General features: G+C 69.0%; 54 protein-coding genes (2 of these 54 cut by a window edge). 29 read left to right on the forward strand and 25 right to left on the reverse strand.

The features are described from left to right. The 6 genes from VHAB30_RS26835 to VHAB30_RS26860 form a co-directional block, all read right to left on the reverse strand. On the reverse strand, positions 1 to 255 hold the start of the coding sequence (locus tag VHAB30_RS26835; protein WP_159279191.1) for an ABC transporter substrate-binding protein. The gene continues 774 nt to the left of window position 1, outside the view; 255 of the gene's 1,029 nt are visible here — the first part of the coding sequence; its start codon is at positions 253 to 255; its stop codon lies beyond the left edge, outside the window. A 59-nt stretch (positions 256 to 314) separates the two neighbouring features. Continuing rightward, the gene (locus VHAB30_RS26840; RefSeq protein WP_174250295.1) at positions 315 to 1,694 is read right to left on the reverse strand and encodes an FAD-binding oxidoreductase; all 1,380 of its coding nucleotides are present in this window, start codon (positions 1,692 to 1,694) and stop codon (positions 315 to 317) included. Continuing rightward, positions 1,684 to 2,571, reverse strand: a complete 888-nt coding sequence (locus VHAB30_RS26845; protein ID WP_174250296.1) for an ABC transporter permease — start codon at positions 2,569 to 2,571, stop codon at positions 1,684 to 1,686. The genes VHAB30_RS26840 and VHAB30_RS26845 overlap by 11 nt, the downstream gene beginning before the upstream one ends. Continuing rightward, positions 2,549 to 3,358: an ABC transporter ATP-binding protein gene (locus VHAB30_RS26850; RefSeq protein ID WP_062479639.1), complete on the reverse strand. Its 810-nt coding sequence runs from the start codon at positions 3,356 to 3,358 to the stop codon at positions 2,549 to 2,551. Before VHAB30_RS26850 ends, VHAB30_RS26845 begins: the two co-directional genes overlap by 23 nt. 14 nt (positions 3,359 to 3,372) lie before the next feature. Continuing rightward, on the reverse strand, positions 3,373 to 4,194 hold the full coding sequence (locus VHAB30_RS26855) for a creatininase family protein (protein WP_062479637.1): 822 nt from the start codon (positions 4,192 to 4,194) through the stop codon (positions 3,373 to 3,375). A 170-nt stretch (positions 4,195 to 4,364) separates the two neighbouring features. Then, entirely contained in the window at positions 4,365 to 6,983 is a 2,619-nt protein-coding gene (locus tag VHAB30_RS26860) for an autotransporter family protein (RefSeq protein ID WP_235926929.1), read from the reverse strand. 201 nt (positions 6,984 to 7,184) lie between these two features. Here VHAB30_RS26860 and VHAB30_RS26865 point away from each other — a divergent pair, with 201 nt between their 5' ends. From VHAB30_RS26865 to VHAB30_RS26890, 6 genes are read left to right on the forward strand one after another with little or no spacing between them, the layout of a single operon-like run. Then, positions 7,185 to 7,700, forward strand: a complete 516-nt coding sequence (locus VHAB30_RS26865; RefSeq protein WP_095950478.1) for a DUF1269 domain-containing protein — start codon at positions 7,185 to 7,187, stop codon at positions 7,698 to 7,700. Positions 7,701 to 7,757: 57 nt separating this feature from the next. Then, positions 7,758 to 8,927, forward strand: a complete 1,170-nt coding sequence (locus VHAB30_RS26870) for a cytochrome c oxidase subunit II (protein WP_159279192.1) — start codon at positions 7,758 to 7,760, stop codon at positions 8,925 to 8,927. Next, entirely contained in the window at positions 8,924 to 10,717 is a 1,794-nt protein-coding gene (ctaD, locus tag VHAB30_RS26875; protein ID WP_159279193.1) for a cytochrome c oxidase subunit I, read from the forward strand. The genes VHAB30_RS26870 and ctaD overlap by 4 nt, the downstream gene beginning before the upstream one ends. Next, positions 10,714 to 11,331 carry a cytochrome c oxidase subunit 3 family protein gene (locus VHAB30_RS26880; protein ID WP_159279194.1) on the forward strand — a complete coding sequence of 206 codons (618 nt, stop codon included), beginning with the start codon at positions 10,714 to 10,716 and terminating at the stop codon, positions 11,329 to 11,331. Before ctaD ends, VHAB30_RS26880 begins: the two co-directional genes overlap by 4 nt. A gap of 11 nt (positions 11,332 to 11,342) precedes the next feature. Beyond that, positions 11,343 to 12,035, forward strand: a complete 693-nt coding sequence (locus tag VHAB30_RS26885; protein ID WP_159279195.1) for a heme-copper oxidase subunit III family protein — start codon at positions 11,343 to 11,345, stop codon at positions 12,033 to 12,035. An 11-nt stretch (positions 12,036 to 12,046) separates the two neighbouring features. Then, entirely contained in the window at positions 12,047 to 12,370 is a 324-nt protein-coding gene (locus tag VHAB30_RS26890) for a cytochrome C oxidase subunit IV family protein (protein ID WP_095747775.1), read from the forward strand. Positions 12,371 to 12,382: 12 nt separating this feature from the next. Here the strand turns inward: VHAB30_RS26890 and VHAB30_RS26895 are convergent, their stop codons facing one another. The 4 genes from VHAB30_RS26895 to VHAB30_RS26910 form a co-directional block, all read right to left on the reverse strand. Further along, positions 12,383 to 14,008: an MFS transporter gene (locus VHAB30_RS26895; protein WP_095950483.1), complete on the reverse strand. Its 1,626-nt coding sequence runs from the start codon at positions 14,006 to 14,008 to the stop codon at positions 12,383 to 12,385. Between the two features lie 155 nt (positions 14,009 to 14,163). Further along, positions 14,164 to 14,934: an amino acid ABC transporter permease gene (locus VHAB30_RS26900; protein WP_159279196.1), complete on the reverse strand. Its 771-nt coding sequence runs from the start codon at positions 14,932 to 14,934 to the stop codon at positions 14,164 to 14,166. A 93-nt stretch (positions 14,935 to 15,027) separates the two neighbouring features. Beyond that, positions 15,028 to 15,786 (reverse strand): basic amino acid ABC transporter substrate-binding protein, encoded by a 759-nt coding sequence (locus VHAB30_RS26905; protein ID WP_062479619.1) that lies wholly within the window; start codon positions 15,784 to 15,786, stop codon positions 15,028 to 15,030. Positions 15,787 to 15,866: 80 nt separating this feature from the next. Continuing rightward, complete coding sequence (locus VHAB30_RS26910) at positions 15,867 to 16,589, reverse strand: hypothetical protein (RefSeq protein ID WP_159279197.1); 723 nt, start codon at positions 16,587 to 16,589, stop codon at positions 15,867 to 15,869. 179 nt (positions 16,590 to 16,768) lie between these two features. On the opposite strand from VHAB30_RS26910, the gene VHAB30_RS26915 reads away from it, so the two are divergent. From VHAB30_RS26915 to VHAB30_RS26930, 4 genes are all read left to right on the forward strand, one after another. After that, positions 16,769 to 17,413, forward strand: a complete 645-nt coding sequence (locus tag VHAB30_RS26915) for a hypothetical protein (protein ID WP_159279198.1) — start codon at positions 16,769 to 16,771, stop codon at positions 17,411 to 17,413. A 13-nt stretch (positions 17,414 to 17,426) separates the two neighbouring features. Then, positions 17,427 to 17,969 carry a GTP-binding protein gene (locus tag VHAB30_RS26920; RefSeq protein WP_070063237.1) on the forward strand — a complete coding sequence of 181 codons (543 nt, stop codon included), beginning with the start codon at positions 17,427 to 17,429 and terminating at the stop codon, positions 17,967 to 17,969. Continuing rightward, positions 17,966 to 18,355, forward strand: coding sequence for a roadblock/LC7 domain-containing protein (locus VHAB30_RS26925; protein ID WP_139700765.1), 390 nt, complete (start codon positions 17,966 to 17,968; stop codon positions 18,353 to 18,355). Before VHAB30_RS26920 ends, VHAB30_RS26925 begins: the two co-directional genes overlap by 4 nt. Before the next feature lie 97 nt (positions 18,356 to 18,452). Next, positions 18,453 to 18,812 carry a hypothetical protein gene (locus VHAB30_RS26930; protein ID WP_062478225.1) on the forward strand — a complete coding sequence of 120 codons (360 nt, stop codon included), beginning with the start codon at positions 18,453 to 18,455 and terminating at the stop codon, positions 18,810 to 18,812. A gap of 73 nt (positions 18,813 to 18,885) precedes the next feature. Here VHAB30_RS26930 and VHAB30_RS26935 read toward each other — a convergent pair whose 3' ends face one another. Continuing rightward, positions 18,886 to 19,362, reverse strand: a complete 477-nt coding sequence (locus tag VHAB30_RS26935) for an Lrp/AsnC family transcriptional regulator (RefSeq protein ID WP_062478228.1) — start codon at positions 19,360 to 19,362, stop codon at positions 18,886 to 18,888. Between the two features lie 178 nt (positions 19,363 to 19,540). Here VHAB30_RS26935 and VHAB30_RS26940 point away from each other — a divergent pair, with 178 nt between their 5' ends. From VHAB30_RS26940 to VHAB30_RS26960, 5 genes are all read left to right on the forward strand, one after another. Then, on the forward strand, positions 19,541 to 23,152 hold the full coding sequence (locus tag VHAB30_RS26940; protein ID WP_159279199.1) for an indolepyruvate ferredoxin oxidoreductase family protein: 3,612 nt from the start codon (positions 19,541 to 19,543) through the stop codon (positions 23,150 to 23,152). A 258-nt stretch (positions 23,153 to 23,410) separates the two neighbouring features. Beyond that, a complete protein-coding gene (gene yajC / locus VHAB30_RS26945; protein WP_062478234.1) occupies positions 23,411 to 23,746 on the forward strand; it encodes a preprotein translocase subunit YajC in 336 nt (111 codons plus the stop codon). 89 nt (positions 23,747 to 23,835) lie between these two features. Beyond that, a complete protein-coding gene (secD, locus tag VHAB30_RS26950; protein ID WP_062478237.1) occupies positions 23,836 to 25,719 on the forward strand; it encodes a protein translocase subunit SecD in 1,884 nt (627 codons plus the stop codon). Positions 25,720 to 25,737: 18 nt separating this feature from the next. Then, positions 25,738 to 26,700 (forward strand): protein translocase subunit SecF, encoded by a 963-nt coding sequence (gene secF / locus VHAB30_RS26955; protein WP_062478240.1) that lies wholly within the window; start codon positions 25,738 to 25,740, stop codon positions 26,698 to 26,700. A 112-nt stretch (positions 26,701 to 26,812) separates the two neighbouring features. After that, on the forward strand, positions 26,813 to 29,212 hold the full coding sequence (locus tag VHAB30_RS26960) for a DUF1631 family protein (RefSeq protein ID WP_159279200.1): 2,400 nt from the start codon (positions 26,813 to 26,815) through the stop codon (positions 29,210 to 29,212). Positions 29,213 to 29,270: 58 nt separating this feature from the next. Here the strand turns inward: VHAB30_RS26960 and VHAB30_RS26965 are convergent, their stop codons facing one another. From VHAB30_RS26965 to VHAB30_RS26975, 3 genes are all read right to left on the reverse strand, one after another. Further along, positions 29,271 to 29,807, reverse strand: a complete 537-nt coding sequence (locus VHAB30_RS26965) for a DUF494 family protein (RefSeq protein ID WP_159279201.1) — start codon at positions 29,805 to 29,807, stop codon at positions 29,271 to 29,273. Between the two features lie 148 nt (positions 29,808 to 29,955). After that, the gene (gene dprA / locus VHAB30_RS26970) at positions 29,956 to 31,098 is read right to left on the reverse strand and encodes a DNA-processing protein DprA (RefSeq protein ID WP_159279202.1); all 1,143 of its coding nucleotides are present in this window, start codon (positions 31,096 to 31,098) and stop codon (positions 29,956 to 29,958) included. A gap of 33 nt (positions 31,099 to 31,131) precedes the next feature. Further along, on the reverse strand, positions 31,132 to 32,355 hold the full coding sequence (locus tag VHAB30_RS26975; protein WP_159279203.1) for a LysM peptidoglycan-binding domain-containing protein: 1,224 nt from the start codon (positions 32,353 to 32,355) through the stop codon (positions 31,132 to 31,134). Positions 32,356 to 32,515: 160 nt separating this feature from the next. Between VHAB30_RS26975 and def the strand changes: the two genes are divergently transcribed. Genes def through VHAB30_RS27000 form a run of 5 tightly spaced genes read left to right on the forward strand, consistent with a single transcriptional unit; the run spans position 32,516 to position 35,562 of the window. Next, the gene (gene def, locus VHAB30_RS26980; protein WP_159279204.1) at positions 32,516 to 33,037 is read left to right on the forward strand and encodes a peptide deformylase; all 522 of its coding nucleotides are present in this window, start codon (positions 32,516 to 32,518) and stop codon (positions 33,035 to 33,037) included. Beyond that, entirely contained in the window at positions 33,034 to 33,531 is a 498-nt protein-coding gene (locus tag VHAB30_RS26985) for a hypothetical protein (protein ID WP_159279205.1), read from the forward strand. Before def ends, VHAB30_RS26985 begins: the two co-directional genes overlap by 4 nt. Then, a complete protein-coding gene (fmt, locus tag VHAB30_RS26990; protein ID WP_159279206.1) occupies positions 33,528 to 34,484 on the forward strand; it encodes a methionyl-tRNA formyltransferase in 957 nt (318 codons plus the stop codon). The genes VHAB30_RS26985 and fmt overlap by 4 nt, the downstream gene beginning before the upstream one ends. Then, complete coding sequence (locus tag VHAB30_RS26995) at positions 34,484 to 35,224, forward strand: AzlC family ABC transporter permease (protein ID WP_062478259.1); 741 nt, start codon at positions 34,484 to 34,486, stop codon at positions 35,222 to 35,224. Before fmt ends, VHAB30_RS26995 begins: the two co-directional genes overlap by 1 nt. Then, on the forward strand, positions 35,221 to 35,562 hold the full coding sequence (locus VHAB30_RS27000; protein WP_159279207.1) for an AzlD domain-containing protein: 342 nt from the start codon (positions 35,221 to 35,223) through the stop codon (positions 35,560 to 35,562). The genes VHAB30_RS26995 and VHAB30_RS27000 overlap by 4 nt, the downstream gene beginning before the upstream one ends. Before the next feature lie 10 nt (positions 35,563 to 35,572). Here the strand turns inward: VHAB30_RS27000 and VHAB30_RS27005 are convergent, their stop codons facing one another. The 6 genes from VHAB30_RS27005 to VHAB30_RS27030 are packed head-to-tail and all read right to left on the reverse strand — an operon-like array spanning position 35,573 to position 41,165. After that, entirely contained in the window at positions 35,573 to 36,547 is a 975-nt protein-coding gene (locus tag VHAB30_RS27005; RefSeq protein WP_159279208.1) for a Bug family tripartite tricarboxylate transporter substrate binding protein, read from the reverse strand. A gap of 40 nt (positions 36,548 to 36,587) precedes the next feature. Further along, on the reverse strand, positions 36,588 to 37,553 hold the full coding sequence (locus tag VHAB30_RS27010) for an MBL fold metallo-hydrolase (RefSeq protein WP_159279209.1): 966 nt from the start codon (positions 37,551 to 37,553) through the stop codon (positions 36,588 to 36,590). Beyond that, positions 37,550 to 37,768, reverse strand: coding sequence for a DUF2783 domain-containing protein (locus VHAB30_RS27015; protein ID WP_139700740.1), 219 nt, complete (start codon positions 37,766 to 37,768; stop codon positions 37,550 to 37,552). Before VHAB30_RS27015 ends, VHAB30_RS27010 begins: the two co-directional genes overlap by 4 nt. Then, a complete protein-coding gene (locus VHAB30_RS27020) occupies positions 37,765 to 39,489 on the reverse strand; it encodes an FAD-dependent oxidoreductase (RefSeq protein ID WP_159279210.1) in 1,725 nt (574 codons plus the stop codon). Before VHAB30_RS27020 ends, VHAB30_RS27015 begins: the two co-directional genes overlap by 4 nt. 7 nt (positions 39,490 to 39,496) lie before the next feature. Further along, positions 39,497 to 40,618 (reverse strand): alpha/beta hydrolase family protein, encoded by a 1,122-nt coding sequence (locus VHAB30_RS27025; protein WP_159279211.1) that lies wholly within the window; start codon positions 40,616 to 40,618, stop codon positions 39,497 to 39,499. After that, positions 40,611 to 41,165, reverse strand: a complete 555-nt coding sequence (locus VHAB30_RS27030) for a VOC family protein (RefSeq protein WP_159279212.1) — start codon at positions 41,163 to 41,165, stop codon at positions 40,611 to 40,613. The genes VHAB30_RS27025 and VHAB30_RS27030 overlap by 8 nt, the downstream gene beginning before the upstream one ends. A 90-nt stretch (positions 41,166 to 41,255) precedes the next feature. Here VHAB30_RS27030 and VHAB30_RS27035 point away from each other — a divergent pair, with 90 nt between their 5' ends. From VHAB30_RS27035 to pyk, 3 genes are all read left to right on the forward strand, one after another. Beyond that, on the forward strand, positions 41,256 to 42,164 hold the full coding sequence (locus tag VHAB30_RS27035; RefSeq protein WP_159279213.1) for a LysR family transcriptional regulator: 909 nt from the start codon (positions 41,256 to 41,258) through the stop codon (positions 42,162 to 42,164). Positions 42,165 to 42,256: 92 nt separating this feature from the next. Next, positions 42,257 to 43,450, forward strand: coding sequence for a phosphoglycerate kinase (locus tag VHAB30_RS27040; protein ID WP_159279214.1), 1,194 nt, complete (start codon positions 42,257 to 42,259; stop codon positions 43,448 to 43,450). 104 nt (positions 43,451 to 43,554) lie between these two features. Beyond that, positions 43,555 to 45,003 carry a pyruvate kinase gene (gene pyk / locus VHAB30_RS27045; protein ID WP_159279215.1) on the forward strand — a complete coding sequence of 483 codons (1,449 nt, stop codon included), beginning with the start codon at positions 43,555 to 43,557 and terminating at the stop codon, positions 45,001 to 45,003. Positions 45,004 to 45,063: 60 nt separating this feature from the next. Here the strand turns inward: pyk and VHAB30_RS27050 are convergent, their stop codons facing one another. Then, on the reverse strand, positions 45,064 to 46,080 hold the full coding sequence (locus VHAB30_RS27050) for a 1-aminocyclopropane-1-carboxylate deaminase (protein WP_159279216.1): 1,017 nt from the start codon (positions 46,078 to 46,080) through the stop codon (positions 45,064 to 45,066). A gap of 136 nt (positions 46,081 to 46,216) precedes the next feature. Here VHAB30_RS27050 and VHAB30_RS27055 point away from each other — a divergent pair, with 136 nt between their 5' ends. The 3 genes from VHAB30_RS27055 (at position 46,217) to VHAB30_RS27065 (ending at position 48,930) form a co-directional block, all read left to right on the forward strand. Next, positions 46,217 to 46,702 carry an Lrp/AsnC family transcriptional regulator gene (locus VHAB30_RS27055; protein WP_159279217.1) on the forward strand — a complete coding sequence of 162 codons (486 nt, stop codon included), beginning with the start codon at positions 46,217 to 46,219 and terminating at the stop codon, positions 46,700 to 46,702. 154 nt (positions 46,703 to 46,856) lie between these two features. Beyond that, positions 46,857 to 47,921 (forward strand): class II fructose-bisphosphate aldolase, encoded by a 1,065-nt coding sequence (fba, locus tag VHAB30_RS27060; RefSeq protein ID WP_062478296.1) that lies wholly within the window; start codon positions 46,857 to 46,859, stop codon positions 47,919 to 47,921. 100 nt (positions 47,922 to 48,021) lie between these two features. Beyond that, positions 48,022 to 48,930, forward strand: coding sequence for a phosphoribosylaminoimidazolesuccinocarboxamide synthase (locus VHAB30_RS27065; protein WP_062478299.1), 909 nt, complete (start codon positions 48,022 to 48,024; stop codon positions 48,928 to 48,930). 15 nt (positions 48,931 to 48,945) lie between these two features. On the opposite strand, the gene VHAB30_RS27070 is transcribed toward VHAB30_RS27065, so the two are convergent. From VHAB30_RS27070 to VHAB30_RS27085, 4 genes are all read right to left on the reverse strand, one after another. Continuing rightward, entirely contained in the window at positions 48,946 to 49,392 is a 447-nt protein-coding gene (locus tag VHAB30_RS27070; RefSeq protein ID WP_095950501.1) for an META domain-containing protein, read from the reverse strand. 102 nt (positions 49,393 to 49,494) lie between these two features. Next, complete coding sequence (locus VHAB30_RS27075) at positions 49,495 to 50,784, reverse strand: type II toxin-antitoxin system HipA family toxin (protein ID WP_159279266.1); 1,290 nt, start codon at positions 50,782 to 50,784, stop codon at positions 49,495 to 49,497. Between the two features lie 49 nt (positions 50,785 to 50,833). After that, positions 50,834 to 51,142 (reverse strand): helix-turn-helix domain-containing protein, encoded by a 309-nt coding sequence (locus tag VHAB30_RS27080; protein WP_062481916.1) that lies wholly within the window; start codon positions 51,140 to 51,142, stop codon positions 50,834 to 50,836. A 132-nt stretch (positions 51,143 to 51,274) separates the two neighbouring features. Beyond that, positions 51,275 to 52,195, reverse strand: coding sequence for a tetratricopeptide repeat protein (locus tag VHAB30_RS27085; RefSeq protein WP_159279218.1), 921 nt, complete (start codon positions 52,193 to 52,195; stop codon positions 51,275 to 51,277). A gap of 36 nt (positions 52,196 to 52,231) precedes the next feature. On the opposite strand from VHAB30_RS27085, the gene purE reads away from it, so the two are divergent. The 3 genes in view from purE to VHAB30_RS27100 are tightly spaced (each overlapping or abutting the next) and all read left to right on the forward strand, a layout consistent with a single transcriptional unit that may run on beyond the window. After that, on the forward strand, positions 52,232 to 52,777 hold the full coding sequence (gene purE, locus VHAB30_RS27090; RefSeq protein WP_159274100.1) for a 5-(carboxyamino)imidazole ribonucleotide mutase: 546 nt from the start codon (positions 52,232 to 52,234) through the stop codon (positions 52,775 to 52,777). After that, positions 52,774 to 53,973, forward strand: a complete 1,200-nt coding sequence (locus tag VHAB30_RS27095; RefSeq protein ID WP_159279219.1) for a 5-(carboxyamino)imidazole ribonucleotide synthase — start codon at positions 52,774 to 52,776, stop codon at positions 53,971 to 53,973. Before purE ends, VHAB30_RS27095 begins: the two co-directional genes overlap by 4 nt. Beyond that, positions 53,970 to 54,594, forward strand: the 5' portion of a protein-coding gene (locus VHAB30_RS27100; protein ID WP_159279220.1) for an L-threonylcarbamoyladenylate synthase. Its footprint extends 383 nt past the window's final position; the window shows 625 of its 1,008 coding nt (coding positions 1-625); its start codon is at positions 53,970 to 53,972; the stop codon falls past the right edge of the window. Before VHAB30_RS27095 ends, VHAB30_RS27100 begins: the two co-directional genes overlap by 4 nt.

Raw genomic sequence — 54,594 nt, forward strand, 5'->3', positions numbered from 1 at the left:
CATGAGGAAGTCGATCTTGCCGGCCGGCAGCATGGGCCGGTTGTTGACCATCGGGCCGCCCTGCATGATTTCCACGTCGAGCCCGTACTTCTTGTAGGTGCCGTCCACCAGCGCCTGGTAGAAGCCGCCGTGGCCGGCCTGCGCCTTCCAGTTGGTGGCGAACACCACTTTTTCCTGAGCGTGCGCGGCGAAGGCAGCACCTGCGAGGGCCAGGCCGAAGGCCAGCGGCCGAAGAGAGAAAGCGGGGATGCGCATGGGGACGGACTCCTGTGGAGGTTGGGGTAGGGACGGGATGCGAAGACTAAATGCTTTTCTCAGCGCTCGACGGCCATGTCGGGCGTCCAGCCGCGCGTCTTGCCGGGGTTCATCAGGCCCATCGGGTCGCTGCGCTTCTTGAACTCGATCTGCTGCGTGTCGATGGTCTTCATGCCGCCGTCCTCGATGGTGAAGACGTGCGGGTTGAAGATCTGCGCGCCGCCCTGCGACTCGATCTCGCGCATCACCTCGTACTGGTGGGCCTCGCCCTTCCAGCGCACGAGCAGGATGCCGAAGGTGCCGCACTGGCCGTTGGCGCGCGCGAAGTCCTGGTGCTGCAGCACGTCGTCGCCGAAGATTTGCATGTGGCGCTCGACCACGGCCGGGTCGAAGGGCTGGGCGTAGGCCACCTGCAGGTAGGTCCAGCTGCGGTCGGCCTTCAGCGCCTGCAGCGTCGTGTGGTTGAAGGCGCACTCGTAGGCTGGCGGCAGGCCCTCGGCCTGCAGCTCGGCCTCGGTGCCGGCCACCGACAGGGTGCCGCCGTGCACCGCCGCGAGCGCGCGGAACTCGGCCATGGAGTCGGGCGAGACCATGGTGAACACCGCGTGCCGGTCGGTCGGAAAGCGATCGCCCATGGCCGTGTAGTAGGGCGAGAAGCGCGCCTCCACGGTCGACAGCAGGAAGATGTCCAGCGAGGGCGCCTGAGCGGCAATGCCGAAGTCGAGCGCGCCGCGGTAGGTGTCGAACAGCGCCGTGCAGTGCACCCAGTCGACCGCCGGGCTCAGCGCCACCTCCACGTCGAGGATCACGCCGTTGGTGCCGTAGGCGTGGTGCACCTGCTGGATCTCGTCGCCCACCAGCTCGATGACGCGCGGCTCGCGCTCCACCGTCATCACGCGCGCGCGCAGCAGGTTGCCGGGGTCGCGCAGGATGCCGTGGCGGAACGACCCGATGCCGCCGAAGCCGCCCGCGATGAAGCCGCCGATGCTGGCCACGTGCCAGGTCGAGGGCCACATGCGCAGCGCCTGCCCGGTCTCGCGCGCGGCCAGGTCGATGTCGTGCATGCGCGCGCCGGCCTCGACGCGGATGCGGCCGTCGGCCAGGTCGAGCACGCGGCACATCTGCGTCACGTCGAGCACGAGCCCGCCTTCGAGCGGCACGCACTGGCCGTAGTTGCCGGTGCCGCCCGCGCGCACGGTGAGCGGCAGCTTCCATTTGGCGGCCACGGCCGCGGCCTGGCGCACGTCGTCTTCGGTGCTGACCTTGACCACGAGGTCGGCCACGCAGCCCGCGAGCTGCGCCGTGAGGATCGGGCTGTACCAGTAGAAGTCCTTCGACAGCTGCTTGCGCTGGCTGGGCGTGGCGATCACGTTCAGGCCGCGCAGCTCGTCGCGCACGGCGTCCCAATCGACCGTGGACAGCGGGGTTCTAGCGTTCACGGCGCATCTCGCTCTCGTGCCAGTGGCCGAGCACCAGCCGCGACAGGGCGGCGAACACGATGAAGATCACGATGCCCAGCAGAGACACCAGCAGCAGCGCCGCGAACATCATCGGGATCTCGGTGCGGAAGCTCGACTCGAGGATGCGCGAGGCCAGCCCCGTTTCCTTGCCCGCCGTGCCGGCCGTGAACTCGGCCACCACCGCGCCGATCAGGCTCAGGCCGCCGGCGATCTTCAGGCCCGCCATGAAGTACGGCAGCGCGCTGGGCGCCAGCAGGTAGCGGAAGGTCTGCCAGGGCGAGGCCTTGTACAGCTGGAACAGGTCGCGCAGGTTGCTGTCGGCGCTCTTCAGGCCGATGACGGTGTTCGACAGGATGGGGAAGAAGGCCACGATCCACGCGCAAAGCAACAGCGCCGCGGTGGTGCTCGACACGTAGATCAATATGAGCGGCGCGATCGCGATGATCGGCGTCACCTGCAGGATCACGGCGATCGGGAACAGGCCGATCTCCACCCACTTGAACAGCGCGAACGCAATCGCCAGCAGCACGCCGCCGACGATGGCGGCGCCCAGCGCCAGCAGCGTGAGCTTCACCGTGAACCACAGCGCGCCCGAGAGCGAACCCCAGTTGTCGAACAGCGTGCGCAGGATGAGCGAGGGCGCCGGCAGGATGTAGTGCGGGATGTCGTTGGCGCGCACCATCCATTCCCACACCAGCAGCAGCGCCGCGACGATGACGACCGGCACGACGATGCGCAGCGTGGCCTCGCGCCGGCGCAGCTTGTCTTCGTGCGCGCGCAGCGTCTCGGCGGACGGCGTGGCTTCGTTGGTGGTGTCGAGGGGCATCACGGTTTCAATGGTCGATGTCGAGGCCATGGAGCGCTCCGTGCAGAGATTGCGAAACAGCCGTGCAGTGCGCGTTGTAGCGGCTGGAGGTGCGGAAGGCCTCGCCGCGCGGGTAGGGCTCGTCGATGGCGATCTCGTCGATCACCCGGCCCGGGCGTGCCGCCATCACGACGATGCGGTTCGACAGGTAGACCGACTCGTACACGCTGTGCGTGACGAACACGATCGAGAAGCGGTGCTCGCGCCAGATGGCCAGCAGGTCGTTGTTGAGCTTGATGCGCGTCATCTCGTCGAGCGCGGCAAAGGGCTCGTCCATGAGCAGCAGGCGCGGGTGCGTGACCAGCGCGCGCGCGATCGACACGCGCATCTTCATGCCGCCCGAGAGCTCGCGCGGGTACACGTCGGCAAAGCGCGAGAGGCCGACCAGCTCCAGCACGTGCTGCACCACCGGCGCGGCTTCGTCGCGGCTCATGCCCGCGAGCTTGAGCGGCAGCCAGACGTTGTCGAACACCTTGGTCCAGGGCATGAGCGTGGGCTCCTGGAACACGAAGCCCAGGTCGCGGTCGCTCTTGCTGTCCTTGGCGCTGCCGGTGTTGGCGCCCGACCACTGCATGTCGCCCGAGCTGATGCGCGTGAGCCCGGCAATCAGCCGCAGCGCGGTGCTCTTGCCGCAGCCCGAGGGGCCCAGGAAGCTGACGAAGTCGTGCTCGCCGATGTCGAGTGTCATGCCCTGCAGGGCGAGCGTGCCGTTGGCAAAACGCTTGCCGACGTTGCGCAGGCGGACCAGGGGCGGCGTGGATGGCGTGGTGCTTTCCATGGGACTCCTTGGCGTCAGCGCCAGGCCGGAACGTTGGCCAGGCGCGAGAGCGGGAAGCGGTCGATCTCGTGCAGCAGCTCGACGAAGCGCTGGCCCACGTGGTCGAGCACCGCGGCGCCCTTCTCGGCGCTGGCGCGGGTGGCGTCGCCGGCGGCGCCGGCGGGGTTGATGTCGTGCATCTGCCAGCCGAGCTTGCCGCTGGGCGTGATCGACAGGAACTTGTTCTCGGCCGCCAGCTGCTCGGTCATGGAGCCGAAGTTCTGGAACTGATCCTTGCGCACGTAATCGGGCGTGAGGTGCAGCATCACCGAGCTCTCGAGGTCGCCGGCGTGGATGCCGTGCTTGCCTTCGTGCGCGGTGAACAGGCCCTCGGGCAGGCCCAGCGTGTACCAGTTGGCGGCCACGACCATCATGTCGTGCTCTTCGCGCAGGTCGCGCGCCACGATGTCCATGACGCTCATCTGGCCGCCGTGGCTGTTGTAGAGCACCAGCTTGCGCACGCCGGCCTTGGCGACGCAGGCGCCGACGTCCTTCCACAGCGAGATCAGCGTGTTCGCCGACACCGTGAGCGTGCCCGGGTAGCGCGAGTGCTCGTTGCTCTTGCCGTAGGGCACGGTGGGCAGGAACAGCACCGGCAGGTCGTCGGGCAGGTAGGGCAGGCTGGCGCGCACCATGCCGTCGATGGTGGCGGTGTCGGTCGACATCGGCAAATGGGGGCCGTGCTGTTCGGTCGCCCCCACCGGCAGCACGGCGATCAGCCGTTCGCGGTCGAGGCGGGAGAACTCTTCACTGGTCAGGTCGGACCAGAAGCGGCTGCGCAAGGGGGGGTGATTCATCGGGGTGTACCTCGTGGCGGGCGGACGGGATGATGGGCTAAATTATCCATACGGTCAAAAAAGACTGGCTATCCGTGGATACCCGTTGATCTTTATCAAGCAAACCGCATGCCATCAAATTTGCACGGACGGTCAAAAGTCGAGCCGTCCGGGCGCCCGGCGCCCCGGGGTCACCAGCGCATGCGCAGCCCCAGTTGCCCTTGCACGCCGGTCTGCTCGGTGATGCCGATGGCGCTGGTGTAGGCCAGGCCGCCGTAGACCGACAGCGTCTTGTTCACCTGCCCGACGATGCCGCCGCCCACTTCGAGGGCGCTCGCGTTGCGGCGGTTGGCGACCCGGTCGGTCGGCCCGAAGTACAGGGCGTTGCTGCCGCTGAAGGTGTGCCACAGGTTGAGCTTCAGGTAGGGCTTCCAGACGCCGCCGCCCGCCTCGAAGCGGCCTTCGAGCCGCGCGCCCAGCCGGCCGGTGACGGCGTTGTCGCGCTGGAAGCGCACGGTCGAGAGGCCGTCGTCGAAGTCGTCGAGCGAACTGCGCTGCCAGATGAGCTGCACCTGCGGCTGCAGCGTGACGGTGTCGCTCAGCGCCAGCGGGTAGCCGGCCTCGAGCGATGCGGTCACGCTGGTGCCGTGCGGGCGGCCGCCGCGCCCCAGGGTGGAGCGCGCATCGGCCTTGTAGCGCGTGGCCAGCAGCACGGCGTCGCTGTACCAGCCGCTGCTCGCGATGCGCGTCCAGTAGGCGCCCAGGCTGTAGCCCTCGACGGTGAGCCGGCCGGCCGCCTCGTTGGTGGCGCCGCCGGCCACGCCGCTCGCGTGGCCGCTGGCCCGCGTGTAGCCGCCCAGCACGCCGACGCGGTGGCGCCCGCCCGCGCTGTCGGTGGCCGCCAGAAAGTCGTGGCCCAGCTGCAGGCCGCTGACGCTGCCGTCGAACTGCGGATTGGCATCGCCGCGCAGGCGCTGCCGCGTGCTTTCGCCGAACACGCGGCCCCACGAGGCCTGCCGGCCTTCACCGTCCGCGAGCAGTTGCGCATCGCCCTGCCGGTCGTGGAAGGTGCCCAGCTGCGCCAGCCCGAGGCGGCGCACGGCGATCGGCAGGGCGCTGTACAGCGGCACCTCGGGCCGGTAGAGCTTGACCTGTTCCACCGTCGCCGGCGAGCCTGTCTCGGCGATCACCTCGGCGGCTTCCTCCAGCGAGCCCACCACGGTGCCGCCCACGAGGTAGCCGTTGTTGCGCAGGTACCAGTTGTCGCGGTTATTGCCCGTCGCGCCGCCGCGGAACAGCCGGTAGTTGTAGGCGCCGGCCTCCACCGCCTGGGTCAGCGAGAACGCCTGCTCGGCCGTGGTGCCGCCGTTGACGGCCTGCACCACCAGGATGCCGTCGGCCAGCGTGGGCGCGCCCAGGCCGCCGCGGTTCACCACGCGCAGGCCGGTGGACCCCGTGGCCGCACCGCCGTCGATCACCAGCTTGTCCGAAGGTGCGTTGTCGCCCGCCAGCACGGTGTTGACCTGCAGCAGTGCGCCGCTGCCGCCCACGTAGTTGCCGCGCACCGTGAAGGCGCCGAAGCCGACGCCGTCGTTCGGGCCGGGCAGCAGCGTGCCCTGGTTCGTCACGTTGCCCGCGAAGGTGCCGGTGCCGGCCACGGTGGTGCCGGGCAACACCGTGATGACGGGGCTGGTCAGCGTGGCGGGCAGGGTGAAGCGGCCGGACTCGACGCGGATCGAATCCGAGAAGCTCGCGTCGGTCAGCCACGACCACGCGGTGCCGCGCATCGTCAGGTGCTGGAAGTTGCGGAAGGCGTTGTCGACCGTGCCGCTGCCTTCGAGAAAGGTGCTGGCTGTCTTGCCGACGCCGCCGTCGGCGCCGCCCTTGATGACCGAGCCGGTCTGCAGGATCAGCGTGCCGTTGCCGAGCGCGCCCATGTAGATCGCGTCGGTGCTGGCGGTGCCGCCGTGGCCTTCGATGGTGCCGGCGTTGACCAGCACGTCGTTGCCGTTCTGGCCGCGGTAGCCGTAGCCGTTGGCGCTCGAGAACGAGGCGCCGGCCCGGTTCTCCACGCGCGAGAAGAAAGTGCCGCCGAGCGTGTTCGCATGCACCGCGTCGGCGCCGCCCGCCGGCGAGTTGGCGCCCGTGGTGGCGATGCTGCCGGTGTTCACCAGCAGGTTGGCCACGAGGTTGCCGCCCTGCAGGTACACGCCCTTGGCCGAGGTGCCGATGGCCGAGATGCTGCCGTTGTTGACCACCGTGTTGCCCGGGCCCAGCAAAGAGATGCCGTGCGAGCTGAGGCCCGTGGTGCCGATGCTGCCGTTGTTGGTGATGCGCGTGCGCGTGCTGCTGTTCGACGTGACCAGGATGCCCGCGGTGCCGCTGCTCGTGGTGCGCAGCGTGCCGTTGTTGGTCAGCGTGTTGTCGTTGCCCGTGGCGACCATCGCCGCGCGCGCCGAGCCCGAGCCGCCCGACACCGTGATCGTGCCGTTGTTGGTGATGGTGCTCGCATCGCGCACCAGCAGCGCCTGCGTGGCGTTGGTGGTCAGCGTGGCGCCGCTGTTCACGGTGATGGTGACGCCGGTGCTGCCCGGCGTGGCGATCACGCTGGGCGATACGGTCGTGGTGCCGTCGCAGACCACGATGTCGCCGGTGACCGGCGTGGCGGTGGGGCCGCAGGCCGCGTGCGCGGCGCCGCCCGCCAGCCCTGCAAGGGCGGCCGCGAGCCAGGGAAGGGGGGATGCCGGATGACGGCGGGGAAAAGAAAACCGAGAAAAGTGGGAAAACCGGGGGCCTCGCTCCATGCGCATGTCGTCTGCTCCTTCTTGTTTTTCATGAGGCCGTGGGGGCCTGGAGCGGCGGATTATTCAGTGCAATTGCCCTTCTGGAAACCGACGAACTTCCGTACTCACCGGGTCGGTCCCGATGGCGCGCCGACTTGAATGCGGCCCTTGTTGAGCCTATAACTCAAGCATGGTCTCTTGCTCGTCGCAAGACGGAAAGGAGGCGCCGTGAAAAGACGCATCTATTGGCTGTTGCCGGACCTGGCGAGTGCCAGGCAGGCGATGCACGATCTGCTGCAGGCGCGTGTCGACATCGCGCACCTGCATTTCGCCGCACGCGAAGGCCAGGACATGGCCGGGCTCCATGCGGCCAACGTCTGGCAGACCTCCGACCTCGTTCACGCCGCCAAGACCGGCTGGGTGCTCGGCACCGCCTGCGGCGTGGTCGTCGGGCTGCTGGCCGCGCTGCTGTTCCCCGTGTTCGGCGACGAGCCCGAATGGGCCGTGGCCGTGGGCCTGGCGCTGCTGGGCGGCGTGGTGGGCGCCTGGTCGGCCACCATGGTCGGCGTGTCGATCCCGAGCCCGCGGCTGGCGCGTTTCGAGAGCGCCATCGCGCAGGGCCAGGTCCTGTTGATGGTCGACCTGCCGCCGGCGCGCGTGCGCGAGGTCGAGGCGATGCTGGAGGCCACGCACCCCGAGGCCCGCTTCGAGGGCGAAGAGCCGCGGATCCCGGCGATCCGCTGAAGCCGCCGCGCATGCGACTCCCGGAACCCCCGATGGCCACCCCAGGGAGCGCAGCACATGACCATCGCCGTCGTCCTGTTGCTCATCGTGGTGGCCTCGGTGACGTTCCACGCCGTCAACCCGTGGTGGACGACGCCGCTGGCCTCCAACTGGCAGCGCATGGACGACACGCTGACCATCACGCTGCTCATCACGGGCCTGTTCTTCGTCGTCATCAACCTGTTCCTCGCCTACACCGTGGTGCGCTTTCGCCACCGCGAGGGGCGCCGCGTGGCGCCGCATGCGCCCGAGAGCCGCACGCTGGAGCGCTGGCTCATCGGCGGCACCACCGTCGGCATCATGGCGCTGCTGGCGCCCGGCCTCGTGGTGTACGCGAACTACGTGCGCACGCCGCATGACGCGCGCGTGCTCGAGGTGCTGGGCCAGCAGTGGCAGTGGCGCTTTCGCCTGCCGGGCGCGGACGGCAAGCTGGGCGCGACCGACGCGCGCTTCGTCAGCGCCGCCAACCCCTTCGGGCTCGACCCGGCCGACGCGGCGGGGCTGGACGACCTGCTGGTTCCCGGCGACGAGGTGCACCTTCCGATCGGCCAGCCGGTGCTGGTGCTGATGCGCTCCCACGACGTGCTGCACGACTTCTTCGTGCCGCCGATCCGCGCCCGCATGAACATCGTGCCGGGGCAGGTCAGCCGCTTCTGGTTCACGCCCACCGTCGCGGGCCGCTACGAGGCGCTGTGCGCGCAGCTGTGCGGCGTGGGCCATCCGAACATGCGCGGCTTCGTGGTGGTGGAGGACGCGGCGGCCTACGACGCGTGGCGCACGGCGCTGCCGACCTTCGGCGCGATGCAGTTGGCGCAAGCGGCCAAGGCGGCGCAGGCTGCCCAGGCACCGGCCGGCGGTGGCGGCCGCGTCGACCAGGGCCGCGCGCTGGCCGACGCCAAGGGCTGCGTGGCCTGCCACACCATCGACGGCAGCACACGCGTGGGGCCGACCTGGAAGGGCCTGTACGGCAAGAACGAGTCGATGGCCGACGGCAGCACCGCGCTGGTCGACGAGGCCTACCTGCGCAGCTTCATCCGCGACCCGCAGGCGCGCCACGTGAAGGGCTTCCCGCCGGTGATGCCGAAGATCGACCTGAGCGAGGAGGAGCTGGCCGCGCTGGTGGCCTACATCCAGAGTCTGGGCAGCCCGCCGGCGCAGGCTGCCACCGAACAGAAGGCCGCGCGATGACCGACGCTGCTGTGCTCACCCCCGCCGACGACGAACACGACGATGGCGGTCACCCGGCGCCGCAGGGCTTCCTGCGCCGCTACGTCTGGAGCCAGGACCACAAGGTGATCGCCGTGCAGTACGCCTGCACCGCCATCGCGGTGGGTGTGGTCGGCCTGGTGCTGTCCAACCTGATGCGGCTGCAGCTGGGGTTTCCGGGCCAGTTCGAGTTCATCAACGCCGAGCGCTACTACCAGTTCGTGACCATGCACGGAATGATCATGGTGATCTACCTGCTCACGGCACTGTTCCTGGGCGGCTTCGGCAACTACCTGATCCCGCTCATGGTGGGGGCGCGCGACATGGTGTTTCCCTACCTCAACATGCTGAGCTTCTGGGTCTACCTGCTGTCGGTGGTGGTGCTGATGGCCAGCTTCTTCGTGGCGGGCGGCCCCACCGGCGCGGGCTGGACGCTGTACCCGCCGCAGTCGATCCTGCCGGGCACGCCGGGCCACGGCGGCGGCATCGTGCTGATGCTGGTGTCGCTGCTGATCTTCATCGTGGCCACCACCATGGGCGGCCTGAACTACGCGACCACCGTGCTGCAGGCGCGCTGCCGGGGCATGACGCTGCTGCGCATGCCGCTCACGGTGTGGGGCATCTTCGTGGCCACGGTGCTGGCGCTGCTGGGTTTTCCGGCGCTGTTCGTCAGCGGCGTGATGCTGCTGCTGGACCGCACGGTGGGCACTAGCTTCTTCATGCCGGCGCTGGTGTCGATGGGACAGCTGTCGGGCCACAAGGGCGGCAGCCCGCTGCTGTTCCAGCACCTGTTCTGGTTCTTCGGCCACCCCGAGGTCTACATCGTGGCGCTGCCGGCCTTCGGCATCGTGTCGGACCTGATCAGCGTGCATGCGCGCAAGCGCATCTTCGGCTACCGCACGATGGTGTGGGCCATCGTGGCCATCGGCGGGCTCAGCGTGGTGGTGTGGGCGCACCACATGTTCGTGAGCGGCATGAACCCGTACTTCGGCTTCTTCTTCGCCACCACCACGCTGGTCATCGCGGTGCCCACGGCGATCAAGGTCTACAACTGGCTCTTGACGCTGTGGCGCGGCGACATCCACCTGTCGGTGCCGATGCTGTTCGCGCTGGCCTTCGTGTGCACCTTCGTCATCGGCGGGCTCACGGGCCTCTTCCTGGGCAACGTGAGCGTGGACATCCCGCTGTCGGGCACCTACTTCGTGGTGGCGCACTTCCACATGGTGATGGGCGTGGCGCCGCTGCTGGTGGTGTTCGGCGGCATCTACCACTGGTTCCCCAAGATCACCGGGCGCATGCTGGACGACCGGCTCGGCCGGCTGCATTTCTGGATCACCTTCCTGGGCACCTACGCGATCTACTTTCCGATGCACTACCTGGGCGTGCTGGGCATGCCGCGGCGCTACTACAACTTCGACGGCTACAAGTTCATTCCGCCGTCGGCCTTCAGTCTGAACGAATTCATCACCGTGGTCGCGCTGGTGGTCGGCGCGGCGCAGCTGCTCTTCATCGTCAACCTGGCCTGGAGCGCCTGGCGCGGCCGGCCGGCCGGCGCCAACCCGTGGCGCGCCGCCTCGCTCGAATGGCAGACGCCCGAGACGCCGCCCGGCCACGGCAACTGGGGGCCGCGGCTGCCCGTGGCCTACCGCTGGGCCTACGCCTACGGCGTGCCGGGCGCGGCGGAAGACTTCATCGCGCAGAACGCACCGCCGCAGGCCAGCGACGACAAGGACGACGTGCCCGTGAGCGGCGCGCGCGGAGCACCGGCATGAACGCGGACGCCGCCCTGCGCCTGCGCGGCCTGCCCCGCGACGTGCGGCTGCGCGACGCGCACGCGAGCGCCGCCGGCATCGGCCTGTGGGTCTTCATGGGCGTGGTCACCGCGCTGTTCTCCCTGTTCACCGTGGCCTACGTGATGCGCATGAGCAGCGGCGATGCGGTCGCGCTCGCGCTGCCCTGGCAGCTGTGGCTCAGCTCGGCGCTGCTGATGGCGGGCAGCGTGGCGCTGGAAGCCGCCTCGCGCCGCGTGGACCCGGCGCGCATGCGCCGCCTGCTGCTGGCCGGCGGCCTGTGCGCCGTGGGCTTCCTCGGCGTGCAGCTGTGGGCCTGGGCCGCGATGGCGCACGCGCAGGTGCTGCCGGCGGGCAACCCGTCGGGCAGCTTCTTCTACCTGCTGACCGCCATGCACGGGCTGCACCTGGCGGGCGGCCTGGTCGGGTGGGCGATGGCGGCGCGCGTCGCGTGGGCCGACCCCGCCCGCGCCGGATGGCGCATCGCGCTGTGCGCGCGCTACTGGCACTTCATGCTGGCCGTGTGGCTGGCGCTGTTCGCGCTGCTGGGGTGGGTGACGCCGGAGGTGGCGCGCGTCCTCTGCGGCACGGCGTGAGGAGGCTTCGCATGAACTCCAGCACCGCAACCTTCACCGGCTCCGCCGTCGCCGCGAACGGCTGGCGCGGCCTGGTGGCCGACTGGTCGTCCGACCGCCAGGCCTTCCACGTCTCATGGGGCAAGGCCATGATGTGGATCTTCCTGCTGAGCGACATCTTCATCTTCAGCTGCTTCCTCACGGGCTACATGACGGTGCGTGTCTCGACCACCGTGGCCTGGCCCAATCCGAGCGAGGTGTTCGCGCTGCACGTGGGCGGGGCCGACGTGCCGCTCCTGCTGATCGCGATCATGACCTTCGTGCTCATCAGCAGCAGCGGCACGATGGCGATGGCGGTCAACTTCGCCTACCGCGGCGACCGCGTGAACGCCGCCACGCTGATGCTCGTGACCGCCACCTTCGGCGAGCTCTTCGTGGGCATGCAGGCCTTCGAGTGGTCCAAGCTGATCCTCGAGGAGGGCGTGCGGCCCTGGGGCAACCCGATGGGCGCGGCGCAGTTCGGCGCGGCCTTCTTCATGATCACGGGCTTCCACGGGCTGCACGTGTCGGCCGGCGTGGTGCTGCTGTTCGCGGTGGCCTTCAAGCTCATTCGCGGCGACTACGACAAGGCCGGCAACTACCAGGTGGTCGAGATCGTGGGCCTGTACTGGCACTTCGTCGACCTGGTGTGGGTCTTCATCTTCGCGCTGTTCTATCTCTGGTGAGGACCATCATCATGAACACCACCCACGCCACCACTGGCCAGCAGCACCCGATCGGCCTGTACCTGAAAATCTGGGGGCTCCTGTTCGTGCTCAGCGCGATGTCGTACATGGTCGACTACTTCCATGTGCAGGGCTACCTGCGCTGGGGCCTGATCATCGTCTTCATGCTGCTGAAGGCCGGGCTCATCGTCGCGGTCTTCATGCACATGGCGTGGGAGCGGATGGCGCTGGTCTACGCGATCCTGCTGCCGCCGCTGTGCCTTTTGGTGCTGGTCGGGCTGATGGCGGCGGAGGCCGACCACACCTTCCTCGCGCGGCTGGCGTTCTTCCGCTGACGGCCCTGCTGCTCAGCGCCGCACCACGAAGCGCGTGATCACCGGCGGCGACTCGCCCAGGTGGAAGGCCAGCCGGCGCTCGCGCAGCGCCATGTCGGCGGCGGTGGCGCGGTTGAAGCGGCGCAGGTGGTCGGTCCACGACTCGTCCACGATCTGCTCCACGTAGCGTTCGGGCTGCGCGATGTCGTGCAGCAGCTCCCAGCCGATGGCACCCTGGCCCAGGCGCGCGCGCCGGGTCTGCTGCATCACGAGGTGGAAGGCCGCGGCGCGCGACGGGTCGATCAGGTACTCGACCGTGATCACCACGCGGCCGTCTTCCTGCGGCGCCTCGGCCGGCGGGCCGGTGGCCCAGCCGGCCTGGGCGGGGCGCACGTCGTCCTCGCCGCTCACGTCGGTCACCCAGCGCATGGCCGCGAGCATCAGCAGCGTGCCGCTCACGGCGGCGATGGCCAGGCTCAGCTTCAGCGACGTGACGGTGGCCACCTGGCCCCACAGCGCCGCGCCGATCGCGCTCGCGCCCATGATCGCCATCTGGTAGGTCGACATGCCGCGTGCGCGCACCCAGTCGGGCAGCGCCAGCTGGGCCGACACCGACAGCGAGTTGGCCACCGTGATCCACGCCATGCCGCCGAAGAACATCGCCGGCACCGCGACCCAGGCGTTGGGCGCCACGGCCATCACGGCCGTGGCGGCCGACTGCAGCATGGCGCCGCGCAGCACCAGCTGGTCGCGCCCGAGCGCCTGGCGCAGCCGCGGCAAGAAGAGCACCGCGATGATCGCGCCCGTGCCCATGGCGGCCAGCAGCAGCGTGAAGGTGCCGGCGCCGCCGCCCTGGAGGTTGCGTGCCAGGAGCGGCAGCAGCGCCAGCAGCGCGGTCGAGTGGAAGAAGAACAGCGACACGCGCGTGAGCACCGCGCGCATGCGCTGCGACTGGCGCACGAACTGCACGCCCACGCGCATCGCGCTGATGAGCTTCTCGCGCCCCAGCGGGTTGGGCGTGTGCTCGCGGCGCCAGCGCAGCACCACGAAGCCCGAGGCCACCGACAGCACCGCGTTGAGCGCGAACACCCACACGCTGCCCGCGCTCGCGATCAGCATGCCGGCCGTGAGCGGGCCGACGATGCGCGAGGCGTTCATGGCGATGCCGTTCAGGCCCAGCGCCGCCGGCAGCTGTTGGCGCGGCACCAGCTCGGGCACGATGGCCGAGAACACCGGCCAGCGCAGCGCCAGCCCGATGCCGTTGGCGAAGGTGAGCGCCAGCAGCAGCGGCGCGGTCATCACGTCGAGCGCGATGGCGGCGCACAGCACCACGGCGGTGCCGGCCAGCCAGAACTGCGTGGCCACCAGCCAGCGCCGGCGATCGAGGATGTCGGCCAGCGCGCCGCTCGGAAGACCGAGCAGGAACACCGGCAGGGTGGAGGCCGACTGCACCAGCGCGACCCAGATCGGCGAGGTGGTCAGCGAGGTCATCATCCACGCCGCCGCCACGTCGTTCATCCACATGCAGATGTTGGCGATGAGCCAGGTGCTCCACAGCATGCGGAACACGGGGAGCTTCAGGGGCTCGAGCGCCGCGAGGTTCGAGGGCTGCGGCCGGGCCGGCGGGAGGGGTGTCTCTTCGGGGGATATGGGCGGCATGTCGCGCTATTGTGGCGCGGGCAACAGCGGAGCATCGACAAGACGCTCTTCTCTTTCCAGGAACACCGAGGAACCGGCTTTGCCGGGCCTCAGGTGTTGCCCCCTGCAAGGGGGTTGGCGTAGCGACACGAAGTGCGCGAAGCCTGGGGGTGTGCCTAACTTCTGTCGCTGCGGGCGAGACGGTGTTCCAGCCGGCGCAGCAGCGTGGTCAGCACCAGCGTCATCACCCAGTACACCACCGAGATCGCCAGGTACGGCTCCCAGTAGCGCGCATAGGCGCCGGCCACGGTGCGCGCGGCGTAGGCCAGTTCGGCCAGGCCGATGGCCGACACCAGCGAGGTGTCCTTGAGCAGCGCGATGGCGTTGTTGCCCAGCGGCGGCAGCATGCGGCGAAAGGCCTGCGGCAGCACCACGTAGCGCATCACCTGCGCGGGGCTCAGGCCCAGCGAGCGGCCGGCGTCGAACTGCCCGCGCGAGATCGACTGGATGCCGGCGCGGAACACTTCGGAGATGTAGGCCGCCGAGTTCAGCGTGAGCGCGACCACGCCGGAGATGAGGGCGCCGTGCTCCTGCTTGAGCGTGCGCGCCAGCTCGCCGTCGATGAGCAGGCCCGTGCTCGGGTGGATGAACACCGGCATCACCGCGAAGTGGATGAGCAGGATCTGCACGAACAGCGGCGTGCCCCGGAAGAAGCTCACGTACACCGTGGCGGGCCAGCGCAGCAGCAGGCGCGTGACCCAGGTCCACGGTGCGTGGCGCGCCTGCGCCAGCCGCGCCAGCGCCAGGCACAGGCCCCAGCTGGCGCCCAGCAGCACGCAGACCACGGTCATGCGCAGCGTCATCCAGGCGCCCTGCCAGAACAGGTCCTTGTATTCCACGAGGATGTCCCAGCGGAACCATCCGAAAAGCAGCACTGGTTGTTCCATGCTTGCGTCCTCAACTCTCTGTCTATCTGTCGGTCAGCGGAAAAACGAAACGGCCGCGTGAGGGCGGCCGTGTTCAGGAAATTGCCGTACGGCTCAGCGCACGTTGGGGTCCTTGTTGAACCACTTCTTGTAGATCGTCACGTAGCTGCCGTCGGCGCGGATGGCCGCCAGGCCGGCGCTGAGCTTGTCCAGCAGCGCCTTGTCGCCCTTCTTCACGACGATGCCGAAGCCCTCTTCGGGGAAGGACTTGTCGTCCAGCGTCTTCAGCTCGGGGTGCTGCGCCACGCGGTAGGCGATCACGCCGTTGTCACCCATGGCGGCATCGACGCCGCCGCCGGCCAGCTCGGAAATGATGAGCGGCGTGCTCTCGAAGCGGCGGATGTTGGGGCTGGTCTTGCCGAACTCGCGCGAGGCGATGTCGTCGGCGGTGGAGGCGCTGACCACGGCGATCTTCTTGCCCGTGAGGTCCTTCAGCGAGGCCACGGTGCTGTTCTTCGGCAGCGCGATCAGCTGGCGGGCCGCAAAGTACGGCGGCGTGAAGTCGTAGCTCTGCTTGCGCTTCTCGTTGATGGTGACGCCCGAGATCACGAGGTCGACGTCGCCGTTGTTCAGCGCGCCGAAGATGCCGGTGAAGGGCGTGTTGACGATCTTGATCTTCAGGCCCTGCTGCTTGGCGATGGCGTTGATGATGTCGATGTCGAAGCCGACGATCTGCTTGTCCTTGTTCTCGAAGGCAAACGGCGCGTAGGTGGCGCTGGAGGCCACGGTGAGTTCGCGGTTCTGGGCCTGGGCACCGAAGGCGAGCGTGGCGGCAGCGAGGCCGAGGGCCAGGGCGCGGCGTAGAGAGTTCATTCGGGGTCCTTGTGTCTTTGCCGCCCGGCGGGAAGCGGTGGGCGAGCATTTTAGGCGGTCGCTATCGGGACCCCTGCCGCCTACCGGGCGAACAGGAAGTAGAGCGCGACGGCCACCACCGCCACGACAGCGATCACCTTGCCCGCGCGGGGCGAGCCGGAGGCGCCAGTGGAACTCCACGTCACGCTGTGGGTGCGCACGGTCTTCGTGCGCCCGCCGCTGCTGCGCTCCGTGCGGACGAGCGCGTCGGCCACGACCTGCCGGCCTTCCGGCGAGACCGCGGACATCGGCGTAGCGAGCATCTGCAGCTGCGCAGGCGTCAGCACGCCGGTGCGCACGGTCCAGGCGAGTGTGGCGGCCGGCGAGGCGGGCGCCGCCCATTCGGGTTCCTGTGCGGGCAGCAGGCTGAAGGCCTGTGCGTGCTGCGCGGGGTCGATCAACTGCAGCGCCTGCAGTTGATCGAGGGCGCCCTCGGTCACGCCGTCTTCCAGGCGGTTCGCCATGAGGCTGATCTCGAGCAGCACCCAGGCCGGCGCCTGGCCGCTGACCATGGCCACCGCATTCGCCACGGTGCGGTGCGCCTCGTCTTGCGCGCCGGGGGCGGCGCGGGCGCGCAGGCCGGGCAGCGACTCCGGCGCGACGATGCCCTTGGCGGCCGCCCAGCCCAGCGCTTCGCTCGGGGTGCGCAGCGGCGTGTCCGGCAGGTCGGGGTGCGCGAGCGCCTGCGCGTGTTCGGCGTCGGTCAGCAGGCCCAGGGTGTGCAGGTGCGACAGGGCCCGTGGGCCAGCTTCTTCGGAATTCATGGGCCCCAGTGTCCCAGAGGTCTCGCGAAGGGCCGCGCCGCCGGCTCGGCGCTCCCAGCGTGTGCGTTACTTCTCGGTGCGTGTCCAAATTTGGGCATCGACTCGATACACAACGCATCAATTAGTTAACACATATAACAATAAGGAACTATTAAGAACAATTGCTCAGGGAAGAAGGTATGCCATTGGTTTTGGGCGTCATGGGGCTCCCTCAGGTCGAGGTCGAGCTCCTGCGGATCATCGTTCGCCTCAGCTCCAATCTCCGGTCGTTGTGGACAGTCAGCGAGTCGCAGCCCTGCGACCTGTTGCTGGTGGACGGCGATGCGCCCGCCGCCGAGCGGCAGACGCCGGCCGCGCGCTTCGTGGTGCCGATGGTGGCGCGCGGCGAGGCCGTGGCGGCCGCGCCCGCGCGCCGCACGCTGGCGCGCCCCATCTACGCGGAAGAGCTGGTCGCGCTGCTCAACCAGGTTGCGCCCAGCGGGGCCTCGGGCGACGCGGCGCGCGCCATGGTGCGCTCGATCCGCGCGCGGGCCTCGCTGATCCGCTGGCCCTCGCAGGTGACCCTGCAGCGCCATCCGATCTACGTGCGGCTGGCGGCGGCCCTGTCCAAGAGCGCGCAGTCGGCCGAAAGCCTCAGCGTGCTGGGCCGCATCGACGTGCAGGAGTGCAGCACCTTCCTCGGCCTGCTGGAGGAAGAAGGCGCGCTGACCTGGTCGGAGGAAGCCCGCGCGCCGCGCCCCTCGGGGGCCGGTGCCGGCGCCGAGGCCGCGCAGCACAAGCGGGGCCTGCTCTCGCGCATCCGCCGACGCCTCGGGCTGGCCTGAGCAGGGCGCCGGCATGAGGGACTTCAAGCTCGTCTTCACGGGCCCGATGGGCGTGGGCAAGACCACGGCCATCGCGGCCATCAGCGAGACCGCGCCGATCGCCACCGAGGTCGCCAACGCCGACACCTCGGTCGCCAAGGCCACCACCACGGTGGGGCTCGACTTCGGCCAGGTGACGCTGGACAACGGCGACCGGCTGCGCCTGTACGGCACGCCGGGCCAAAGCCGCTTCGACTTCATGTGGAAGATCCTGGTGCGCGACGCGCTGGGCCTGGCGATCCTGCTGGACAACAGCCGCCCCGACCCGATGGCCGACCTGGCCCAGTACCTGGACGGCTTCGCCGGCGCGCTCGAGCGCATGCCCTGCGCCGTGGGCGTGAGCCGCCTGCCGTCGCACCCCACCCCCACGCTCGACGACTACGCGCAGGCGCTGGCGGCGCGCGGGCTGGTGCTGCCGCTGCTGGCGGTCGACCCGCGCCGCAAGGACGACGTGGTCGCGCTGATCGAGACGCTGCTGATGCAGATCGAAGTGCTCGACGAGGAGGCCGCGCCATGAAGATCCCCCACGCCCTGAAGCTGCGCGCCGCGGTCGAGGCGCGCCGCGTGCTCGACGAGGTCACGGGCATCGCCTCGGTGGTGATCGCCACGCCCGATGGCTTCGAGATCGCCAGCGTCGCGCGGCGCGACGTCGAGCCCGCGCGCATCGCCGCCATGGCCAGCTCGATCGCCGCCATCGGCGCCGTGGTGTCGCAGGAGGCGCGCCTGGGCCGCTGCACCTGCATCACGGTCGCGACCGACAACGGCTTTGCGCTCGTCAGCCCGGTGCACAGCGGCGAGACCTCGCTGGTGGTGAACGTCATCGCCGACGCCGACGCGGTGCTCGCGCAGGCGATGTACCGCACGGCGGCCTGCGTGCGGGCGCTCGAGGCGCCGCAGCCCTAGGCCTCACCCACGAATTCACGGGCGGGGACGGATTGGCATGCGACGTCTCCACCCTCTTTTTTCATTCGCATGAATTTCACTCACAGGACTTACTGACATGGCCTCGATCCAGACCAGCCTCGACACCCTCCTGACCGCCGACGGCGCCCTGTGCGCTGCCGTGGTCGACTCCGCCAGCGGCATGATGCTGGGCGCCGCCGGCTCCGGCGTGGACCTTGAAGTGGCCGCCGCCGGCAACACCGAAGTGATGCGTGCCAAGCTCAAGACGATGCGCGCGCTGGGCCTGAGCGACACCATCGAAGACATCCTGATCACGCTGGGCAAGCAGTACCACCTGCTGCGCCCGATGGCGCAGAAGGAAGGCGTGTTCATCTACTTCGTGCTCGACAAGGCGAAGTCGAACCTGGCGCTGGCGCGCCGCAAGCTGCAGGACGTCGAGAAGGACATCACCTTCTAATCAGTCCGCCAAGGCGCATCGCCGTCGGGCCGGCTCCTTCGCGGGAGGCGGCCCTTTTCTTTTTAAAAGGCGGCTACTTCGCCAGGTGCCCCAGCGGCAGCGCGCTGTTGGCCTTCACCTCGCCCAGCGAGAAGCTGGTGTGCAGGTCCTTCACGTTCGGCAGGTTCATGAGGTTCTGCCGCGCGAAGGCCGAGAAACCGTTCAGGTCCTGCGCCACCACCTGCAGCTCGAAGGTGCCGGTGCCGCTGATGTAGTGGCAGGCCACCACCTCGGGCATCTTGCGGATCGCGTCCTCGAGCTTGCGCGTGGCCTCGTGGGTGACGCGCTCGGTGTCCACGCGCACGAAGGCCAGCACGCCCAGCCCGATCTTGTGGCGGTCGATCTCGGCGCGGTAGCCCTTGATGAAGCCGGCGTCTTCCAGCGCCCGCACGCGGCGCCAGCAGGGCGCCGCCGACAGGCCCACGCGCTGCGCCAATTCGGCGTTCGTGAGGCGGCCATCGGTCTGCAGTTCTTGCAGGATAGCGAGGTCGAACTTGTCAATGCTTTCCATAGGGGTGGATGTTAAGCAAGATTCTTTCTGAAAGTCGTTTTTCCGAGGCAAAAAACGCAAACACCTGTCGCAGACCCCGGCATACACTTTGCGTCACCATGGGCTTGCGCCCTACCGGGCACAGACCCACACCCCTCAGCCAGGCCCACAAAGCCCTGCCAATACGGAGACAGAGAACATGAACGCCCCGCTGCCCGAGCACATTCGCCGCGCGCTAGAAACCGTCACGCTCGACGACAAATACAGCCTCGACTACGGGCGCGCCTTCATGAGCGGCGTGCAGGCCCTGGTCAAGCTGCCGATGCTGCAGCGCCTGCGCGACAAGCAGGTCGGCAAGAACACCGCCGGCTTCATCAGCGGCTACCGCGGTTCCCCGCTCGGCGGCTACGACCAGGCGCTGTGGAAGGCCAGCAAGTTCCTCAAGGAACAGAACATCGTCTTCCAGCCCGGCGTGAACGAAGAGCTCGCGGCCACGGCGCTGTGGGGCACGCAGCAGCTGGGCTTCTCGCCCCAGGGCACCAACAAGTTCGACGGCGTCTTCGGCATCTGGTACGGCAAGGGCCCGGGCGTGGACCGCTGCTCCGACGTGTTCAAGCACGCCAACATGGCCGGCACCACCGCCTGGGGCGGCGTGATCGCGGTGGCCGGCGACGACCACATCTCCAAGAGCAGCACGGCCGCGCACCAGAGCGACCACATCTTCAAGGCCTGCGGCACGCCGGTGTTCTTCCCGGCCAACGTGCAGGAAATCCTGGACCTGGGCATCCACGCTTTCGCGCTGAGCCGCTTCTCGGGCGTGTGGTCGGGCATGAAGACGATCCAGGAGATCGTCGAGTCCAGCGCCACGGCCATGATCGACCCCGAGCGCGTCGACATCGTCATTCCCACCGACTTCGAGATGCCGCCCGGCGGCCTGCACATCCGCTGGCCCGACCATGCGCTGGAGCAGGAAGCCCGGCTCATGCACTACAAGTGGTACGCCGCGCTGGCCTACATCCGCGCCAACCGCCTGAACCACAACGTGATCGAAGGCCCGAACGACCGCTTCGGCATCATGGCCAGCGGCAAGGCCTACAACGACACGCGCCAGGCGCTCATCGACCTGGGCCTGGACGACGCGGCCTGCCGCCAGCTGGGCATCCGCCTGCACAAGGTGGGCGTGGTGTGGCCGCTGGAGGCGCAGCTCACGCGCGAATTCGCCACCGGCCTGCAGGAAATCCTGGTGGTCGAGGAAAAGCGCCAGGTCATCGAATACCAGCTCAAGGAAGAGCTCTACAACTGGCGCTCCGACGTGCGCCCCAACGTGGTCGGCAAGTTCGACGAAGGCGCCAGCTCCACGGACGACGGCTACTCTGGCGGCGAATGGTCGATGCCCAACCCGACCTCGCACACGCTGCTGCGCGCCAACGCCGACCTGAACCCGGCCCTCATCGCCAAGGCCATCGCCGCGCGCCTGAAGAAGACCGGCCTCTTGGCCGCCGCCGGCGCCGACATGGCCGCGCGCATCGACGCGCAACTGGCCATCCTGGAGGCCAAGGAGCGCGCGATGGTGGTGCAGCAGGCCTCCACCAGCGTGGCCGACGCCACGCGCCAGCCGTGGTTCTGCTCGGGCTGCCCGCACAACACAAGCACCGTGGTGCCCGAAGGCTCGCGCGCGATGGGCGGCATCGGCTGCCACTTCATGGCGACCTGGATGGACCGCTCCACCATCGGCTTCACGCAGATGGGCGGCGAGGGCGTGCCATGGGTCGGCCAGCAGCCCTTCACGACCGACCAGCACATCTTCGCCAACCTGGGCGACGGCACGTACTTCCACAGCGGCCTGCTCGCCATTCGCCAGAGCATCGCGGCGGGCGTGAACATCACCTACAAGATCCTCTACAACGACGCGGTTGCCATGACCGGCGGCCAGACCGTGGGCGAACGCCCCGAGGGTCACTCGGTGCTGCAGATTGCAGAGAGCCTGCACGCCGAGGGCACGAAGAAGGTCGTCATCGTCACCGACGAGCCCGAGAAGTACGAGGGCGTGAACATTCCCGGCGACCACGTGCAGGTGAAGCACCGCGACCTGCTCGACGACATCCAGCGCGAGTTCCGCGCCATCGCCGGCACCACGGCCATCATCTACGACCAGACCTGCGCGACCGAGAAGCGCCGCCGCCGCAAGCGCGGCACGGCCGTCGATCCGGCCAAGCGCGTGGTCATCAACGAGCTGGTCTGCGAAGGCTGCGGCGACTGCAGCGTGCAGAGCAACTGCCTCTCGGTGGAGCCGCTGGAGACCGAGTTCGGCCGCAAGCGCACCATCAACCAGAGCAGCTGCAACAAGGACATGAGCTGCCTGAAGGGCTTCTGCCCGAGCTTCGTCACCGTCGAGGGCGGCCAGCTCAAGAAGAAGGGCAAGAACAAGGCGGCCACGCCGGCCGAGTTCGGCCTGCTGGCCGAGCCCGCCATTCCGTCGCTCGCGGGCGGCAAGGTCTGGGGCGTGGTGGTGGCCGGCGTCGGCGGCACCGGCGTGATCACCATCGGCCAGCTGCTGGGCATGGCCGCGCACATCGAGGCCAAGGGCATCGTCACGCAGGACGCGGCGGGCCTGGCGCAAAAGGGCGGCGCCACCTGGAGCCACGTGCTCATCGGTGACACGCAGGACGACATCCGCACCACCCGCGTGGGCACCGCGGCGGCCGACCTGATCCTGGCCTGCGACCCGCTCGTCACGATCAACGCCGAGACCATGGCGCGCATGCGCGAAGGGCGTACACACGTGGCGCTCAACAGCCACAGCGCGCCCACGGCCGCCTTCGTGCGCAACGCCAACTGGCAGAACCCCGAAGACGCCTGCGCCGCTGAAATTGCGCGCGCCGTGGGCATCGACGGCCTGGGCGCCTTCGACGCCGATGCCGCCGCCACCGCGCTGATGGGCGACACCATCTACGTCAACCCGATGATCCTGGGCTACGCCTGGCAGAAGGGCTGGGTGCCGCTGGCGCACGAGTCGCTGATGCGCGCCATCGAGCTGAACGCCGTGGCCATCGAGAACAACAAGACCGCCTTCGAGTGGGGCCGCCAGGCCGCCGTGCGTCCCGACGAGCTGCAAAAGCGCGTGCGCCCGGGCCAGGTCATCGAGTTCAAGAAGCGCGAGACGGTCGAGGCCCTGGTGGCGCGCCGCGCCGAGTTCCTGACCGGCTACCAGAACGCCGCCTACGCCGAGGAATACAAGGCCTTCGTCGGCCGCGTGCAGCAGGTCGAGTCGGCTGTCGGCAAGAGCACGGGCCTGGCCGAAACGGTGGCGCGCTACCTGTTCAAGCTCATGGCCTACAAGGACGAGTACGAAGTCGCCCGCCTGCACACCGACCGCACGTTCCTGGACCGCGTCGAGGGCATGTTCGAAGGCGACTACAAGCTCAACTACCACCTGGCGCCGCCGCTGCTGGCCAAGAAGAACACCAAGGGCCAGCTGCAGAAGCAGAAGTTCGGCCCCTGGATGCTCACGGGCTTCCGCTTCCTGGCGAAGCTCAAGGGCCTGCGCGGCACGGCGCTCGACGTCTTCGGCCGCACCGAGGAACGCAAGACCGAGCGCGCCCTCATCGGCGAGTACCGCGCCAGCATCGAGGAAGTGCTCAAGGGCCTGCGCGCCGACAACCACGCGCTGGCGCTGGAGATCGCGAGCCTGCCCGAGCAGATCCGCGGCTACGGCCACGTCAAGGAGCGCAACCTGGCGGCGGCCCGCACCCGCTGGACCGAGCTGATGGGCAAGTGGCGCAACCCCCAGGCGCAGCGCGCGGCGGCCTGATCCGCCAGGCCCGTTTCCCCTGACAAAGAGCGCCCCTGCGGCGCTCTTTGCTATTTAAACGATAGCTGAAAGCCCTCGGGGGTGCGCCGGATAAGGGCGCGAAACGGCCATCCGCGCCGAATACAATGCCCGACTGCGCGCGGCCTCCCCCGCCGAGCCTTTGACTTGCGGCCCGCATCCCTCGTGGGCGCGGAACCGCGGGCCCGGCCCGCGCATCTGAAGTCTTTTTCTTCTCTCTTCCCTCTGCTGGAGACTCTCTTGTTCATTTCCTCTGCTTTCGCTCAAACCGCGCCCGCAGCCGCCGGTGGTGGCGACATGTTGTCTTCGCTGGGCAGCATGCTGCCGCTGGTGCTGATGTTCGTGGTGCTGTATTTCGTCATGATTCGCCCGCAAATGAAGCGCCAGAAAGAGGCCCGCGCCATGATCGAAGCCCTGGCCAAGGGTGACGAAGTCGCCACGGCCGGCGGCGTGCTTGGCAAGATCACCTCGCTGAACGACCAGTACCTCGGCCTGGAAATCGCCAACGGCGTCGAGATCAAGATCCAGCGCAGCGCGGTGGTCCAGGTGCTGCCCAAGGGCGCCGTCAAGCAATAAAAGCGTGAGCTGAACCTTGCGCTTCAGGGCGCAGGGCCCCAAGTCACGCCGTGTTCCATTTCTGAAACGCTTGTGAAAAGCGCCTTCTCATGAACCGTTACCCGGTCTGGAAGTACACGATCATCGTGATCGTGCTGCTCGTGGGGCTCATCTACGCCCTGCCCAATTTCTTCGGCGAGGCACCCGCGGTGCAGGTGTCCGCGGCCAAGACGACCGTCAAGGTCGATGCCGCCACCCAGACCCGGGTCGAGGAGGCGCTGAAGGCGGCCGGCCTGACGCCCGACCTGGTGACGCTGGACGCCGGCTCGCTGCGCGCCCGCTTCACCACCACCGACGACCAGCTCAAGGCGCGCGACGTCGTGCAGCGCGCCCTGGTGCCCGACGCCAGCGACCCGCCCTACACGGTGGCGCTGAACCTGCTGTCGCGTTCGCCCAAGTGGCTCACGTCGCTGCATGCGTTCCCGATGTACCTGGGCCTGGACCTGCGCGGCGGCGTCGACTTCCTGCTGCAGGTCGACATGAAGGGCGCCATCGACAAGAAGGCCGAATCGTTCGCGAGCGACCTGCGCACCACCTTCCGCGACAAGAGCATCCGCGGCACCCAGGTCAGCCGCAACGGCCAGACCGTCGAGGTGACCTTCCGCGACGCGGCCTCGCTCGAGACCGCCAAGCGCCTGATCGTGGACCAGTTTCCCGACCTCAGCACCACCGACACGCAAGACGGCACCAACTGGCGCCTGACCGCCACCATCAAGCCCGAGGCGGCCCGCCGCCTGCAGGACGCCGCGCTCAAGCAGAACATCACGACCCTGCACAACCGGATCAACGAACTCGGCGTGGCCGAGCCGGTGATCCAGCAGCAGGGCCTGGACCGCATCGTCGTGCAGCTGCCCGGCGTGCAGGACACGGCCAAGGCCAAGGAAATCCTGGGCCGCACCGCCACGCTCGAGATGCGCATGGTCGACGAAAGCGCCGAAGGCCGCGCGGCCGAGTTGAGCGGCGCGCCCGTGCCCTTCGGCTCCGAGAAATTCCTCGACCGCGGTGGCCGCCCGGTGATCGTGAAGAAGCAGGTGCTCGTCACCGGCGAGAACCTCACCGACGCCCAGCCCGGCTTCGACCAGCAGAGCAACCAGCCCAAGGTCGACCTGACCATGGACGCCAAGGGCGGTCGCATCATGCGCGACGTCAGCCGCGAGAACTACAAGAAGCGCATGGCCATGCTGATCTTCGAGAAGGGCAAGGGCGAAGTGCTCACGGCCCCGTCGATCAACGGCGAACTGGGCAACCGCTTCCAGGTCTCGGGTTCGATGACGGTGGCCGAAGCCAGCGACCTGGCCCTGCTGCTGCGCGCCGGCTCGCTGGCCGCGCCCATGGAGATCATCCAGGAGCGCACGATCGGCCCGACGCTCGGCGCCGACAACATCGAAAAAGGCTTCAAGAGCGTGATGTACGGCTTCCTGGCCATCATGGTCTTCATGTGTGCCTACTACGCGCTGTTCGGCCTGTTCTCGTCGATCGCGCTGGCCGTGAACCTGATGCTGCTGGTCGCCATCCTGTCGATGCTGCAGGCCACGCTCACGCTGCCCGGCATCGCGGCCATGGCGCTGGCCATCGGCGTGGCCATCGACTCTAATGTGCTGATCAACGAACGCGTGCGTGAAGAGCTGCGCAACGGCGCCTCGCCGCAGGCCGCCATCCACGCGGGCTACGACCGCGCCTGGGGCACGATTCTCGACTCCAACGTGACCACGCTGATCGCGGGCATTGCGCTCCTGGCCTTCGGCTCGGGCCCAGTGCGCGGCTTCGCAGTGGTGCACTGCATCGGCATCGTCACCTCGATGTTCTCCGCCGTGTTCTTCTCGCGTGGCCTCGTGAACTTCTGGTACGGCCAGAAGAAGAAGCTCAAGTCCGTGTCGATCGGCACCGTCTGGCGGCCCAAGACCGACGGCACGGCCGTGGTCGACACCAAGTAACGGCCGAGGACCATCGCCATGGAATTCTTCCGCATCCACAAGACCATCCCGTTCATGCGCCATGCCCTGGTGCTGAACATCATTTCCTTCGCAACCTTTGCGCTGGCGCTGTTCTTCCTGTTCCACCGCGGGCTGCACCTGTCGGTGGAGTTCACCGGCGGCACGGTGATGGAAGTGGCCTACGAGCAATCGGCCGACATCGGCAAGGTGCGCGAGGCCGTCACCAAGCTCGGCTATCCCGAGGTGCAGGTGCAGAACTACGGCACCTCGCGCGACGTGCAGATCCGCCTGCCCACCCAGAAGGGCATGAGCTCCGACCAGCAGAGCGCGCAGGTCATGCAGGCGCTGAAGTCGGTCGACCCGTCGGCCACGCAGCGCGGCATCGAGGTCGTCGGGCCGCAGGTCGGCGACGAGCTGACCTCCAATGGCATCAAGGCGCTGGCCATGGTGGTGATCGGCATCATGATCTACCTGGCGTTCCGTTTCGAATGGAAGTTCGCGCTGTCCACCGTGCTGGCCAACCTGCACGACGTGGTGATCATCCTGGGCTTCTTCGCCTTCTTCCAGTGGGAGTTCTCGCTGGCGGTGCTGGCGGCGGTGCTCGCGGTGCTGGGCTACTCGGTGAACGAGTCGGTCGTGATCTTCGACCGCGTGCGCGAGAACTTCCGTCGTTACCGCAAGATGACGACCACCGAAGTCATCGACAACGCGATCACCTCGACCATCAGCCGCACGATCATCACCCACGGCTCCACGCAGCTCGTGGTGCTGTCGATGTTCTTCTTCGGCGGCCCGACGCTGCACTACTTTGCGCTGGCGCTGACCATCGGCATCTGCTTCGGCATCTACTCGTCGTGCTTCGTGGCCGCCGCGATCGCCATGTGGCTGGGCGTGAAGCGCGAGGACCTGATCAAGGGCCCGCCGGTCAAGCGCGACGGCGATTCGGGCGGCGACGACCCGAACGCCGGCGCCGTCGTCTGAGGGATACTTCGGCGCCAGCTTCGCGTCACCCGCACTTGTGCGGTGGCGCATCCCGATGCAAGCTCGGGGCTGTTGCCGATGAACCGTTCTCTCCGGCCTTTCCGATCCATCAATGAGCACTGCGCGGTCCGCTTCTTCCCTGCAGCTCGCACGCGAGGCGCGTGAGCGTTTCGTGGCGGCCACGGAAGGCGCGATCGCTCCGCTGGCCCAGGCCATCCGCGACCGGCTGACCGCGGTGGCCTCCGATGTCGGCAGCGCGCGCACCATGCAGGAAAGCCGCGACGACCTCGTGGCGTTCCAGGGCCATGCCTCGCAGTGGGTGTCGCTGGCGCAGACCGGCTGGCGCAAGGCGCTGGGCACGGGCCCGGCGGGCGGCACCTCGTCGGCCCCCGCGGCGCTGCGGCTGGAGCTCATCGGCGACGAGGTGGTCGAGAGCAACATCCTCGCCTCGCGCCTGGCACAGACCATCCACGACAAGGCCAGCTTCGAGCTCAGCGACCTGCGCCTGCGCATCCAGCACCTCGAAGGCACGCACGAGCTCGATGCCCGGGACGTGCTCAAGCCCGAAACGCTGGCCAAGCTGCTGGTGGAACAGTGGCTGGCCGCCGGCCTGAGCCGCGAGGCCTGGGGTCGCGTGCAGGGCACGGTGCAGCAGGCGCTGGCGGACGTGGTCGTGAAGGCCTACGAAAGCGCCAACGCCTTCCTGATCGCGCAGGGCGTGATGCCCGAAATCGACCTCAAGAGCTTCGTGCGCCGCACGGGCGATTCGGGCGGCGGCCCGTCGTCCATGGGCATGCCGGTGTCGTCGAGCATGCCGATGGGGCAGGGCGCGCCGGCAGGTGCGGCGGTGTCGCACGGCCAGCAGCAGCCATCGCAGCCGCAGCGTCCGGGCTTCGCTTTCCAGGCCTCGCATGCGGCGTCCGTGCCGTCGTCGGGGCCGGCCTCCAGCTCGATGATGGGCAGCTCGCCGCTCGCCTTCGCGCGGCAGCGCGCGCAGACCGCGCTGCTGAGCCTCAAGCGCTTTGTCGCCGCGCGCATCGGCGGCGAGGCCGGCGTCTCGCAACCGGGCGGGGGCACGACCGGCACCGGTGGCGGCGTGGCCGCGCCCCGCGTGTTTTCACGCACCTTTGCCGGCGCCATCGCCGATGCCGAGGTTGCCTACCGCATGGCGGCCACGCAGTACATCGACGGCGGCGGCGAGCAGGCCACGCTGATCCAGCAGACCGCCGTCGACCTGCGCCGGCGCACCGCCGAGCTCAAGAAGCGCGCGCCCACCACGGCCGACAAGGCCACGGTCGAGATCGTGGCGCTGATGTTCCAGGCCATCCTCGCGGAAGAGCGCATTCCGTTCTCCGCCCGCGTGTGGTTCGCGCGGCTGCAGATGCCCGTGCTGCGCGTGGCCATCGCCGAGCCCGAATTCTTCGGCACCCTGCAGCATCCGGCGCGCATGCTGATCGACCGCATGGGCTCCTGCGTGATGGGCTTCGACGCCGCCGCCATCACCGGCAGCGCGCTCGAAAACGAGATCAAGCGCGTGGTGCAGGTGATCGAGCAGTACCCCGAGACCGGTCAGCGCGTGTTCAAGCTGGTGTTCGACGAGTTCGTCGCTTTTCTCAGCCGCTACCTCACGCAGAGCGACGCCACGCAGCGCGTCATGAGCGTGGCGCAGCAGGTCGAGCAGAAGGAGACGATGGCGATCCAGTACACCATCGAGTTGCGCAAGATGCTCAACGACATGCCGGTGCGCGACGAGATCCGCGAGTTCCTGTTCAAGGTCTGGGCCGAGGTGCTGGCCATCGCCGCGCTGCGCTACGGCGCGCAGGGCGAGCACACCGTGATGCTCAAGCGCGTGGCCTCCGAGCTGGTCTGGGCCGCGAGCGCCAAGCCCAACCGCGCCGACCGCGCCCGCGTGATCCAGGACCTGCCGCAGTTGCTGCAGCGCCTGCGTCAGGGCATGGACCTGCTGGGCATCGTCGGCGAGCCGCAGGAAGGACACATCAAGACCATCGGCGCCACGCTCACCGACGCCTTCATGTCGAAGACCGAGGCCATTCCCCAGGCCAAGATCGAGGCCATGGCCGAGCGGCTGGCGCACCTGGAAGACTTCGTGACCGACGACGGCAGCGCCTCCAGCCTGCCGCTGGACGCCCAGAGCATCGAGCTGCTGCTCGGCGTGGACGCGACCGCGATCGAGGTCATTTCCGACACCGCCGGCGTCAAGGTGGCCGAGGACATGCTCGCGTGGACCCACGAGCTGCAGGTGGGCAACTGGTTCATGCTGGACCACAACGACCGCGTGACCCAGGTCCAGTTCGTCTGGCGCAGCGACCGCAAGCAGCTGCACCTGTTCGCCTCGGCCGACGGTCGCAGCTTCCTCATCCAGGCTGGGCGCTTGGCGATGTACCTGCAGGCTGGCCTGCTGGTGCCGGCCGAGGAAGAAACGCTCACCGCGCGCGCCACGCGCGAGGCGCTGGCGAAGCTCGATGCGAATCCCGAGCGGCTGCTGAACTAGTCAGCCGCGCGGCTGTTTCGTCTGTGCCGGGGAGCGCTTGAACTGCCTGGGGGCGAGTTCAGTGCGCCGTGCGGCCTTCGCGGCTCTCGCAGAGTTCGTCGAGCACGAGGGCATCGGGCTCGATGCCGGTGCTCCAGTGCACCATCAGCACGATGATCTTGAGTTCGTCCAATGCCACCGGGTCGCCCGGTGCGGCCATCGCGCGCTCGACGACGATCTCGCGCAGGCCGCAGGGCAGCACGTTCGACAGTTCGAGAAAACGGATGAAGCCGAGGCACTCGGCGCCGAGGTGTTCCTGTTCCGACGGCGAGTACACGCGCATCGACTGGCTCGACTGGGGCAGCGCCGCATCGGGCGCGCCGCCCAGCGTGACGCGGGCAGTGGTGATGGCGTTGTCGGCATCGCCTTCACTGGCCTGGTGTTCAAACTGCAGGCCTTGCGTGGCCAGGCTCAGGCCGTCGAGCCACTGCAGGGCGTCGCGAATTTCTTCCGCCTCGAAACCGTGCGCACTGAGCTTGCGGCCCAGCTGTTCGGGTTCGGGGCAGGCATCGCCGCGCCAGTAGTTTTCATACACAAACACGAGCACTTCGAACATGGGCCCAATATAGCCCAGGAAACCGTTGCTCGCCCCCAGTCTTCGCGCACTTCGTGTCGCTGCGCCAACCCCCTACCGGGGGCAACACCAGCGGCCCGGCAAAGCCGGTTCCGCGGTGTTCCACGAAAAAGCGGGCGCGGACTGGGCGTCAGCCGACGGCGGCTCTTTGAAACAGGCCGCCGGGCAACCGCGAGACATGCCCGTCGAGTTCAAGCTCGAGCATCTTCGCCTGCAGCTGGGCCGCGCTCCAGCCGGTGCGTGCGCTCAGCGCATCGAGGCTCACCGGGTCGAAGCCGAGGGCATCGAGCAGCGGATGTTCCGGGGCCGACGAGGGCGCGTCGCTGGCAACTGTGCGAACGGGCGGTGCCAGCGGCGGCAGTTCTTCGAGGATGTCGTTCACCGACTCGACCAGCTTCGCGCCTTGGCGGATCAGCGCATGGCAGCCGCGCGATTGCGGCGAGTGGATCGAGCCCGGGATCGCGAACACTTCCTTGCCCTGCTCCGAGGTGAGCCGTGCGGTGATGAGCGAGCCCGACGCCAGTGCGGCCTCGACCACCAGTGTGCCGCGCGCCAGGCCCGCGATGAGGCGGTTGCGCTTGGGAAAGTTCTGCGTGAGCGGCGGCGTGCCCAGCGGCAGCTCGCTCACGATCAGCCCCTGCAGCGTGATGCGGTGCGCGAGGTCGCGGTGTCGCGCGGGGTACACGCGGTCCAGGCCGGTGCCGACCACGGCCACCGTGGCGAGCACCGGGGCGTCGCCGGCCGCGTCGAGCGCGCCCAGGTGCGCTGCGCCGTCGATGCCGAGCGCCAGCCCCGAGACCACGGGCAGGCCCGCTTCGCCCAGCGCCCGTGCGAAGGCGCGCGCATGGCTGGCGCCCTGCGGCGTGGGGTTGCGGCTGCCGACCACGGCGAGGCTGCGGCCGAGTTGCGTGAGGTCGAAGGCGGCGGCGCCGAGCACGTAGAGCATCAGCGGCGGGTCGACCATCTCGAGCAGCGAGCCCGGGTAGCCGGCGTCGCCGAGCGTCACGACGCGGCGCGTGATGGCGCCGCCGGTGGGGTCGTCCGCGGGGTGCAGCCATTGCCAGGTCTGGTCGACCTGCGCCTGCAGGCCGGAGGGCGGCTGTTTCAGTGCGGCGGCCTGGGCGGTGCTGACGACTTCGCACAGCGTTGCCTCGGGCTGCGCGAAGATCGCGTCAGGCAGCCCGAAGGCCGCCAGCAGGCGGCGTGCGGCGCCGTCGCCGACGCCTGGGGTCAGTGAAAGTCGCAGCCAGCCTGCGAGTTCTGCGCGTTCCAAACGAGTGTGCGAGAAAGAAGCCTCAGGCGCGTGTCAGGGATTGACGAGGAAGTCGCCGGCGCGGGGAGTGTCGTTGATTTCGAGCACCAATGCGTACGAGACTTTCTCGAAGGTGCGGAACACCATCAGCAGGCCGATGCGTTCGTTCGGCAGCTTGATGGTTTCCTTGCGTGCGCCGGTGCGGTCGAGGATGGTCTCGCCGTTCTTCAAAATGGCCAGCACGTGGCCGTTGTCGACGCCGTCGCGCGTGCCCTTGTTGATGGCCACGACCTGGTTCTGCGCCGCGTACTGCACCGCGTTGCCGTAGACCGACACGATGCGGCCGTCCACCTGGGTGGAGGGCGCGCGCGGTGCGTAGCTTAGCAGCTGGCGCGGCGGCTCGGGCAGCAGGCGGTCGCCGGCGCGCATTTCCTCGCGCGACGCAATGATGTCGATGCTGGCCGGCACGACCGTGATGACGTCCTTGTCGCCGGTCGTCTCGATGGTGGTCGATTCGCCGCGCTGCAGCTGTGCCTTGCCCAGGTACTGCGCCTCGTAGCCGAGGATTTCGCCGGTGCCCGGGTCTTTCAGCGGCGTGGCGCTGCGGAAGATGCGGTAGTGCTGCACCGGGCCCGGCTTCTCGACCAGCGGCGATTCGGCATTGCCGCGCGCATAGGCGCGGTCGCCACGCGACAGCAGCACGCGGCTGTCGTTGCCGGCCACGATGCGCGGCGCGGCGTCGAGCGTGTTGGCGTCGACCACGATGGGTTCGCTGAGGAAGGGCTCGATCAGGCTCGGGTTGAGCGTGGGCAGGGCCATGCCGGCGAGCGAGTCGAAGCGCGTGCGCGGCGACAGCTTGATGGTGCCGCCGTCGACGCCGCCCACGCTGCGGCGGGTGGTCAGGCGGGCGCGGCCGCCGCTCTTGTCCAGGTACAGCACCTGACCCGGGTAGATGCGGTGCGGGTCCTGGATCTCGTTGATGTTCATGCCCCACAGCTCCGGCCAGCGCCAGGGGCGCAGCAGGTACAGGCGCGAGATGGCCCAGAGCGTGTCGCCGGGCTTGACCGTGTACTCGTCGGGCGCCTTCGGCGACAGCTCGCTCAGCGGCACGCCGGCCTGGGCGGTCTGCTGGGCGGTGGCGCGCTGCTGGGGCGTGACCGGGTAGGTCGTCTGCGCCCAGGCCGCCGTGGCGCCGCAACTGCCGGCCACCGCCAGGGCGGCCGTCCAGAAGGCAAAGAAGGTCGGGCGCTGGTGTTCGGTGGAGCTGGGCTGTGTCATGTCTGGATGGGTGAGCGCACGAAGTATCGTGGCGCATACGAATCTCACAATTTGCTACGAATTCTGCGCCCGAAGCCCTTGCAAGGGCAACGTTTTCGCGCCAATGCGCCGCGACGCGTCGCGGAATTGGCGAAAATAGCCACAACTTCCCCCCGATTTCATGGCCAAACGAATCATTCTGAGTTACCCCGACAAGCGCCTGCACACGGTGGCCAAGCCGGTGCAGGGCGTGGACGCGCGCATCAAGACGCTGGTCGCCGACATGCTGGAAACTATGTACGACGCGAGCGGCATCGGCCTGGCCGCGACCCAGATCGATGTGCACGAGCGCGTGGTCGTGATCGACGTCTCCGAAGAGCGCAACGAGCCGATCGTGCTCATCAACCCCGAAATCACCTGGGCCAGCGACGAAAAAGTGCTGAATGAAGAGGGCTGCCTCTCGGTGCCCGGCATCTACGACGGCGTGATGCGCTCCACCTCGGTGAAGGTCCAGGCGCTCGACGCCGACGGCAACACCCACACCATCGAGGCCGAGGGCCTGCTGGCCGTGTGCATCCAGCACGAGCTCGACCATCTCATGGGCAAGGTGTTCGTCGAATACCTGTCGCCGCTCAAGCGCAACCGCATCAAGAGCAAGCTCCTCAAGCAGCAGCGCGAGGACATGAAAGAAGCACGGGCATGAGCCACCGGGCTGCGTGGTCCTCGCTGGCCGCCGCCGGACTGTTGTTCCTGGCGGGTTGCGCCAGCGAACCCACGCGCATCCAGCCCGGCACCTCCGCCGCCGAGACCCTGCAGCGCCTGGGCGCGCCCACCGGCCGCTACCCGCTCAACGGCGGCGGCGAGCGCCTGCAGTATTCGCGCATGCCGGCCGGCTTCGAGGTGGTCGACATCGACCTCGACGCGTCCGGCAAGGTCGTCTCGGTGACCCAGGTGCTCACCGAGGCGCGCTTCGACCACGACATCCAGGTCGACCGCTGGCGCCAGAACGAGGTGCTGGCCTTCTACGGCAAGCCCTACGAAATCAGCCGCGTCAGCTCCTTCGACGGCACCGTCTGGACCTGGCGCTACAAGGCCATCAACGAGCGTCGCATGCTCTATATCTACATCGACCCCACCGGCGTGGTGCGCCGGTATCACACGGGGGATGACCTCGAATTCGAACGGATCCGGGATTGAGCGCGTTGAAAGTCGTTTTTGCGGGCACGCCCGAGTTCGCGCGCGTCGCCCTGGAGGCCATTGCCGCCGCCGGCCATGACATCGTCGGCGTGATGAGCCAGCCCGACCGGCCCGCCGGCCGCGGCATGAAGCTGCAGGCTTCGCCCGTCAAGCAGTGCGCCGTGGCCCACAACTGGCCCGTGGCCCAGCCGCGCAGCCTGCGGCTCGACGGCAAGTACCCCGACGAGGCCACGGCCGCGCGCGACACGCTGCTGGCGTGGCAGCCCGACGTGATGGTGGTCGCCGCCTACGGGCTGATCCTGCCGCAGTGGGTGCTCGACCTGCCGGCGCACGGCTGCCTCAACATCCACGCCAGCCTGCTGCCGCGCTGGCGCGGCGCGGCGCCGATCCACCGCGCCATCGAGGCCGGCGACGCGCAGACCGGCATCACGATCATGCAGATGGACGCGGGCCTGGACACCGGCGACATGCTGCTGCGCGAGGCGCTCGACATCGCGCCCGGCGAGAACACCGCCCGCCTGCACGACCGGCTGGCCGCGCTCGGCGGGCGCATGGTGGTCGAGGCACTGGCGCAGATCGGCCAGCTGGTTCGCACGCCGCAGCCCACCGAAGGCATCACCTACGCCCACAAGGTCGAGAAGCACGAAGCGCTGATCGACTGGACGCAGCCGGCCGCGGCCATCGTGCGCCGCGTGCTGGCCTTCGATCCGTTCCCCGGCGCCAACAGCCCGCTCGGTGGCGAGACCGTCAAGCTCTGGGCCGCGCACGTGGCGCCCGGCCCTGCAGGCGCCGCGCCCGGCACCATCATCTCGGCCGATGCAACGGGCGTCGCCGTGGCGGCGTCGGACGCCACCGTGGTGCTCACCGAACTGCAACGCCCGGGCGGCAAGCGCCTGCCCGCGGCCGATTTCCTGCGCGGCTTCGACCTGAAGGCCGGCCAGGTCTTCGGCTGATGTTCCTCTCGCCCACGCTGCGCCGCCAGCCCGAGTTCCGCGCCGGCATGCGCGACATGGCCTCGGCCGCGCTCGGCATCGGCGCCTGGGGCCTGATGACCGGCGTGGCCATGGTCAAGTCGGACATGAGCGTGCTCGAGGCCGTGGCGATGACCCTGTTCGTCTATGCCGGCAGCTCGCAGCTGGCCGCCATCCCGCTGCTGGCCGCGGGCGCGCCGGCCTGGGTGATTTTGGCGACGGGCTTTTGCGTCAACCTGCGCTTCGTGGTGTTCAGCCTGCACCTGCGGCCCTACCTCATGCACATGCCGCGCTGGCGCCGCCTGCTGCACGGCTACCTGACGGCCGACCTGAGCTACGCGCTCTTCACGAAGCAGTACACGGCGCCACCGACGACGCCCGCCGAGCGGCTGGCGCAAGAGGCCTACCTCACCGGCAACTACTTCGTGACCTGGTGCGCGTGGATGGGCATGAGCCTGCTGGGCATCGCGCTGGCCAACCTCATTCCGCAGACCTGGGGCCTGGGCTTTGCCGGCGTGCTGAGCCTGGTGGCCATCGTCTGCTCGATGGCGACGACGCGGCTGCGCGTGCTGGCCGCGCTCATCGCGGGCGCCACGGCGGTCGCGGCCTACGCGCTGCCGCTCAAGCTCAACATCGTGGTCGCGATCGGCGTGGCGGTGCTGCTGTGCTTCTGGCTCGAAAAGCAGTTCGGGCTCGACCCCGACGCGGAGGACGACAAGTGAGCGCCGGCGGCACCGACTGGTGGACCCTGGCCGTGATCGCCGGCCTCGCCGGCGTCACCGTGCTCACGCGCTGCTTCTTCTTCATCCTCGACCGGCCCTGGGGCCTGCCCGAGTGGGCGCACCGCGCGCTGCACTACGCGCCGGCCGCCGCGCTGGCCGGCGTGATCGCGCCCGAGATCGTGATGACGCAGGGCCACCTGATCACCACGCTGCACGACGCCCGCCTCTACGCGGCGGTCGTCGGCGGCGCCTACTACTTCTGGCGGCGCGGCGTGCTCGGTACGATGCTGGCCGGCATGGCGGTCTACCTGCCCCTGCACCTCGGCCTGGGCTGGTGACCGGATTCGATCAGTCGAGTTTCACGCCGGCGGTTTTGATGATGTTGCCCCAGCGCTCGCTCTCCGCGCGCGAGAGCTTGTAGAAGTCCTGCGGCGTGCCGGGCAGCGCCTCGAAGCCGAACTCCGCAAACAGCTTCACCACCTTCGGTGCTTTCATTGCCTTGTGCAGCTCGGTGTTGATGCGCGCCACGGCCTCGGGCGGCATGCCGGCCGGGCCGATCAGGCCGTGGAAGGCGTAGGCGTTGACGTCGCTGAAGCCGGCTTCGACAAAGGTCGGCACCTCGGGCAGGGCGCTGGCGCGCTGCGGCAGCGCGATGGCCAGCACGCGCACCTTGCCCGACTTGATGATGGGCAGGCCCGAGGCCAGGTCGAGCATCATCGTCGGCACCTGTCCGCCCATCACGTCGGTCATGGCGGGCGCGGCGCCCTTGTACGGCACGTGCGTGATCGTCAGGCCCGCCTTCTGCTTGAACAGCTCCATCGCCATGTGGTGCGGCGAGCCGTTGCCGGGCGAGGCGTAGCTCACCTTGTCGGGGTTGGCCTTCACGTAGCGCACGAACTCGGCCACGTTCTTCGCGGGGAAGTCGGGGTGCACCACCAGCGCCACCGGGAAGCGCCCGATGGTGCCGATGTAGGTGAAGTCGGTCGCCGGCTTGTAGGGCAGCTTGGCGAACATGTGCTCGTTGAACAGCAGCGCCGCGTTCTCGGCCTGCATGATCGTGTAGCCGTCGGGCTTGGCCTGCATCATCACCGACACGCCGATGTTGGTCGACGCGCCGGGGCGGTTGTCGATGATCAGCGGCTGGCCGAGCGAGGGCTGGATGGCCTCGGCCAGCGAGCGCGCGAGGTTGTCGGTGCCGCCGCCGGCCACGTAGGGCACGATCCATTTCACGGGCTGGCTGGGGTAGGCCGCAGGCTGCGCCGACGCGAAGGGCGCGGTGGCGAGCGCGAGGGTCGCGGCCAGCAGGGGAAGGAAGCGTTTCATCGTTTGTTGTCTCCGTTGCTTTGTTGAAAAAGGGGGCGGCTCAGGTGCCGCGCAGGATCTGCCAGAGCTCGCGGTCGCGCTCGGCGGTCCATACGACCGGGTGCTCGATGCCGCGCAGTTCGTCGTAGGCGCGCGAGACGTCGAAGGGCAGCACGTGCTGGAACACCGGCCAGCCGCCGAAGCGCGGCGTCATGGCGGCCTCGGCGCGCGCGAAGCAGCCCTTGAGCGTGTCGCCCGCGGCGATGCCCGTGCGCACGCTGTCGAGCAGCGTCGAGAGAAAGTCCTTCGTGAGTCCGATCGCTTCGGCGCAGGCCGCTTCGCCCTGCAGCACCGCGCCGCGCCCGGGCACCAGCACGCGCGGCTTGAGCGCGCGCACCGCGTCGAGCGTGCCGGCCCAGTCGCCGATGTAGGCGTCGCCCGCGTAGACGCCGCAGTGGTTCTCGACCACGTCGCCCGCAAACAGCACGCCGCTGTCGGGCAGCCAGGCCACGGTGTCGCCGCTCGAATGGCCGCGGCCCAGCGCCATGAGCCGCAGTTCGCGGCCGTCGCCCAGCGGCAGCGTCATCTCGCGTTCGAAGACCGTGGTCGGGAAGGTCAGGCCCGGAATCTCTTCCACGCCCGCGAACAGGCGCGGGAAGCGGCCCACCTCCGATTCGAAGTCGGCCTGGCCGCGCGTGCGGATCCAGTCGAGCGTGCCGTTGCTGGCGACGATCTCCTGCACCTCGTCGAAGGCGCTCGCGCCCATCACGCGCACCGCGTGGTAGTGCGTGAGCACGATGGTGCGGATCGGCTTGTCAGTCACGCTGCGGATCGCCGCGAGGAAGTCGCGCGCCATGCGCGGCGTGGGGCGGGTGTCGATCAGCACCACCTGCTCGTCGCCGACGACGAAGCCGCAGTTGGGATCGAAATCGCTGATGTAGCCGTAGGCGCCCGGCGCGAGTTCCTGCAGCCGGGGCTTCTGCTCGCGGGTGTCGGAGGCGGAAGCGAAAGAGACGGTGGCGGTCATGGCGGTGTTGTCGTGGTCGTGGGGATGTCGTCGTCGGCCTCGGCCGCCGCGCGGATGCAGGCGAGCAGCACGGCCTGGTCGGCGCACTGGTTGGCCAGCAGCAGCACGAGGCGGGCGTTGAGGTCGGCGCTCTGCGCCTCGGTGCGGCCTTCGTGCGCGGCCAGCAGGGCGGCGTAGAAGCCGTCGGGGTCGGGGATGCGGGGCTCGGTGATCATGAGGACGAAACGGGGAGTGCGAGCGCCGTGCGGACGGCGGCGGTGACCGTGTCGGGGGTGGCTTGCGCAAGGAGCGCGGCGCGGTAGGCATCGGGGCGCACGAGCACGAAGCCGCCCGCTGCACTGGGGTCGAGGCCGAGGTGGCGCGCCAGCGTCTCGTCGGCCTGCAAGGTCGGTAGACCGCTGTCGCCGCCCACGGCCAGCAGGCGCAGCGGCAGTGCGGCCGTGGCATCGCTCGCGGCCTGCGCCTGTGCGCGCGTCGGCGCGAACCACAGGCCCAGGCACTGCGTGCCCTCGGCCAGCAGCTGCATCAGCGTGGTCTGGCGCCCGTCGGCCCAATGCAGCGGCAGGTTCTGCACCGTGCGCGCGCCCTCGGGCAGCAGCGGCGCGGCGGGGTAGTCGTTGGCGACCGACATACGGCCCGTGTTGACCAGCGCGCGCGCGAAGGTGTGGCGCTTGGCCAGTGCCACCACGGCGCGGCGCAGCGTGTGCTCGGCCGGCGTGCGCGGTGCAAGGAAGCGCGCGGAGCGGCTCGTGACCGTCAGGTTCTCCTGCGCGGCCGGGCGGCGCTCGGCGTCGTAGCTGTCGAGCAGCGCATCGCCGGCTTGGCCCTGCGCGACCAGCGCGAGCTTCCAGCCGAGGTTGGCCGCGTCCTGGATGCCGGTGTTGCCGCCGCGCGCGCCGAAGGGGCTCACCACGTGCGCGGCGTCGCCGATGAAGCACACGCGGCCGTGGCGAAAGCGCTCCAGCAGGTGGTCGCGGTAGCCGTAGGGGCCGATCCACACGAACTCGAAAGCCACGTCGGGCCCGAGCTGTTCGCGCAGCCGCGCACCGGCCACCTCGGGGCGGCTGATCTCGGCCGGGTCGCAGTCTTCTGGCATCTGGTAGTCGATGCGCCACACGCCGTCGGCCATCAGGTGCTGCCACACGCCGCGGCCTTCGTTGAAGGGCGCGTCGACCCAGGTCCAGCGCTCGGTCGGCAACGGTTTTTCGAAGCGCACGTCGGAGATGCACCAGCGGTCGGTGCTGCGCGAGGCGTGCGATGCCACGCCGAGCTGCGTGCGGATCGGGCTGTTCGCGCCCGTGGCGTCGATCAGGTGGTCGGCCTCGATCGTGTAGCTGCCGGCGGGCGTCTCGACGTCGATGCGCACGCCGTCGGCCAGCGGCTCGACGTCGATGCGCACGCCGTCGGCCAGCGGCTCGACGTCGATGCGCACGCCGTCGGCCAGCGGCTCGACGCGCGTCACGCGGCTCTTCCAGCGCAGGTCGGTCACGCCGAGCTCGAGGATGCGATCGACCAGGAACCACTCGATGTAGAACTGCTGCAGGTTGATGAAGGGCGGCTGCGTCGAGACGCTGGTGGCCTGCAGGTTGAAGTTGTAGACCTCCTCGTTGCCCGAGAAGGTGCGCCCGAACGACCAGGTGACGCCCTTGGCCGCGATGCGTTCGTAGATGCCCAGGCGCTCGAAGATCTCCAGGCTCTTCTGTGCGTAGCAGATGCCGCGCGACGAGGCGCCGCGCACGCCCACGGTGTCGTCTTCGTCGAGCAGCACGGCGCGCACGCCGCGTTGTGCGAGGTCGCAGGCCAGCGTGAGGCCCGAGGGGCCGGCGCCGACGATCACGACCGGGTGGCGCACCACCTGCGCGCTGCCGAGTTCGGGCGGCGGCGTGAAGGGCCAGACCGGCAACTCGTAGGCCGGTGCGAATGCAAAGTTTTCCATGTCTCGTCTACAGCGCGTGCGCGAACTCGGCGATGGCATCGGCCGCCTGCGGAATCAGCTCGGGCTGGCCCGCCAGGTAGTGGTTGCCGCCGACGATGTCGACGTTGCGGATGCGCGCGCCACCCGCGGCCATCCACGCGTCGCGCGTGCTCGGGAAGGTCGACTGGTCGCCGGTGTAGGTCAGCAGCAGTTGGGGCACCGTGGTGCGCGCGAGGTTGGTGGGCCCGTCGGCCTGCGAGCGCGACGACCACTGCGAGAGGAACGCGGTCAGCGAGGTGGTGCGGCCCATCGCGTTGGCCGAATAGTTCACCTGCCGCGCATCGCCCCAGACGCTGCCGGGCAGGCGCGCGTTGGCATCGAGCGACAGGTCGACGCAGCGCGGATCGGCGTGCGTGCGGTAGACGACGAAGGTCTGGTCGCGCGGCGCGCCGGGTGTGTTGCGCAGCAGCGCGAGGCGGTCGAGGCACCACTGCTCGATGCGGTCCATCCGCGCCTTCTGCGTCGCGCTGAAACGTGCGAGAAAGTCGGCCTCGTAGGGCACGCGGTGGCGCGGGTCGTACATGTCGAGCTCGGGGTCGACCGAGAGCGGGTCGTGCTCGTCGGTGACCGACGGGTCGATCCAGTCGCGCATGAGCCGGGTGCGGCCCAGGTGCGCGGCGCACAGCGCGAGGCCGTCCACGGGCGGCAGGTCGCTGGGGTGCAGGTGCGTCGGGTCGCCGTCGGGCAGGTGCGTGGCGGTGAGCTGTTCGGCCTGCGCCTGGTAGAAGGCCGCGAGCGCCGCGCCGCCCGAGTTGCCGACCAGGAACACCTTCTCGTAGCCGGCGGCGCGCAGGTACTGCACGCCGGCGCCCAGGTCTTGAATCGCACGCTCCATCAGCAGCACCGTGTCGTTGCCGACGAAGCGCGAGTTCAGGCCCATGCAGCAGATGCCGCGCTCGGCCAGCGGGCCGATGAGGTAGTGGCCCATGAAGTTGCTGGTCGGGTGCATCACGATGGCCGCGATCTTTTTCGGCCCCGGCGGCGCGCGGAAGGCGCCGTAGATGCGCGGGCGCAGCAGCTGCAGGCCCGACTGGCTGTCCATGGCCGCGCCGGGCTTCACGTCGATGACGGCGAGTTGCATCTCAGACATGCGACGCGCCTTTCGCTGCGCGAAGCGCCGCCTTGCGCGCGGTCCACGCGTCGAGGTCGGCATGGGCATGGCGCGCGTGCGCGTCCATCTCGGTTTGCGGCACGGTCGGCGTGGTCAGTTCCACGCGGATGCCGTTGGGGTCGAAGAAGTAGATCGACTCGATGATGTGGTGGTCGGTCACGCCCAGCACCTCGATGCCCGCGCCTTCGAGCCGCGCCTTGGCGGCCAGCAGGTCGGCCACCGAGTCGACGCGCAGCGCGATGTGGTTCACCCACGAAGGCGTGTTGGGCGAGGGCAGCGCGGCGGTGTCGTCGCCCAGGTCGAAGAAGGCGATGTACGCGCCGTCGCGCATCTGGAAAAAGATGTGCACGTAGGGGCAGTACTCGCCCGTGCTCGGCACGTGGTCGTTCTTGATGACGTGGGCCAGCGGCAGGCCCAGCAGGTCTTCGTAGAAGTGGCGGGTTTCCTCGCTGTCGCGGCAGCGCCAGGCGAAGTGGTGCAGCCCGCGAATGGGTGGGGGCGCCGTGGGGGTGGCGTTCGTCGGCATGTCGTGTCTCCGTTGAGGCCGCGATTGGGCAATGCCGCGTCTTATGATGCAATCGAAATTAATTCATCGATTGATGAAATAACCATATATATGAACCTCACCCTGCGCCAGCTGCGCGCCTTCGCCGCCGTGGCCGAAGCCGGCAGCTTCACCACCGCCGCCGGGCAGTTGCACCTCACGCAGTCGGCGCTCAGCGTGCTGGTGCGCGAGCTCGAGCGCGAGATGGGCGTGCAGCTGCTCGACCGCAACACGCGGCGCGTGCAGCTGTCGGAGGCGGGGCGCGAGTTCCTGCCGTCGGTGCACCGGCTGCTCGGCGACCTCACGAGCGCGGTCGCGGGCGTGACCGACCTGCGTGACAAGAAGAAAGGGCTGTTGCGGCTCGCAGCGCCGCAGCTCATGGCCTGTACGCTGATGCCGCGCGTGATCGCCGCCTACCGCGAGGCGTACCCCGACGTGGACGTGCGCCTGGCCGACACGCTGCCCGAGTACCTGCTGCTGGGCGTGGCGGCCGGCGACGTCGAGCTGGCCGTGGGCCAGGACGTGGCGGTGGACGCCGCCGCCATCGAACGTCGCACGCTGTTCCGCGACCGCCACTGGCTGATCTGTCCGCCCGGCCACGCCTTTGCCAAGCGCCGCAAGGTGCGCTGGCACGAGCTGGGGCCCTACACCTTCATCGCGCCCACGCGCGACTTCCGCCAGCGCGTGCTGCCCGAGCTGGGGGCGGAGGAGCGCGCCTTCCTGATGCGGCCGGGCACGCAGGAGGTGTCGTACATGACCACCGCGCTGGGCATGGTGGCCTCGGGCCTGGGGCTGACCGTGTGCCCGACCTACTCGGCGTCGCTGGTGCGCGCGCACGGGCTGCAGATGGTGCGGCTCGAGTCGCCCGACTTCCACCGCGAGGTCTGCGTGTACAGCGCGGCGCGGCGTTCGCTGTCGCCCGCGGCGGCGAGCTTCGTCGGCATCCTGGAGCAGTTCGCGACCGCGCAGCCGAAGGTCTGAAAAAGCATCACCGCCCCGCAAGAGACGCGCAGGGGCGCCAGAGGGCGAAAACTACAATGCGGGCAGTCCCGTCTTTCACCATCCTCAGACCCATGAACGTCATTCGATTCACCGACCTCTGTGCGCAAGGCAAGGCCGCCGGCCAGCGCGTCTTCATCCGTGCCGACCTCAACGTGCCGCAGGACGATGCCGGCCGCATCACCGAAGACACGCGCATCCGCGCCTCGGTGCCCTGCATCCAGCTGGCGCTCGACGCCGGCGCGGCCGTGATGGTCACCTCGCACCTGGGCCGCCCGACCGAAGGCGAATTCAAGCCCGAAGACTCGCTGGCCCCTGTCGCCAAGCGCCTGGGGGAGCTGCTGGGCCGCGAGGTGCCGCTGATCGCCAACTGGGTCGACGGCGTCGACGTGAAGCCCGGCCAGGTCGTGCTGCTGGAGAACTGCCGCGTCAACAAGGGCGAGAAGAAGAACGACGAAGCACTGGCCCGCAAGCTGGCCGCGCTCACCGACATCTACGTGAACGACGCCTTCGGCACCGCCCACCGCGCCGAAGCCACCACCTACGGCATCGCCCAGTTCGCCAAGGTGGCCGCGGCCGGCCCGCTGCTGGCGGCCGAGATCGACGCCATCACCAAGGCGCTGGCCCAGCCCAAGCGCCCGCTGGTCGCCATCGTGGCGGGCTCGAAGGTCAGCACCAAGCTCACCATCCTCAAGAGCCTGTCGGCCAACGTCGACCAGCTGATCGTCGGCGGCGGCATCGCCAACACCTTCATGCTGGCCGCGGGCCTGAAGATCGGCAAGTCGCTGGCCGAGCCCGACCTGCTCGACCAGGCCAAGGCCGTGATCGACGCCATGCGCGCGCGCGGCGCCGACGTGCCGATCCCGGTCGACGTGGTCACGGCCAAGACCTTCGCGGCCGACGCGCTCGCCACCGTCAAGGCCGCCACCGACGTGGCCGAGGACGACCTGATCCTGGACATCGGCCCGAAGACCTCGGCCATCCTGGCCGCGCAGCTGCGCGAAGCCGGCACCATCGTCTGGAACGGCCCCGTGGGCGTGTTCGAGTTCGACGCCTTCGCGGGCGGCACGAAGGCCATCGCGCAAGCCATTGCCGAGAGCAGCGCCTTCTCGATCGCCGGCGGCGGCGACACCCTGGCGGCCATCGCCAAGTACGGCATCGAAAAGCAGGTCGGTTACATCTCGACCGGCGGCGGCGCCTTCCTCGAGGTGCTGGAGGGCAAGACCCTGCCGGCCTTCGAGATCCTGGCCAAGCGCGCGGCGGGCTGATTCCGGCGGCGGTCCGGCTACGGGAGGGAAATCCCCCGTGGCGACTGACTTCCGTTCGACACACAAAGTGTATACAGTAGCGAATACAAAACGGAGACCCCTTCATGAGCTCGGACCGCATCCCCCGCCACGCCACCAAGATCGTCGCCACCCTCGGCCCCGCCTCCAGCACGCCGGAATTGCTGCAACAGATGATCCTGGCCAAGGTCAGCGTGGTGCGGCTGAACTTCAGCCACGGCACGGCGCAGGACCACATCGACCGCGCCACCATGGTGCGTGAGGCGGCCCGCAAGGCCGGCCGCGAAGTGGCCATCATGGCCGACCTGCAGGGCCCCAAGATCCGCGTCGGCAAGTTCGCGCAGGGCAAGATCTGGCTGGAGCCGGGCGCCAAGTTCGTGCTCGACGCCTCGCGCACCGAGCTGGGCGATGTCGATGCCGTGGGCCTGGACTACAAGGACCTGCCGCGCGACGTGAAGCCCGGCGACAAGCTGCTGCTGAACGACGGCCTGATCGTGCTCACGGTCGATGGCGTCAAGGGCGAGGCGGTGCACACCACCGTCAAGCTCGGCGGCGAGCTGTCGAACAACAAGGGCATCAACAAGCAGGGCGGCGGCCTCACGGCGCCCGCGTTGACGGCCAAGGACATGGAAGACATCAAGACCGCGATGAGCTTCCAGGCCGACTATGTGGCCGTGAGCTTCCCCAAGAACGCCACCGACATGGAAATGGCGCGCCAGCTGTGCAACGTGGCGGCCGCCGAGTACGGCCACAAGCCCGGCATGATCGCCAAGATCGAACGCGCCGAAGCCATTCCGAAGCTGGAAGAAATCCTGCGCGCCAGCGACGGCATCATGGTCGCCCGCGGCGACCTGGCTGTTGAAGTGGGCAACGCCGCCGTGCCGGCGCTGCAGAAAAAGATGATCCGCATGGCGCGCGACATGGACAAGGTGGTCATCACCGCGACCCAGATGATGGAGTCGATGATCACCAACCCCGTGCCGACCCGCGCGGAGGTGAGCGACGTGGCCAACGCCGTGCTCGACGGCACCGACGCCGTGATGCTCTCGGCCGAAACCGCCTCGGGCCGCTACCCGCTCGAGACCGTGCAGGAGATGAGCCGCATCTGCGAAGCCGCCGAGGCCGCCGAAGACAAGACGCTCGACGCCGACTTCAGCGGCAAGACCTACAGCCGCATCGACCAGTCGATCGCCATGGGCGCGCTGTTCACGGCGCACCACCTGGGCGCCAAGGCCATCGTGGCGCTGACCGAGTCGGGCTCCACCATCCTGTGGATGAGCCGCCACCGCGCGCACATCCCCATGTACGCGCTGACCTCACGCCTGGCCACGCAGCGCAAGCTGGCGCTGTACCGCAACGTGCGCCCGCTGCTCATGGATTCGGAAAGCGACCGCGACACCGCGCTGCGCCAGGCCGAGAGCCACCTGAAGAAGCGCGGCATCGTGCAAAGCGGCGACGTGTACGCCATCACCTGCGGCGAGCCGATGGGCGCGCCCGGCGGCACCAACATGCTGAAGATTTGCCGCGCGAGCTGAGTTCGTTCGCCACATGAAAAAGGCCGGCACATGCCGGCCTTTTTCATGGCGCCGTCTGGTTCAGCCGTTGCGGAACAGGAAGCTGTAGGCGTTCAGCGCGGGCACACCACCCAGGTGCGCATACAGCACCTTCGAGCCGGCCGGGAATTCACCCAGCCGCACCTTCTCGATCATCCCGTGCATCGACTTGCCCTCGTACACCGGGTCGGTCAGCATGCCCTCGAAGCGCGCGCTCAAACGGATCGCCTCCAGCGTGCCCTCGTTCGGCAGCCCGTACTCGGGTCCGCCGAAGCGGCGGTCGAGCACCACGTCCTTCTCGGTGATGTCGCGGCCCAGTTCCACCAGTTCGGCCGTGTTCTTCGCGATGCGCAGGATCTGCTCGTAGGTCTGCTGCGGCTTGGCCGAGGCGTCGATGCCGATCACGCGGTCGGCCCGGCCGTCGGCCGCGAAGCCCACCACCATGCCGGCCTGCGTGCTGCCCGTGACCGAGCAGACCACGACGTAGTCGAACTTGAAGCCCAGCTCGGCCTCCTGCTGGCGCACTTCCTCGGCAAAGCCCACGAAGCCCAGGCCGCCGCGCGGGTGCTCCGAGCAGCCCGCGGGGATCGGGAAGGGCTTGCCGCCGGCCGCACGCACGTCGGCCATCGCCTGTTCCCAGCTCTGGCGGATGCCGATGTCGAAGCCCGCCGCGTCCAGCCGCACGTCGGCGCCGAGGATGCGCGACATCTCGATGTTGCCGACCCGGTCGTACACCGCGTCGGAGTAGTTGACCCAGTTCTCCTGCACCAGCACGCACTTCAGGCCCAGGTGCGCGGCCACGGCCGCGACCTGGCGCGTCTGGTTCGACTGGATGCCGCCGATCGACACCAGCGTGTCGTAGCCGCCTTCGAGCGCCTCGGGAATCAGGTACTCCAGCTTGCGCGTCTTGTTGCCGCCGAAGGCCAGGCCGCTGTTGCAGTCCTCGCGCTTGGCGTAGAGATCGACCTTGCCGCCCAGGTGGGCGCTCAGGCGCTTCAGCGGCTGGATCGGCGTGGGGCCGAAGGTCAGGACGTGGCGGGGGAATTTCTTCAGGTTCATCGACGCAGCTCCGAGGGGGTGAAGCTGTCGATCGTAGGAAGAAGGGTTTGCAATGTGCTTGCGAAGTTCGCTGGATTTGGCGTTCAAAAGAAGGCAGGATGTCCCAAGAGAAAGCCTTTCATTCGAGAAAGAAGCCATGAGCACAACAAAGTTGCGTGCCCCGACGGAGCTCGACCGCACCGACCGCGCCATCCTGCGCGCCCTGCAGCGCGACGCCTCGGTGTCGAACGTGGCGCTGGCCGCCAAGGTGAACCTCAGCGCGCCGGCCTGCCTGCGGCGGGTCGAGCGGCTCCGGGCCACGGGCTTCATCAAGGGCGTGGTCGCCCTGCTGGACCCCGACGCGCTCGAGGTCGGCATGCTCGTGATGATCGGCGTGGTGCTCGACCGCTCCACGCCCGACTCGTTTGCCGATTTCGAGAAGGCGGCGCAGAAGGTGTCGGGTTGCCTCGAATGCCACGTCGTCACGGGCGAATTCGACTACTTCATGCTCGTGCGCACCCGCGACAACGACAGCTTCAACCGCCTGCATGCCGAGCAGCTGCTGTACCTGCCGGGCGTGCGGCAGATCCGGACCTTCGTGGTGCTCAAGCAGGTGCTGTCGACCACGCAGTTGCCGATCTGAAAAAGTTGAAAAAGAGCTGCGTGCCAGTACCCGTGGCGCCCGGGGTGGCGTCGGCCCTGTCCCACAAGGGGGCTCGGTAGAATCGGGGTAGTTTTCTCCCGACTTTCCGCCTTCTCTTTTTTCCCGTTTTTTCTATTCCCACGAGGTATTTCCCATGGCACTCGTCTCGATGCGCGAACTGCTGGACCACGCCGCCGCCAACGGCTACGGCATTCCGGCCTTCAACGTCAACAACCTCGAACAGGTCCAGGCCGTCATGGAGGCTGCCAAGGAAACCGGCGCGCCCGTCATCCTGCAGGCCAGCGCCGGCGCCCGCAAATACGCGGGTGAAGCCTTCATCAAGCACCTGATCCAGGCCGCCATCGAGCAGTACCCGAACATCCCGCTGGTGATGCACCAGGACCACGGCCAGAGCCCGGCCATCTGCCAGGGCGCGATCGACCTGGGCTTCTCGTCCGTGATGATGGACGGCTCGCTGCACGAAGATGGCAAGACGCCCGCCTCGTTCGACTACAACGTCGACGTGACCCGCAAGGTGGTCGAACTGGCCCACAAGGTCGGCGTCACGGTCGAAGGCGAGCTGGGCTGCCTGGGCTCGCTCGAAACCGGCATGGCCGGTGAAGAAGACGGCATCGGCGCCGAAGGCGTGCTCGACCATGCGTCGCTGCTCACCGATCCGGAAGAAGCCGCCCAGTTCGTGAAGGCCACGCAGCTGGACGCACTGGCCATCGCCATCGGCACCAGCCACGGCGCCTACAAGTTCACGCGCAAGCCCACGGGCGACATCCTGTCGATCCAGCGCGTGAAGGAAATCCACGCCCGCCTGCCCAACACCCACCTGGTGATGCACGGCTCGTCGTCGGTGCCGCAGGACCTGCTGGAAATCATCCGCAAATACGGCGGCAACATGAAGGAAACCTACGGTGTGCCCGTCGAGGAAATCCAGGAAGCCATCAAGTACGGCGTGCGCAAGATCAACATCGACACCGACATCCGCCTGGCGATGACCGGCGCGGTGCGCAAGTTCCTGGCCGAGAACCCCGAGAAGTTCGACGCCCGCGAATGGCTCAAGCCCGCGCGCGAAGCCGCCAAGCAGATCTGCAAGCAGCGCTACATCGAGTTCGGCTGCGAAGGCCAGGGCGCCAAGATCAAGGGCGACACGCTGCAGGTCGTTGCCGCCAAGTACGCCAAGGGCGACCTGGCGCAGCAAGTCATCTAACGAAGACAGACTGCTCGCCGCAGGCCACCGCTCGCGGTGGCTTTTTTCTGCGCGCACAATCCGCTTTTCCCGTCACCGTTTCCCAGCCGAGCATCCGTCCATGACCACCGTTCACACCTCTTCCATCCAGAGCCTGCCCCTGCTTGCGCGCGGCAAGGTGCGCGACAACTACGCCGTCGGCGAAGACCGCATCCTGATGGTCGCGAGCGACCGGCTCAGCGCCTTCGACGTGATCATGGGCGAGCCCATCCCGGGCAAGGGCGAGATCCTCACCAAGATGGCGCTGTGGTGGTTCGACCGCCTGGGCGCGCTGTGCCCCAACCACCTGACGGGCGAGGCGCCCGAGAGCGTGGTGCAACCCGACGAGGTGGCGCAGGTCACGGGCCGCTCGATGCTGGTCAAGCGCCTGCGTCCGATCCCGGTCGAGGCCGTGGTGCGCGGCTACCTGGCCGGCAGCGGCTGGAAGGAATACCAGGACAACCGCGCCGTCTGCGGCGTGCCGCTGCCCGAAGGCCTGACCAACGCGAGCAAGCTGCCGCGCCCGATCTTCACGCCCGCCGCCAAGGCCGCGGCCGGCGAGCACGACGAGAACATCAGCTACGAGCGCGTGGTCGAGGTCGTCGGCCCCAAGCTGGCCCAGCAGATCCGCGAGGTCAGCATCGCCATCTACGAGGCGGCGGCCCAGATCGCGCTGGCCAAGGGGATGATCATTGCCGACACCAAGTTCGAGTTCGGCCTGGACGAGAACGACACGCTGGTGCTGATGGACGAGGTGCTCACGCCCGACAGCTCGCGCTACTGGCCGGTCGAGGGCTACGAGGCCGCGCTGGCCGCCGGCACCAACCCGCCGAGCTACGACAAGCAGTTCGTGCGCGACTGGCTCGAGGCCACCAAGATCAACGGCAAGCCCTGGGACAAGACGCCCCCGGCGCCGCGCCTGCCGGCCGAAGTCATCGAGAAGACGGCCGCCAAGTACCGTGAGGCGCTGGACCGCCTCACCCACGGCTGATCCGGCTTTTCGTTTTTAGCGTGTCGTGCCGTTGCTGAGCAGCGCCACGGTGCGACCGCTCGCATCGAGCAGCGCGAGCCGCCCCGGCGCCAGCCGGTAGCTGGCCGTGTTCTGCAGCGCCGACAGGAACTGCGCCTCGTTGGCGCCGCGCACCGGGTCGGCGCAGGCCATGCGCGTCGCGGCCATCTGGCCGAGCTTGAGCGACACGCCCGCGCGCGTGAACGATCCCGTGACGCGGTTGCAGCCGCCTGAACCACTCACCCGTCCGCTGTTGCGATCGAACTGCAACTGCGCATCGCCGCCTGGCGCGATGGGCTCGTCGCCCAACTGCACCAGGCGCCACACCGGCCCTTCGATCGGCTCGTCGAGGCTGATGCCGCTGCCGCAACCGGTCAGGGCGGTCAGCAGCAGCGCGGCCGAGGCAATGGCGGGGAGCGCGGTACGGCGGGCGAAGGAACGCATGGCCAATTTTCCTTTTCAATCTGCAACAAGTTAAAACCGGCGCCATCGTATGCGACGCCGTGGCCGGTGCGAAGACAGGCCCGATGGCGCATCCGGGCTTCTTCAGGCCGCGAGGCTGGCGAGGGCCACGCCGCCCGCGAGGCGCGCCTCGACGCAGCGGCGCACGCTGGCCGGCGTGCCGTCCTGCGCCAGCAGCGCGGGCCACTCGGCCTGGGCCTGGCGCACCGTGTCGCGCGCGATGGCCATCAGGCGCGCCGGCCGCAGCAGCCCGGCCGCGCGCAGCAGCGCCTCCAGCGCCGGCCCGTCGAAGGCGCGCAGCGTGGCGTCGATGGCGCGGTTGACGCCGTAGTCGCGCGCCGGCACGTCCTCGAAGAAGGCGGCCACGCAGACCGGGTCGTACAGCGGCGCGAGCACCGGCGCCACGCCGTCGGGGTAGCGCAGCGCCCAGTTCTTCAGGTGCGCGTCGCTGTTGCCCAGCAGGATGAAGGCGACCAGGCGGCGCACGCACTCGCGCACGTCGGCCACCGGGTTCGGCGACAGGCGGTCGAGCACGCGCAGCATCGCGGGCCAGTCGGTGGCCAGGCCGCGGCCGTACTTCTGGCGCGGCTCGTACTGCAGCACCTGCGCGAACTCTTCCATGTGGATGCGCCCGCCCTCGGGCGTGCGGTCGAAGCGGCGCACCGCCAGGATCTGCGCGAAGGGCACCTGCTCGGGCAGGTCGGCGTCGGCGCGGTCGATCACGTGGGCATGCGCGCAGTCGAGGCCGAGCGCGCCGCACAGGCGGTAGCCGGTGTATTCGTTGGCGACCAGGTCGGGGTGGCGCGTGCTCGGCAGCTTGAGGATGAACGAGCCCGCCGCGCCGTGGCGCTTGACCACGTAGCGCCGCCCGTCCTGCACTGCCGAGAACTTGGTCACCACGCCGGGGATGGCGGCGGCGTCTTCCACCGGCATCTCGACGAAGCCGGGTTCGAGCACGTCGAGCCCCAGCGCCGTGTGCCAGTGGCGCACGGTGTCGGGAATGCCTTCGGACGTGGGCACGGGCTCGACCTCGAGCGCGCCCATCAGGTCGTGGCCGGCGGCGGCCAGCAGCTCGAACTCGTCGTCGGCCGCGCAGCCGCGCTGCTGCGCCAGGCGCTCGCGGTTGTGGCCCTCGGGCAGCAGGTTCTGGAAGTAGCTGGGCCAGCGGCCGTCGCTGCGCGAGACGCGGGCGTCGCGCGCCGAGGCCAGGATCGCCCGCGTGGCCGCCTCGTCAGCGCCGCGGTAGGCCAGCGAGAGCGTGGGCCGGCCCGCATCGGCGATGTAGGCCTCGTCGAAGGACACACGCAGGATGTCGCCGTACTGCGAGAGGTAACCGATGGCGCGCCGCCCGCCACCGGGCAGGTGCAAGTGCATCCGCAGGTAGCGGATGCCCGTGTTGAAGGCGGCGCGCGTGCTCACCGCCTCACCGGTTCTCGTCAGCCAGGCTCTGGGCGATGGACGGCGGCGCGCCCACGCCCGCCGGCTGGCCGAGCAGGCGCCCGCCCGAGCGCACGAAGTCTTCGAGTTGCGGGCGCAGGCTGGCGGGCACGGGCATCAGCTCGAGCCCCAGCACGCGGGCCATTTCGAGCAGCGTCGACAGGCGTGGATCGATCTGCCCGCTTTCGATGCGCTGCACCGTCATGCGCGACAGCCCGGCGCGCGTGGCCAGCGCCTCCTGGCTCAGGCCGCCGGCCTTGCGGGCTTTTTCGAGTTCTTCGGTCAGTTGGAGCATTGCAATGCGCTTTTATCGGAAATTGAGTAGCAATGCTATCTATATGGGGCGATGGCGACAACAAAAAAGCGACTCACAGGTCGCTTTTTTGTTCAATTGCGCACTGAAAGGCGCAATGCGTCGTTCGGCCGTTCAGCTCAACACCACGCTGCTCAGGCGGCGGCGGTAGGTGGCCACCACAGGATCGTCCGGCGGAATCTGCCCGTCGGCCACCTTCACCTTCGGCGGCTCGATCACGTCGAGGATCGCGATGTAGGTCTTGCGCGCGAGGTCTTCGCTCCAGCTCTTGTCGCGCATGAGGATGTCGAGCAGCTCGTCCATCGCGTCGGTCCAGCGCTGGGCGGCCATCAGCAGGCGGGCCCGGTTGAAGCGGGCGTCGAAGTCGCGCTTGTTGGCCGCGATCTTGTCGTCGAAGTCGCCCAGCGTCGGCGCCGAGCCGGTGACCGGTGCGGCGAAATCGATGGCGTCCATCCAGCGCTGCAGCGAATCGAAGCGGCGCACCAGCGTGGTCTTGGCGATCACCGGGGCAAAGGCGACCTTGGCGTCGTCGATGCGGCCTTCCTGCAGCAGCAGCTTGATGTAGTCGAAGCGCGCGTCGTCGTTGGCCGGGTCGGTGGCCACGGCGTGCTGCAGCTTCTCGAGCGCGCCCAGGGTGTCGCCCTCGGCCAGCGCTTCCTGCGCGGCGGCGCCTTCCGAAGCCGCTTCGGCCTCGTCCGCGCCCGGCACGTGCTTGTCGAGGAATTCGCGAATCTTCTCGGCCGGAATGGCGCCCACGAAGCCGTCCACCGGCTGGCCGTCCTTGAACATCACGCAGAACGGGATGCTGCGCACGCCGAACATCTCGGACAGCTGCGAGGAAATCTGCGGCACCTTGTCGGCGTCCAGCTTGGCCAGCGTGAAGCGGCCGGCGTACTCGGTTTCGAGCTTTTCGAGCACCGGGCCGAGCTGTTTGCAGGGGCCGCACCATTCGGCCCAGATGTCCAGCAGCACCGGCGTGGCGACCGAGCCTTCGATCAGCTCGGCCTGGAAATTTTCGAGAGTGATGTCGATCATCGGGAACAGCTGGGGGTGAAACGTAAAATTGAAACCATGAACGAAACCATTCAGGTCGGTGTAGTGATGGGCTCGAACTCCGATTGGGAGACGATGCGCCACGCGGTCGAGATTCTCCAGCAATTCGGAATCAGCCACGAAGCGAAGGTGGTCTCGGCCCACCGGATGCCCGATGCGCTGTTCGCGTACGCCGAAAGCGCCGCCGGGCGCGGGCTCACCGCGATCATCGCGGGAGCGGGCGGCGCGGCCCACCTGCCGGGCATGCTGGCGTCGAAAACCACGGTGCCGGTGCTCGGCGTGCCGGTGGCCAGCCGCCACCTGCAGGGGGTCGATTCCCTCTACAGCATCGTGCAGATGCCCAAGGGCGTGCCCGTGGCCACCTTTGCCATCGGCACCGCCGGCGCGGCCAACGCGGCGCTGTTCGCGGTGGCCATGCTGGCGGTGAACAACCCGGCGCTGCGCGCCCAACTCGACGCCTTCCGCACGGCCCAGACCGCCGCTGCCGAGGCCATGGTGCTGCCGCCGCCCGAAGCGGGCGCGGCGGTGTCGCCCTTCTCGCCGCAAGGCGGGGGTGCGCTGTGAGCACCGGTCATTCGGGCCATGCCGGCGATTTGCCCATCCTCCCGGGCGCCACGCTCGGCGTGCTCGGCGGCGGCCAGCTCGGGCGCATGTTCGCGCACGCGGCCCAGCGCATGGGCTACTTCACCGCGGTGCTCGACCCCGACGCCGACAGCCCCGCCGGCCGCGTGAGCCACCACCACATCCACACCGACTACGCCGACGTCGACGGCCTGGCCCGCCTGGCCGGCCTGGCCGACGCGGTGACCACCGAGTTCGAGAACGTGCCCGCGCCCTCGCTGGAGCACCTGGCGGTGGCGCGGCCGGTGTCGCCCGCCGCCTCGGCGATCGCCATCGCGCAGGACCGCATCGCCGAGAAGGCGCACTTCACGCGCTGCGGCGTGCCCTGCGCGCCCTACGCCGTCATCGAGACCGCGGAGCAACTGGCCGCCGTCGATGATCAACTGCTGCCCGGCATCCTCAAGACCGCCCGCCTGGGCTACGACGGCAAGGGCCAGCAGCGCGTGAAGACGCGCGCGGAGCTGGTCGAGGCCTGGCAGGCCGCCGGCTGCGTGCCCTGCGTGCTCGAGAAGATGCTGCCGCTCGAATTCGAGTGCTCGGTGATCCTGGCGCGTGGCCGCGACGGCCAGATCGTGCACTTCCCGCCGCAGCGCAACCTGCACCGCGACGGCATCCTCGCCGTGACCGAGGTGCATCCGCAGAACATGCCCAAGACCGTGGCGCAGGGCGCGGTCAATTCCGCCAAGAGCATCGCCAGCGGCCTGGACTACGTGGGCGTGCTGTGCGTCGAGTTCTTCGCGCTGGCCGACGGCTCCCTGGTGGTGAACGAAATGGCGCCGCGCCCGCACAACAGCGGCCACTACACGATGGAAGCCTGCGACGTGTCGCAGTTCGAGCTGCAGGTGCGCACCCTCGCCGGCCTGCCGCTGACCGCACCGCGCCAGCACAGCCCCGCCGTCATGCTCAACCTGCTGGGCGACCTGTGGTTCCCGGACGGCGCAGCCGACGGCAAGCCGGTGTCGCCGCGCTGGAGCGAAGTGCTTGCCGTGCCCGGCGTCCATCTGCACCTGTACGGCAAGATGGCACCGCGCCGCGGTCGCAAGATGGGCCACCTGACCCTCACCGGCGCCACGCTCGAGAGCGTGCGCGCCAATGCCTCGCAGGCCGCGCTGCTGCTGGGCCTGCCGGCGCTCGCATGATCCTCGACGGCCACGCTCCCGACGCCATCGCCATCGCCGAAGCCGCGCGCGTGCTGCGTGCGGGCGGGCTGGTCGCCTTCCCGACCGAGACCGTCTACGGCCTGGGCGCCGACGCCAGCAGCGACACCGCTGTCGCCGGCATCTTCGCGGCCAAGGGCCGGCCGGCCGACCATCCGCTGATCGTCCACGTGGCGGCGGGCGCCAAGGGCGCGCAGGCGCTGTCGCGCTTCGCCCAGCCGCTGCCGCCTTTCGCGCAAAAGCTCGTGCAGGCCTTCTGGCCCGGCCCGCTCACGCTGATCGTCACGCGCCAGCCCGGCGTGGGCACGGCGGCGGCCGGCGGGCAGGACACCATCGGCCTGCGCTGCCCCGCGCACCCGGTGGCGCAGGCGCTGCTCGAAGCCTGCGCCGAGCAGGGCGTGCCCGGCCTGGCGGGGCCCAGCGCCAACCGCTTCGGCCGCGTCAGCCCGACCACGGCGCAGCACGTGCACGACGAGTTCGGCGACGCGCTGCTGGTGATCGACGGCGGCGCCTGCGAAGTGGGCATCGAATCGACCATCGTCGACTGCAGCCGCGGCGCGCCCGTGCTGCTGCGCCCGGGCCTCATCACGCGCGACCAGATCG

The organism is Variovorax boronicumulans (assembly GCF_009811375.1).
GTDB classification, from domain to species: Bacteria; Pseudomonadota; Gammaproteobacteria; order Burkholderiales; family Burkholderiaceae_C; genus Variovorax; species Variovorax boronicumulans.

Bases quoted from the DNA above. Each gene is read 5' to 3' on its own strand.
- VHAB30_RS27030 (WP_159279212.1), bottom strand. From the start codon at position 41,165: ATGCCGACGAACGCCACCCCCACGGCGCCCCCACCCATTCGCGGGCTG.
- VHAB30_RS26880 (WP_159279194.1), top strand. From the start codon at position 10,714: ATGAACGCGGACGCCGCCCTGCGCCTGCGCGGCCTGCCCCGCGACGTG.
- VHAB30_RS27035 (WP_159279213.1), top strand. From the start codon at position 41,256: ATGAACCTCACCCTGCGCCAGCTGCGCGCCTTCGCCGCCGTGGCCGAA.
- VHAB30_RS26975 (WP_159279203.1), bottom strand. From the start codon at position 32,355: ATGACACAGCCCAGCTCCACCGAACACCAGCGCCCGACCTTCTTTGCC.
- VHAB30_RS27005 (WP_159279208.1), bottom strand. From the start codon at position 36,547: ATGAAACGCTTCCTTCCCCTGCTGGCCGCGACCCTCGCGCTCGCCACC.
- VHAB30_RS26935 (WP_062478228.1), bottom strand. From the start codon at position 19,362: ATGGAAAGCATTGACAAGTTCGACCTCGCTATCCTGCAAGAACTGCAG.
- VHAB30_RS26920 (WP_070063237.1), top strand. From the start codon at position 17,427: ATGAGGGACTTCAAGCTCGTCTTCACGGGCCCGATGGGCGTGGGCAAG.
- VHAB30_RS26855 (WP_062479637.1), bottom strand. From the start codon at position 4,194: ATGAATCACCCCCCCTTGCGCAGCCGCTTCTGGTCCGACCTGACCAGT.
- VHAB30_RS26885 (WP_159279195.1), top strand. From the start codon at position 11,343: ATGAACTCCAGCACCGCAACCTTCACCGGCTCCGCCGTCGCCGCGAAC.
- VHAB30_RS26960 (WP_159279200.1), top strand. From the start codon at position 26,813: ATGAGCACTGCGCGGTCCGCTTCTTCCCTGCAGCTCGCACGCGAGGCG.
- VHAB30_RS26985 (WP_159279205.1), top strand. From the start codon at position 33,034: ATGAGCCACCGGGCTGCGTGGTCCTCGCTGGCCGCCGCCGGACTGTTG.
- VHAB30_RS26940 (WP_159279199.1), top strand. From the start codon at position 19,541: ATGAACGCCCCGCTGCCCGAGCACATTCGCCGCGCGCTAGAAACCGTC.
- VHAB30_RS26925 (WP_139700765.1), top strand. From the start codon at position 17,966: ATGAAGATCCCCCACGCCCTGAAGCTGCGCGCCGCGGTCGAGGCGCGC.
- pyk (WP_159279215.1), top strand. From the start codon at position 43,555: ATGAGCTCGGACCGCATCCCCCGCCACGCCACCAAGATCGTCGCCACC.
- VHAB30_RS26870 (WP_159279192.1), top strand. From the start codon at position 7,758: ATGACCATCGCCGTCGTCCTGTTGCTCATCGTGGTGGCCTCGGTGACG.
- VHAB30_RS27065 (WP_062478299.1), top strand. From the start codon at position 48,022: ATGACCACCGTTCACACCTCTTCCATCCAGAGCCTGCCCCTGCTTGCG.
- VHAB30_RS27020 (WP_159279210.1), bottom strand. From the start codon at position 39,489: ATGGAAAACTTTGCATTCGCACCGGCCTACGAGTTGCCGGTCTGGCCC.
- VHAB30_RS27040 (WP_159279214.1), top strand. From the start codon at position 42,257: ATGAACGTCATTCGATTCACCGACCTCTGTGCGCAAGGCAAGGCCGCC.
- VHAB30_RS26860 (WP_235926929.1), bottom strand. From the start codon at position 6,983: ATGCGCATGGAGCGAGGCCCCCGGTTTTCCCACTTTTCTCGGTTTTCT.
- ctaD (WP_159279193.1), top strand. From the start codon at position 8,924: ATGACCGACGCTGCTGTGCTCACCCCCGCCGACGACGAACACGACGAT.
- VHAB30_RS27080 (WP_062481916.1), bottom strand. From the start codon at position 51,142: ATGCTCCAACTGACCGAAGAACTCGAAAAAGCCCGCAAGGCCGGCGGC.
- VHAB30_RS26845 (WP_174250296.1), bottom strand. From the start codon at position 2,571: ATGGCCTCGACATCGACCATTGAAACCGTGATGCCCCTCGACACCACC.
- fba (WP_062478296.1), top strand. From the start codon at position 46,857: ATGGCACTCGTCTCGATGCGCGAACTGCTGGACCACGCCGCCGCCAAC.
- VHAB30_RS26850 (WP_062479639.1), bottom strand. From the start codon at position 3,358: ATGGAAAGCACCACGCCATCCACGCCGCCCCTGGTCCGCCTGCGCAAC.
- VHAB30_RS26890 (WP_095747775.1), top strand. From the start codon at position 12,047: ATGAACACCACCCACGCCACCACTGGCCAGCAGCACCCGATCGGCCTG.
- VHAB30_RS27085 (WP_159279218.1), bottom strand. From the start codon at position 52,195: ATGATCGACATCACTCTCGAAAATTTCCAGGCCGAGCTGATCGAAGGC.
- VHAB30_RS27055 (WP_159279217.1), top strand. From the start codon at position 46,217: ATGAGCACAACAAAGTTGCGTGCCCCGACGGAGCTCGACCGCACCGAC.
- VHAB30_RS27025 (WP_159279211.1), bottom strand. From the start codon at position 40,618: ATGTCTGAGATGCAACTCGCCGTCATCGACGTGAAGCCCGGCGCGGCC.
- VHAB30_RS27075 (WP_159279266.1), bottom strand. From the start codon at position 50,784: ATGCACTTGCACCTGCCCGGTGGCGGGCGGCGCGCCATCGGTTACCTC.
- VHAB30_RS26905 (WP_062479619.1), bottom strand. From the start codon at position 15,786: ATGAACTCTCTACGCCGCGCCCTGGCCCTCGGCCTCGCTGCCGCCACG.
- purE (WP_159274100.1), top strand. From the start codon at position 52,232: ATGAACGAAACCATTCAGGTCGGTGTAGTGATGGGCTCGAACTCCGAT.
- VHAB30_RS27050 (WP_159279216.1), bottom strand. From the start codon at position 46,080: ATGAACCTGAAGAAATTCCCCCGCCACGTCCTGACCTTCGGCCCCACG.
- def (WP_159279204.1), top strand. From the start codon at position 32,516: ATGGCCAAACGAATCATTCTGAGTTACCCCGACAAGCGCCTGCACACG.
- VHAB30_RS27070 (WP_095950501.1), bottom strand. From the start codon at position 49,392: ATGCGTTCCTTCGCCCGCCGTACCGCGCTCCCCGCCATTGCCTCGGCC.
- VHAB30_RS27010 (WP_159279209.1), bottom strand. From the start codon at position 37,553: ATGACCGCCACCGTCTCTTTCGCTTCCGCCTCCGACACCCGCGAGCAG.
- secD (WP_062478237.1), top strand. From the start codon at position 23,836: ATGAACCGTTACCCGGTCTGGAAGTACACGATCATCGTGATCGTGCTG.
- VHAB30_RS26895 (WP_095950483.1), bottom strand. From the start codon at position 14,008: ATGCCGCCCATATCCCCCGAAGAGACACCCCTCCCGCCGGCCCGGCCG.
- VHAB30_RS26995 (WP_062478259.1), top strand. From the start codon at position 34,484: ATGTTCCTCTCGCCCACGCTGCGCCGCCAGCCCGAGTTCCGCGCCGGC.
- VHAB30_RS26910 (WP_159279197.1), bottom strand. From the start codon at position 16,589: ATGAATTCCGAAGAAGCTGGCCCACGGGCCCTGTCGCACCTGCACACC.
- secF (WP_062478240.1), top strand. From the start codon at position 25,738: ATGGAATTCTTCCGCATCCACAAGACCATCCCGTTCATGCGCCATGCC.
- VHAB30_RS27015 (WP_139700740.1), bottom strand. From the start codon at position 37,768: ATGATCACCGAGCCCCGCATCCCCGACCCCGACGGCTTCTACGCCGCC.
- VHAB30_RS26930 (WP_062478225.1), top strand. From the start codon at position 18,453: ATGGCCTCGATCCAGACCAGCCTCGACACCCTCCTGACCGCCGACGGC.
- VHAB30_RS26965 (WP_159279201.1), bottom strand. From the start codon at position 29,807: ATGTTCGAAGTGCTCGTGTTTGTGTATGAAAACTACTGGCGCGGCGAT.
- VHAB30_RS26915 (WP_159279198.1), top strand. From the start codon at position 16,769: ATGCCATTGGTTTTGGGCGTCATGGGGCTCCCTCAGGTCGAGGTCGAG.
- VHAB30_RS26900 (WP_159279196.1), bottom strand. From the start codon at position 14,934: ATGGAACAACCAGTGCTGCTTTTCGGATGGTTCCGCTGGGACATCCTC.